This window comes from Rhodococcus sp. NBC_00297, assembly GCF_036173065.1.
In the GTDB taxonomy this organism is placed as follows: Bacteria; Actinomycetota; Actinomycetes; order Mycobacteriales; family Mycobacteriaceae; genus Rhodococcoides.
Genome location: NZ_CP108041.1, coordinates 2,749,034 through 2,804,156 on the forward strand (window position 1 = coordinate 2,749,034; position 55,123 = coordinate 2,804,156).

The following is a 55,123-nucleotide window of genomic DNA, read 5'->3' on the forward strand; positions in this document are numbered from 1 at the left end:
TCCGGGAAGTAGGTGTCGACGCGCGAACCGAAGCGGATCAGTCCGTAGGTGTCGCCGATGGTGAGCGAGTCGCCCACGGACGTGGTGTTGACGATGCGTCGCGCGAGCAGTCCGGCGATCTGTACGACCGCCAGGTCGTGACCCGACGGTGTGCGCAGATGCATGCTGGTGCGTTCGTTGACCTCGCTGGCGTCCGCGAGGTCGGCCGACAGGAACTGTCCGGCCTTGTGCACCACGGCCTCGACCGTGCCGGACACCGGGACGCGCTGGACGTGGACGTCGAGCACGGACAGGAAGATGCTGACCCGCGGCAGCGGAGCGGTGCCGAGGTTCAACTCGGCGGGCGGCACCGCGTGGTCGACGAGTGCGACCTCACCGTCGGCGGGGGCCACGACAACCCCGGCCCGATTCGGCGGGACGCGCGGAGGGTGGCGAAAGAAGCCCGCCATGGCTCCGGCGGTGAGCAGCGAGGCGGTGCGGACGACCCGGTGGCGGCGGCCGAGTCCGGCGAGCGCCAACGGCACTGCGACGAACGGGGCACCGGCGGGATGCAGCGGCGGAATGCTGCGCCGCACCAGGTCCACGATGTGTCCTGCTCCGGTCGGTTCAGGCGTACCAGGGGGGACAGGTCTGCGGGCCACGGGCTCCTCTTACGTCGATTCGGGCACACTCTCACGGCCCGAGGGATGTGCGGACACGACTCGGGGCCCCTCACAGATTACGTGAGGGGCCCCGAGAGGTGGGGTCTGCGTCAGACGCGCGAACCGCGTCCCGTGACTGCCTTGACGATGAACAGCAGGATGATCGCGCCGACGAGGCACGTGACGAAGCTGAAGATGATGCCGCCGCCCTGGACGTCGACACCGAACGCGCGGAGCAGGAATCCACCCAGCAGGCCGCCGATGATGCCGACGACGATGTTGAGGATGATGCCCTGCTGCGCATCCGTCTTCATGATCTTGCTGCCGATCCATCCGGCGAGTCCGCCGATGATGATCCAACCGATGATGCCCAGACCCAACATGATGGAACCTCTTTCAGATCAGCTTTGCTGCCCGTGGACCGGGCATGACTACTGACCTTCTGTACCCGGCCCCGATACTCAGCAAACGTTAAGTCGGACGACGGCACATCACGATCCGGCCTCGACTGCGTGACGGCGGGCCTACTGCGGCGTGACCAGCAGGATCTGGTCGGTGTCGCCGTTGTCGGTCGTCACGAGCAGCGTCCCGTCCGGTTGTGCCGACACCGTGCGGATGCGGCCGTACTCGCTGAGAGCGGGAATCGTCGACTGCGCGTCCACCGTGGTGCCGTCGTCGGAGAGATCGAGGAGCAGGACCTCCTGGCCCTTCTGCACGCCGACGGCGAGCATGCCGTTCCACGCGCCCCAGGCGTCACCGTCGAGGAACGTGGCCGACGCGGTGGCGATGGTGCTCGGGCCCGAGCTCCACACCGCGTTCCGGGCGCCGGGTACACGGTCCGGATCGGTCATCGCGACGGACTCGTCGTAGCCGCCGCCGCGGTCCGGGCGGTACCCGTAGTTGCCGCCCGCCGCGAGGAGGTTCACCTCGTCGTCCCGCGACGTGCCCTGTTCGACGGAGAAGATCTGATCGGTGCCGGGCCGGGCGGCCAGTCCCTGGACGTTGCGGTGGCCGAGTGTGAAGACCGGGCTCGCGGGGTCGGGATTGCCTGCGGCCGGTGCGCCCGTGGCGGCGTCGACCCGGAGGACCTTGCCGCCGAGCGACGTCGGGTCCTGCGGAACGGTGCCCTGAGCCGAGTCGCCGGTGCCGATGAACAGGGTGCCGTCGGCGTTCGCCAGCACCCGGCATCCGCCGTGGCGACCGGAGGTGACCGGGAACCCGGAGACGACGGTGCGCTCACGCGTGAGGCTCGCGTAGTCGTCGGCCACGGTCCATGCGACCACGCCGATGGTGGGGTCGTCGCCTCGAATGCCCTGGCAGGAGTACAGGGTCCGATCGGTCTCGAAGGTCGGTGACAGTGCGAGGCCCATCAGACCGGTCTCCGATCCGACGAACAGATCGCCGAGATCGGCGCTGATCGGTGTCGGCTCACCACCGGGCCGGATCGCGGTGAAGCGGCCGGGGCGCTCGTCGAAGATCACGGTGCCGTCCGGCGCCCGGACCACGTCCCACGGGTGATCGAGCCCGGTGGCCAGTGAGGAGACGACGACGTTCGGGACGGCGCTCGCGGCGTCCGCGGACATCGGTCCCGGTGTCGTTGCCTGCGATGTCGGCGATTCGGGGGTGCCGGCCGCGGGGGAGGCGTCGGACTCGGTCGTGGTCGAGCACGCCGTCGTCGCCAGAGCAGCGGACAGGGCGAGGCCGGCGAGGGCGCGGGTCGTGCGGGCGCGAGGGGTCATCACTTCACGGTACGAGCAGAACTCTCGGCCGCGTCCTTGATCTTCGCCAGGGTGGACGCCATGCCCCGCTCGAGTTCGGCCTCGAAGTTGCGTGTGCCGCCCAGCACCAGTCGCACCGCGGTGTCGGAGACCTTGGTGGTGCCGCCGGGTGCCTCGCGACGCTCGGTCACGCGTGTGCCCGTCTCGGTCGGTTCCAGGAAGTAGGACCACACCGTGTGGTTCTCGGTGATGCGGAACGCGAGCAGTCGCTCGGGCTCGAGGCGCACGACCCGCGACGTCGTGGGCCACACGAGGGGTCCGCGCCGATTGACGTTGAGCGTGCGGGTGCCCACGCGCAGTGGGCCGAACACCTTCATCACCGCGCACTGGGGGCTCCACTCACCCATGCGCTTCAGGTCGGACACCACGGACCAGACCGCGCTCGGCGGTGCATCGATGTCGACGCTGACGGACAGGGGTGTGGCCATGGAGTTCTCCCGGTGTGTTCAGGCAGGCTGGGTGGTGACGCCGTCAGGGTAGTAGGACGTCCACGACGTGCACCGCGACGTCCTCCGCCGTGAGAGCGGTGCCGAGCGTGGTGTTCACCGCGTCGGCCGTCCTCCCGGTCAGTGTCACCGCCAGCGCGGCCATGTCCTGGCCGTACGTCACGGCGATGTCCAGGGACACCCCGGTACACCGGCGTCCGTCGACGTCGAGATCGATGCCCTTGACCCCGCAGGGCAGTTCCGACAGGGCGCGGGCGATGGACAGGAGCACCAGGTGGTCGCCTACCCGGAGCGAGTCGCCGTCGACGAAACCCGGGTGCGAGGCGTCCAGCGCGCGTGTCCGCCGAGCCGTCGCGCGGAGTGCGGCGAGGATCGCCGTGCTGGCCTCGACCCAGGACGGCACCTCCTCGTCGCGCAGTTCCTGTGCGGCGCGGCTGAGCACGGGATCGTCCGGCTCGTCCGCCGTGTCTAACGCCATGACGCCATCCTCTCGCTCAGAGTGGTTCGTGCGCGGGTGACCTGACCGCGCACCGCGGACGGCGACATGGACAGGATCTCCCCGATCTCGACATGAGTCATTCCCTCGACCTCGCGGAGCAACCAGCACGAGCGCTGCATCTGTGGCAGTGCCCCGAGGGCCACGCGCAGCTCGGCGAGGAACCCCGATTCCGTCGCCCGCACCTCCGGATCGTCCGACACGTCGCTGACGGCGTCGTCGAACAGCCACTCCTCGTGCGGACGGGGGATGCGGCGCCGCGTGGCGTCGATGGCCTTGTGTGCGGTGATACCGAACAGCCATGTGCGCAGCGCCGAGTCGGACCGGTAGTTGCCGAGGCTCTTCCAGGCCGCGACGAACGCGTCCTGGACCACCTCCTCCGCGACGCCGTCGTCACGCGACATGTTGCGGGCGTACCGGAACATCGCGGGACCGTGCGTGCGGACGATCTCCTCGAATGCGCCGCGGTCACCGATGATCGCAGCGTCGACGAGAGCCGCATCGCTGTCCACGGAGCAGATTCGAACCAGCGGGTGTGAAACGACAGTGGTGTGGCATACATCACATCCGCATACGTTTTCCTCGGTCCGCCTCGACCTACTCCCGACACAACGAACCCGAAAGGATGACGTAGATGACGACAGCACAGGGATCCACCACGTCCACCACCGCCACCGGCTCGAACGGTGCGCTGGACAAGAAGACCGACTCCACCGGTGCACTGGTCGCGTCCGACGGCCGCACCACCATCGCGGACGTCGTCGTGTCCAAGATCGCCGGCATCGCCACCCGTGAGGTCCAGGGCGTGCACGACGTGGGCGGCGGCGCGACCCGCGCCATCGGTGCACTGCGCGAGCGCATCCCCGGCGCCCGGGTCAACCACTCGCAGGGCGTGTCCGTGGAGGTCGGCGAGAGTCAGGCAGCCGTCGACATCGACATCGTGGCCGACTACGGCGTGTCCATCGCGGATCTCGCGGCGGGCATCCGTCGCAACGTGATCGACGCGGTCGAGCGGATGACCGGCCTGCAGGTCACCGAGGTCAACATCACCGTGCACGACGTCTTCCTGTTCGAGGAAGAAGACGAGCGCGACGACGCAGCACCCGCACGCGTTCGATGAGCCCCGCGGCACCGTCGGGCAGCGATCGCGCCGATCTCGTCGCGGACGCGGTCGTCGCGGTGGACGGAGTCGCCTCGTTGCACGGCGGGATGTTCGGCGAGATCGGCACCTACCTTCCCGGTAGGCGCGTCGCCGGGGTCGCGATCCGGGACGACGGGACCGAGATCCACATCGCCGTGACCCCGGACGCCGTCGTACGCGAGACGGCCGACGCGGTTCGCCGCGCCGTCCGTGCGGTGGTCGATGCCCCGGTGCACGTCGTGGTCGAGGACGTGGCGTCGCCGTCGGACGGCGGCGCCGACACAGGGTCCTCCGGACCGGAACCGACCGAGTCCTCCGAGCCGGGGTCGACCTCGGCTCCCGGGGGTACTCTCCGCCCGTGACCCAGCCTCGTCCGCAGCACGCCGACCCCGCCTATCGCGAGGCTCGGCGTGCGGCGGCGAGAGCGCACCATCCCGACGCCGGGGGCGACGCCGAGTCGCTCATCCGTGCGTTGCGCGACATCGACGCGAAGTTCTCCCGCGGGACCGTCGCGACGCAGGTGGTCGTCGGCGTCTCCCGACGACGGCTCGCCGTTCGACGCCTGTCCCGGGTCCGTCGACTGCTGCCCACGCGGCGCACCTACGTCGACCTGCCCACGAGCTCGGCCGACCGGCCACCCAGACCCACGGACCCACGTTCTCCCTCCCGGGAGAACTGACCGCTCTCCACGATCGGAGCACCATGACTTCCTCGACCATCGGCCTTCTCGCCGGCCTCCTTCTGGCAGTCGCTGCCGCAGCCGGCGGATTCACCGGATTCCTCGTCGCTCTCGTCCTGGGTGCGATCGGGTTCGCCGTCGGCGCGTACCGCGACGGAAACTTCGACCCCGAGGCTCTCCTGCGAGGTCGCGGCCGTGGCTGACACCGCCCCGAGCGACACGGCGGACGGAGCGGACACCGTCTCGAAAGACCTGTCCGACAGGCCCGACCCCGGGACGATCGACCCCGCGCAGCGTGGGTCGCTCACAGTCCTCGATCGCGCGGTCGAGTCCATCGCCGACGCCTCCCTCGGTCGCACCGACGGTGTCGTCACCTCCGGCGGGAGCTTCGGCCGCAAACCGTCCCGTGCGAAGGTGACGAAGCAGGACGACCGCGTACGCGCCGCCGTCGACGTGACCGTGGCGTGGCCGCGCTCGGCGGTGTCCGTCGCCGACGATCTCCGCCGCGACATCGCGCGCGGCATGACCGACTCGGGCCTGCGCACGGATTCCGTCGACGTACACGTCGGCGACTTCGGTTCCGTGTCCTCGTCCGCCGCGCCGGCGTCGGGCGCGACTCCCGCGCCGACCACCCGGCCGCTCGCGGCTCCGGCCGCGACCCCGATCGCGATCGTGGTGTCGCTGCTGCTCCTCGCCGGGGCCGGTGTGCTGATCCGCGACGCGCTGGTCGGATTCTCCGTCATCAGCGGTCGAGAGTGGACGGCGAGCGCACTCGACTGGATCGACGGACTCACACCCCTGTCCTGGATGTTCCCCGCGGGCATCGCCGTGGCGGTCGTCGGAGTTCTGGTCGTCCTGGCCTCGCTCAAGTGGCGCGCCCGTCGGTACCGGTCCAGCGGGATCGCGGACGACGTGTGGGTGCACAAGGCCGACCTGGCGAAGGTGACCGAGCCGGAACCCACGGTGGCGGCCGCACCCGAGACCGCGGCCACCCCGACTGTCGCAGGAGGCGAGAAATGAAGCGGACCACGGTGTTCTTCGACCGCCTCGGTGTCCTGATCATCGGACTCGCGCTCGTGGCCGTCGGCGGTGGCGCCGCACTGTGGCAGCGCGATCGACTCCCGTTCGAACTCACCGAGGTCGACGCGTCGGTGGTGACCGACGCGCAGGACCAGCAGTGGTGGCCGTGGGCTCTCCTCGGCGCCGGAGTGCTGATCGCGCTGCTCGTGTTGTTCTCACTGGTACGAAGGCTGCCGTCCTCAGCGGGGCGCACCCTGTCGCTGCCGGTCACCGGCGATCCCGACGGCCGCGTGACCGTCGATCTGCGATCGGTCGCTCACAGGGCGGCCGACACCGCCCGCGAGGTCGACGGGGTGAAGTCCGCGCGTGCGCGTCTGCGTCACGAGCGGTCCGACGGTCGCCGTGTCCCGGTGATCACCGTGGTGGTGCGGGCCGAGGAGTCCGCATCGCTGCGCACCGTAGCGGAGAAGTTGACGGACGTGCGCAGCGCGGTCGCGTCGGTCGTCGGCGACGGTGCCGTCGGCGTTCGGGTACTGCTCTCGGCCTGACCCTCGCGGCTCAGAGCGCGAGTGCGGTGGCCACGACGGCCAGTCCTGCCGGGACGATCTGCACGAGCGCGCCCTTCATCATCCGACGGTCGGTGCCGAGCAGAACACTGCCGGCGCCGACCATCGATCCCGCGGACACGAAGACCAGGACGGCGCCGACGGTGTGATTCCCCGCCGCCAGGTTCACCGCGCCGACCGCGGCACCCACCGCGAGGAACAGGTTGTAGAAGCCCTGGTTGAAGGCCCACCGCTCGACGACGTCGACGTGGGAGTCCTCCCGCACGCCGAAGACGTGACGGCCCTTGGTGCGGAAGACCAAGGACTCCAGAACGAAGATGTACACGTGGAGCGCGGCGGCGAGAGCGGCCAGAACAGCAGCGACGGCGGTCATGCCGGTCAGTATGCGCCGCACCTGCCACACGGCACGGGACCAGCACCAGTTGTGTTTTCTCACGAAGTTGTCACAGGAGCCCCGGGACCCTCGTCCGGCGCGTACGCTTCGGCCCACGGACGAGATGGTGTATCGCTCCACGATCCCGTTTCGTTACACACAGATTCGGCGTCGTGTCGACGCCCCTCGTGTCGGGGAGAACCACATGCACGACCTTCTGGCGCACCGCTCACACGCGGTCAACACCGGCCACACCGAGATGATCCGCGCGGTCTTCTGCGACGAGTTCGAGATCGGCGTGGACCAGGACGTCCTGACCACCATCTCGTGCGGCGACATCGGGCAGTGGGTGTCCGATCTGCGGTTCACCGGCCTGTTCCTGCCGGGTGAGATCGAGGCCATCGAGCGCCAGTGGAACACCGACCCCGCAGGTCTGGTCGCCGCGCTCATGGGCGGCATCGACGAGGTCGGGCGGCGCCGCTCGGCACATCAGGCTCCGCAGGTCGACGTGGTCGCCCAGCGCTTCGTCGGCTGACCCGGCTCGCCGGGCCGCGTCCGTCAGCGGTTCTTCGGGGGCCTGTTGGTCTGCGCCCGGCGCGCCTCTTCCTTCTCCTTCACGCGGACGGCCTCGCGCTGCACCTCCGCGTAGTTCTCGCGTTCGGCCTTCAGCCAGTCCGGTTCCTCGGCGGACAGCGCGTCGATCTCGGCCTGCGTCATCGAGTCGGACACGTCGTTGCGCGCCAGTGCGGTGTTGGTGACGCCGAGTTTGCGCGCCACGACGTCGCGGGGGAACGGCCCCGCCGTCCACAGATCGCTCAACCACTGCGGCGGGTTCTGGCGCAGAGCCTCGAGGTCGCCTCGCGTGATGGGCTGGGAGCGGAACTCCTCCGGCGCCGCCGGCAGGAAGATCCCGAGCTTGGCAGCAGCCGTCAGAGGCTTCATCGTCTGGGCGTTCAGGTCCTGGCTCACCGCGCCAGCGTAGCGCCCGCACGGCCGACCACGGCCGAGCGCAGCGGGAAGTCGGCCGAGCGCAGCGGGAAGTCGGCCGAGCGCAGCGGGAAGTCGGCCGAGCGCAGCGGGGACTACGCTGGCCCGGTGAACGATGCGACCGTCCTGCGCTGGTACATCGAGGTCGCCGAGACGCTCGCGTTCGGGCGCGCGGCGAAGGCGCTGAACATCTCCCGGCTCCGACTGAGTGCCGCGGTCAAGGAACTCCAGGACGAGGTCGGCGAACCCCTGTTCGTTCCGGGCGACGGGCCCACCGAACTCACCGAGGCCGGACGGGCTCTGCTCGACCGGGCCCGCGACATCGTGGCGGAGGACGATCGCCGCCGCGCCGAGGAGGCTGCGGCAGCGCCGGCGCGGCCGACGCTGCGGGTCGGTTTCGTTCCGGGAGTGACGGTCACGAAATGGACCCGGATCTGGGCGGATCGCCACCCCGGCACCGACCTGCAGACGGTCGTCGTCGAGGAGTCGGACCAGCTCCACGCGCTGCGGACGGGTGTGGTCGACATGTGCTTCGTGCGGGAGCCCGCCGAGCGGGAGGGGCTGCACTGCGTCCCGCTGTACTCCGAGGTCGCCGTCGTGGTGGTGCCCAAGGACCATCCGGCCGCGGCCTACGACGCCGTCACGCTCGGTGATCTCGAGGGCGAGTCGCTGCAGGACGGCTCCGACCGATCCGAGGCGACGCTGCCGACGACGCTCGAGATGGTGGCCGCAGGTGTCGGCCCGGTGCTCGTGCCGCACTCGTTGGCCCGACTGCACAGTCGCAAGGACCTGCTCTACCGGCCCGTCACCGACGCGGACCCCACTCGGATCTTCCTGGCCTGGCCCACATCGGTCGCCGCACCCGAGGAGGGAACACTCGACCTGCCGCAGGAGTTCCTGGGGGTGGTGCGCGGACGGGCCGCGCACAGTTCGCGTACCGAGTCCGAACGCGGGACACCGCCGAGGAAGAAGAAGAAGGCAGCTGCTCCGGGGCCGGCCGCCGAGCGAAGTCAGGCGCCCCGCCGACGACGCTGACATACTGTCGCCGTCGTGACGAGTGGAAAGGCGGGTTCGTGAGCGACCCAGCTCCCCGAAGTTCGGCCGGCGCGAGCAAGCCGGCCATCCTCACCGTGGACGACGATCCCGGGGTGTCCCGCGCCGTCGCCCGCGATCTGCGGCGCAAGTACGGCGAGAAGTACCGCATCATCCGGGCGGAGTCCGGCGAGTCCGCCCTGGAGGCGTTGCGAGAGATCGCGTTGCGCGGTGACCAGGTCGCGGTATTGCTCGCGGACTACCGCATGCCGTCGATGAGCGGTCTCGAGTTCCTCGAGCAGGCCATGGACATCTTCCCGTTCGCGCGCCGCGTGCTCCTCACGGCGTACGCGGACACCGACGCCGCCATCGAGGCGATCAATGTCGTCGACCTCGACTACTACCTGCTCAAGCCGTGGGATCCGCCGGAGGAGAAGCTGTACCCGGTGGTGGACACGCTGCTCGACGCGTGGCACGCCGCCGACATCCGGCCCATCCTGGAGACCAAGATCATCGCGGGTCGGTGGGCGTCTCGATCGTCGGAGATGCGCGAGTTCCTCGCCCGCAACAGGCTGCCGTACCGGTGGTTCCTCGCGGACGAGCCCGAGGGAGCGCGTCTGTTGGCGGCGGCGGGTCACGACGATCGCACGCTGCCGGTGGTGGTGTGCGCGGACGGGTCGTGTCTGCTCGACCCCACCGACACCGAGTTGGCCGAGTACTTCGGTCTGGGCACCACGCCGACGGAGGACTTCTACGACCTCGTCGTCGTGGGCGGCGGGCCCGCCGGCCTGGGCGCGGCCGTCTACGGCGCGTCCGAGGGTCTCCGGACGGTCCTCGTCGAGCGCACCGCGACGGGTGGGCAGGCGGGCCAGAGCTCGCGCATCGAGAACTACCTCGGTTTCCCGGACGGGGTGTCCGGCGCACAGCTGGCCGAGCGTGCACGTCGGCAGGCCGAGAAGTTCGGCGCCGAACTCGTCACCACCCGCGAGGTCGCGGGTGTCGAGGTCGACGGGCCGGCGCGCGTGGTGCGTCTGACCGACGGCAGTGCGATCGCCGCGCACTCGATCATCCTCGCCACGGGTGTCTCCTACCGACGGCATCCGGCGCCGGGGGTCGACGAGTTCGCCGGTCGCGGCGTCTTCTACGGCTCCGCGGTCACCGAGGCGGTCGGCTGTACCGATCAGGACGTGTACATCGTGGGCGGCGCGAACTCCGCCGGTCAGGCAGCGATGTACCTGTCGAAGTGGGCGCGGTCGGTGACCATCGTGGTGCGCGCCGAGTCGCTGGAAGCCTCCATGTCGTACTACCTCGTGCAGCAGATCGAGAAGAACCCCGTCATCTCCGTCCGCCCCTGCACCGAGGTGACCGCCGCGCACGGCGACGGCCACCTCGAACAGATCACCCTGCGCGACAGGGTCTCCGGCGACGAGGAGACCGTCGACACGGGCTACCTGTTCCTCTTCATCGGGGCGGCGCCGCGGACCGAGTGGCTGGACGGCGTGGTGGTGCGCGACCGCCACGGCTTCGTCGTCTCGGGTCAGGACCTCACGGTCGACGGGGCCCGCCCTCCGGGCTGGTCGGTCGACCGCGCACCGCACCATCTCGAGACCAGCGTGCCCGGCATCTTCGCGGCGGGCGACGTGCGCGCGGACTCCGCCAAGCGCGTCGCGTCGGCCGTCGGTGAGGGTGCGATGGCCGTCATGCTCGTCCACCGCTATCTCGCCCAACCCTGACCACCGCACGCGTCCCGGAAGCTGGATCATCATGACCGAACTCGACTGCAGCACCGAGGAACTGAAGACGCTGTTCCTCTTCGAGTCGCTCGACGACGAGCAGCTCGAGCAACTGTGTGCCAACGGGCACGTGGAGATGATCGAGGCCGGTCCCGTGTTCGCGGAGGGCGACGACGCCACGTGCTTCTACGTGCTCCTCGACGGGGAACTGGTGCTGACCAAGATGTCCGGCGGCGAGAAGATCGAGGTGAACCGCACGTCGTCGCGGGGCGTCTACGCGGGTGCGTGGCAGGCGTACCTCGGGGACCGCGCCCCGCAGAAGTACATGTCGGGTATGGACGTGACGCGTCCGTCCCGGTTCTTCGTGCTCGACGCCGAGCGGTTCGGGGACTTGGTTCGAGAGTGGTTCCCCATGGCGGTCCACATGCTCGAAGGACTGTTCTTCGGTCAGCAGAGCAGCAAGCAGGTCATCGACCAGCGGGAGCGGTTGCTGGCGCTGGGGTCGCTGTCGGCCGGTCTGACACACGAGCTGAACAACCCGGCCGCCGCGGCGGTCCGTGCGACGGCGGCGCTGCGGGACCGGGTGTCGCATATGCGCCGCAAACTCGGCGTCATCGCGTCGGGCGTCTACGACACCGACTCCCTGACGGGTCTGATCCGCCTGCAGGACGAGGCCGCCGAACTGGTGGGCAAGGCGCCGGAGCTCACTCCCATGGAGGCCTCCGACCGGGAGGACGCGCTGGGGGAGTGGTTCGAGGACCACGGCATCTCCGACGGGTGGAATCTCGCCCCGACCTTCGTGCAGGCCGGCATCGAGGCCGACTGGCTCGAGCGCGTCGCCGCGGACACGGGGGCGGAGCTTCTCGAGAGCACGATCCGCTGGCTGAACTACACCATCGAGACCGAACTGCTCATGAACGAGATCTCCGATTCCACCACACGGGTGTCGACGCTGGTCAACGCCGCGAAGCAGTACTCGCAGATGGACCGTGCGCCGTTCCAGAAGGTGGATCTGCGGGTCCTCCTCAAGAGCACCCTGGTGATGCTCGGTCGCAAGATCGGCGACGACATCACGGTGGTCAAGGACTTCGACCCGGCGCTGCCTCCCGTCGCGGCGTACGCCGCGGAGCTCAACCAGGTGTGGACCAACCTCATCGACAACGCCGTACAGGCCATGGACGGCCACGGAACGCTCACTCTGCGCACGGCGCGGGAGAACGACACGGCCCTCATCGAGATCGGGGACACCGGCCCGGGGGTTCCGGAGGCGATCCGGTCCCGCATCTTCGAACCGTTCTTCACCACCAAGCCTGTGGGCGAGGGCACCGGTCTGGGCCTCGACATCTCGTGGCGGATCGTGGTGAAGAAGCACGGCGGCGACCTACGGTTGCTGTCGGAGCCGGGAGACACCCGGTTCCAGGTACGAATACCGATCGACGGCCCGGCCGGGGCGCCGATGCCGACCGCAGAGGAGGAAGTCGGATGAGCACGAACGGAATCGACACCGCGGTACCGCCCAGCGGCACGGGCTGCGTGGAGTGCGACGCCACCGACGGGTGGTGGGTGCACCTGCGTCGGTGCGCTCAGTGCGGCCACGTCGGATGCTGTGACTCCTCACCGTCGCAGCACGCGAGTGCCCATGCCGCGACCAGCGGTCATCCCGTCGTGCAGTCGTTCGAACCCGGGGAGACGTGGTTCTGGAACTACGTCACCGAGGAGGGCTTCGACGGTCCCGAACTCGCTGCGCCGCAGCATCATCCGATGGACCAGACGGTGCCCGGACCGTCGTCTCGGGTCCCCTGGGACTGGCAGCGCCACGTCCGCTGAACCCAACATCGAATCGTTATGGAGTTACCCGCCGGTAGGGACGAGCGGGCGGTAAGGTCTGCGGTGCATTGCACGATGCATTCTCTCGCACAGCCTCAGGAGCCGTCCGTGTCGTTCATCCCCACCTCGTCCTTCTTCTCCAACGCCACGTGCTCGGATCGAAGTTCCTCTTGTGCAACGCGATTCGGCGCAGCCGTCGCGGTCGGCGCCACCATCGCCGCAGGGGCGATCCTCGGTACCGGGGTGGCGTCCGCGGCTCCGGTCACCTGCGTGTCCCCGCCCGCGGCCAACGACATCCAGGTGAGCGACACGGCCAGCTGCGGAGCCAAGGCCACCGGCGCCGGCGTCGCCACGTCGTCGGCGTCCGAGAGCGGTACCGCGGTCAGCGTCGCCGACGGCGGGCGCTCGACGTCGAACGCCACCGGCTTCGGCACCGCGCTGAGTGCCGTTCTGGGAGCGGGTACCTCGTACTCGTACTCCCTCGGTGGCGGCATCTCGCAGTCCTTCGCCACGAACGGAGCCACCTCCGTCGCCATCGCCGGGTACGGCGGCGGCGCGACGGCCAGCACGGTCACGGGCGTGAACTGCGCCGGTCTCAACTCCTTCGCTCTCGACCTCTCCACCGGGCGGTCCTGCATCGCCGGTCTGTAACCGTCGTGAACGCCACCGTCCTGGCGGTGCTCTGCGCCGTCGGGGCGGCGGTGTGCATCGCTGTCGGTACCGTCGTCCGCCAGCGGTCGGCGGCGTCGATTCCCGACGAGTCCGTCGGTCGGCTGGGACCCATCACCACGCTGATCCGCGAGCCGCTGTGGTGGATCGGCACGGTCGTCGGCATCGGCGGCTACGGCCTGCAGGCGGCGGCGTTGGGGCTCGGATCCCTTCTCCTGGTGCAGCCGCTCCTCGTGTTGTCCCTGCTGTTCGCGCTGCCGCTGGGTGCTCGGTTCTCCGGCCGCACCGTGTCGGCGAAGGACTGGCTGTGGGCTGCCGCGCTGACGGCGGCCATCGCGGTCCTCGTCGTCGTGGGCGATCCGCGGCCCGGCGTGGAACGCGCCGAGACGCGGCACTGGGTCGTCGTTCTCTGCGTCGGAATCCCGTTCGTTCTCGCCTGTGTTCTCGGCGCGCGCAGCGGCTCCCGGTCCCGGCGCGCCCTGCTGCTGGGACTGGCCGGCGGTGCGCTGTTCGGCGTCGCGGCCGTGCTGACGAAGAGTGTCGTCCACCTCGCCGGACGCGGACCGCAGCCGCTGCTAACCTCGTTCGAGCCGTACGCGCTCGTGGCCGTGGCCGTGGTCGCGATCTCGCTGCAGCAGTCGGCCTTCCAGGTGGGTGCGTTGCAGGCCTCGCTGCCCGCGACGACCGTGATGGAACCGATGGTCGCGTCGCTGCTGGGATTCGTCGTGCTGGGCGAGTACCTCGACGCCGATCGTGAGGTCACGGTGGTGCTGGTCGTCGCCCTGATTCTCGTGGTGGTCTCGGCGGTGGCCCTGGCCCGGTCCGCGGGCGCGGCCGAGAAAGTCGAACCCGCCCATCCTGCCCCGAACCCGTAGCGGCACTAGGCTCGTCGCATGAGTCCGATCGGTGGGGTGCTGTTCGACATCGACGGTGTGCTCATGACCAGTTGGCGTCCCGTGCCCGGGGCCGCGGAGACGGTGAGCACGCTGCGCAGCAACGACGTGGCGTGCGCGTTCCTGACCAACACCACGTCGAAGACGCGGGAGCAGATCTCCGACGCGCTCACCGATGCGGGCATCGAGGTGCACGCCGACGAGATCGTCACCGCGGCCACTCTCACCGCCGACCACCTGCGGACGCGGTACCCCGGTGCGCGGTGCGTCCTCCTCAACAGCGGCCGGATCGCCGACGATCTGCCCGGCGTGGAGTGGGTCGACAGCGATCCGGACGTGGTGGTGCTCGGCGGCGCCGGCGAGCAGTTCACTCACGAGGCGCTCAGCCGGGTCTACGACTGGATGTGTCAGGGCGTGCCCGTCGTCGCGATGCACCGCAGCCTCATGTGGACCACGGCCGAGGGGCTGCGCATCGACACGGGCATGTATCTGACGGGCATGGAATCGGCGTCCGGCCGCACGGCGACGGCCGTCGGCAAGCCGGCGCCGCTCGGTTTTCAGACGTCGGCGGAACGCATGGGCGTCGATCCGGACCTGGTGGTGATGGTCGGGGACGATCTCGACAACGACGTGCTCGCCGCCCAGGTCGTCGGCATGCGCGGCATGTTGGTCCGCACGGGCAAGTTCCGTCAGGAACGCCTCGACCGGCACGCACGCGACCAGTACGCGATGCAACCGGCGTTCGTCGTCGACTCCGTCGCGGACCTGCCGGCGGTGCTGGAGATCGGTCGGTAGTGGTCCTGCGGCCGGGATCCGAGTTCGCGGGGTTCCGCGTCGAGAGACTGCTCGGTCACGGCGGCACCGCCGAGGTGTATCTCGCCCGACGTGGATCGGCACCGCCGGAGACCCTGAAGATCCTGCGTGCGGACGCCCCGCGGGACGCGTTCGCGGCCGAGGTGCGGATCGGGGCCCTGCTGCAGCACCCGAACATCGTCGCGGCGCACGATCACGGCGAGTTCCGCGGGCGGCCGTGGATGTCGATGTCGCACGTCGACGGGTACAGCGCCGCCCGCCTCGTCGCGCGCGGACAGATCCCACTCGACGCCCACCGAGCCGCCCGCATCGTCGACGGCGTGGCGAGAGCCCTCGATCACGCGCACGGGCTCGGGATCGTCCACCGGGACGTCAAGCCGGCCAACATCTTGCTCGCGAGTGTCGCCGATGCGGACACCAGGGAGCAGGTTCTGCTGTCCGACTGGGGAATCGCGCGGTCGACGTCCTCGCCGACACCGCTGGTGTCGGACGACGGGACGGTGCTGACGTCGATCGGCTACGCGGCACCCGAACTGCTGCGGGGCGGCACGCTCACCGCCCGCACCGACATCTACGCGCTCGGTGCCACCCTCGTCGAACTGCTCACGGGACGGCCGCCGTTCCCGCTGGCCACTCCGTTCGCCGTCATGGACGCCCAGCTGAGGCGGACCCCGCCGTCCGTCAGCTCGCGTCGGGCCGACCTGCCGACCCGCCTCGACGCCGTCGTGCAGCGCGCGCTGGCCAAGGAGCCGGCGGACCGGTTCGCGTCGTGCCACGACCTGAGCGTGGCGGTGGCGCGGGCCCTGAGGGACCACACGCCACCTGAGCCCGGCCGGCCTCCGGCCTCCCCGCCACCTGTGCCCGGTCGGCCCTGGTACCGACGTCGCTAGTCGCTCGGCGTCTCGGGATCCGTCGGCCGGTTCGCGACGACGGGGTACTTGCCCGTGTAGCCCATCCGCTCCTCGGCGACGCTGAGGACGCGGGCCCGGACGAGGAACCAGCCGCCGATGAGCATCGGCACGATGACGACGAGTGTGGCGACGGTCCACGTCCCGATCGGCGCGTCGAGCGCCATGAGCACCAGCACCGCAGCGAGGAACGCGAGCGTCGCGTAGCTCGTGTACGGCGCCCCGAAGAGCCGGAACGACGGCCGTTCGAGGATGCCCTTGCGGCTCCACCGGTAGAGCTGCAGCTGGCAGAGCACGATGGTCGCCCACGAGGCGATGATGCCGAGGGCCGACATGTTGAGCACGATCTCGAACGCCTCGCCGGGTTTGAACGCGTTGAGCGCCACGCCGAGCAGTGTCAGGGCGCCGGTGAGCAGGATGCCGCCGTAGGGGACACCGTTCCGGCTCATCCGCGCCGTGAACGACGGCGCGCTGCCGTTCATCGCCATCGACCGCAGGATGCGGCCCGTGGAGTACAGCCCGGCGTTGAGGCTGGACAGCGCCGCGGTGACCACGACGATGTTCATGATCGTGCCGGCGCCGTCGACGCCGATGCGGGAGAAGAACGTGACGAAGGGGCTCTCCCCGGCCCGGTAGGTGGTGTACGGCAACAGCAGCGCCAGCAGGATCAGCGATCCCACGTAGAACACCGCGATGCGGAAGATGACGGAGTTGATGGCCCGCGGCATCACCTTCGCCGGGTTCTCGGTCTCTCCGGCCGCGGTCCCGACCAGCTCGACGGCCGCGTAGGCGAAGACGACACCTGACGTGACGATGACCAGCGGCCACGCCCCGGTGGGGAAGAGGCCGCCGTTGCCCGAGATGACGCCGAAGCCGGTCGACTGGCCGTCGACGTCGAAACGACCGGCGAGGAAGACGGTGCCCACGACCAGGAAGGTCACCAGCGCCGCGACCTTGATCATGGCCGCCCAGAACTCCATCTCGCCGAACCACTTCACCGACACCAGGTTCACGGCGAGCACGATGGCCAGTGCGATCAGGGCGATGGTCCATTGCGGGATGCCCTTGAAGGCGCCCCAGTAGTGCATGTACGTCGCGACGGCCGTGACGTCGACGATCGCCGTCATCGCCCAGTTGAGGAAGTACATCCACCCGGCCGCGTAGGCGGCCTTCTCGCCGTAGAACTCGCGGGCGTAGGAGACGAACGATCCGGAGGACGGGCGGTGGAGCACCAGCTCGCCGAGCGCTCGGAGGATGAAGAAGACGAAGACGCCGCAGACGGCGTAGATGATGAACAGGCCCGGGCCCGCGGACTCGAGGCGGCCGCCCGCGCCGAGGAACAGGCCGGTGCCGATCGCGCCGGCCGATGGCGATCATCTGCAGTTGCCGAGGCTTCAGGCCCTTGTCGTAGCCCTCCTCCTCGTGTGCCATCGCCGAGTTGTCGTAACCGGTGTCGACTGCATCGGACACGATGTGGTCCTTTCGTCCGCAGGGGTGGGCGGGTGTATATGTCCGATTCGCGTGGATTCTGTTGTGGCGCGCGACAACTGGTCGCGTCACACATTCTTCTCACGCGTGAGTCGGTCGTCGTTCCGGCACGTGAACACCGTGTGAATCGCGACCACTCGACGACGACCTTGCACTCGACCACCTCGACTGCTAGAAATCTGGTTGGCACTCGCGTACTGTGAGTGCCAGGTCGAAGAGGTGAGATCGGGAATCATCGACACCCCTGGTCGTCCGTCGCGGGCACCGACTCGGCCGGATGTGGAAAGGGAGCGACCCACCCGTGGTCGCTTCGTGTGTCACCCCCAATCCGGAGGATCACTTCGCAATGGCCAAGATCATCGCGTTCGACGAAGAGGCACGCCGTGGCCTCGAACGGGGCTTGAACAGCCTCGCCGACGCAGTCAAGGTGACGTTGGGCCCCAAGGGTCGCAACGTCGTACTCGAGAAGAAGTGGGGCGCCCCCACGATCACCAACGATGGTGTGTCCATCGCCAAGGAGATCGAGCTGGAGGACCCGTACGAGAAGATCGGCGCAGAGCTGGTCAAAGAGGTCGCCAAGAAGACCGACGACGTCGCAGGTGACGGCACCACCACCGCGACCGTTCTCGCTCAGGCACTCGTCCGCGAAGGCCTGCGCAACGTCGCAGCCGGCGCGAACCCGCTCGGCCTCAAGCGCGGCATCGAGGCAGCCGTCGCCGCTGTCACCGAGTCCCTGCTGAAGTCCGCCAAGGAGATCGACACCAAGGAGCAGATCGCTGCGACCGCTGGTATCTCCGCAGGCGACGCGTCCATCGGCGAGCTCATCGCCGAGGCCATGGACAAGGTCGGCAAGGAAGGCGTCATCACGGTCGAGGAGTCCAACACCTTCGGCCTGCAGCTCGAGCTCACCGAGGGCATGCGCTTCGACAAGGGCTACATCTCGGGATACTTCGTCACCGACGCCGAGCGTCAGGAAGCCGTCCTCGAGGACGCGTACATCCTGCTCGTCAGCTCGAAGGTCTCCACCGTCAAGGACCTGCTGCCCCTGCTGGAGAAGGTCATCCAGTCCGGCAAGCCGCTCCTGATCATCGCCGAGGACGTCGAGGGCGAAGCGCTCTCCACCCTCGTCGTGAACAAGATCCGCGGCACCTTCAAGTCCGTCGCCGTCAAGGCACCGGGCTTCGGTGACCGTCGCAAGGCGCAGCTCGCCGACATCGCCATCCTCACCGGTGGCGAGGTCATCAGCGAAGAGGTCGGCCTCTCCCTCGAGGGTGCCGGACTCGAGCTGCTCGGCCAGGCTCGCAAGGTCGTCGTGACCAAGGACGAGACCACCATCATCGAGGGCTCCGGCGACGCCGACGCCATCGCGGGTCGTGTCTCGCAGATCCGCTCCGAGATCGAGAACTCCGACTCGGACTACGACCGTGAGAAGCTGCAGGAGCGCCTGGCCAAGCTGGCCGGTGGCGTTGCAGTCATCAAGGCCGGTGCCGCCACCGAGGTCGAGCTCAAGGAGCGCAAGCACCGCATCGAAGATGCCGTGCGCAACGCCAAGGCAGCAGTCGAGGAGGGCATCGTCGCCGGTGGTGGCGTCGCGCTGCTGCAGTCGGCTCCCGCACTCGAGAACCTCAACCTCACGGGCGACGAGGCCACCGGCGCGAACATCGTTCGCGTCGCCCTCGAGGCACCGCTGAAGCAGATCGCGTTCAACGCCGGCCTCGAGCCCGGCGTCGTCGCGGAGAAGGTGCGCAACCTCCCCCTCGGCCACGGCCTCAACGCCGCGACCAACGAGTACGAGGACCTGCTCGCCGCCGGCATCAACGACCCGGTCAAGGTCACCCGCTCGGCACTGCAGAACGCAGCGTCGATCGCGGCTCTGTTCCTCACCACCGAGGCCGTCGTCGCCGACAAGCCGGAGAAGGCCGGAGCGCCCGCGGGCGATCCGACCGGCGGCATGGGCGGCATGGACTTCTGAGTCCCGCTCCCTGATCGCACGAGAGCCGGTCACCCTCACGGGTGGCCGGCTCTCGGCGTTCCGCGGTGAGTTCCGGCGCCCCGTCGAGTCGGTATCGGTATGACGAGACTCCTGTTCGTCCACGGCGCCGGCGGCGAGGACGACGACGAGCCGATGGCGGAGGAGTTCGGCGCGCTGCTCGGCGCGACGGTCGACATGCCCCGCATCCCGAGCGACGACATGAGCGTCGAGGCGTGGGCAGGACCGATACGCCGCAGCCTCGAGGCGAGGCCCGACGTCGTGATCGCCCACTCCTTCGGCGCCACCGTCCTGCTGCACGTGCTCGCCTCGCTCCGGGTTCCCGCCGCCACGTTGCTCGCGATGCCCGACTGGAGTGCCGCGGGCTGGGACGTCCACCAGTACGAGTGGCCGACCGTCCCGCCGGAGGTCTCCCTGACGCTGCACCACTGCCGCGACGACGACGTGGTGCCGTTCGCGCACCTGGCACTGGCCTCCGCGCGGCTCCCGGGCGCTCGGGTGGTCGAGCACCAGCGGGGTGGGCACCAGTTCGAGGGGGCGCTCGGGGAGGTGGCGGCCTCGCTGCACGTGTAGGCACCCGATCGTCGGTAATTCTGCGAAACGGCAGATTCGGGTGCGATCGGGTGCAGTCACGTGCGTCGTCGAGCCAAGGATCGTCGACGGCGCACGGTGGCGACTATCTCGTCCGCGACAGCGTCGACGTGTGCGGACACGGTCGCTGCGGAATATCGCAGCACCATCCATTCGTCCAGTACCAGTGCGTTCTGTCGGCGACGATCGCTGGTGAAGACGTCTACAGCCGTGTGGAACTCACGCCCATCGATCTCCACCACCACGCGCCCGCGCCGGTCCACCAGATCTCCGTAGTACGGGCCGACCTTGCCATTGATCTCCATGTCGAGGTTCCGGGCGGTGAGCGCCCTGGCAACTCTGCGCTCGGGTTCGGACAACGTGTTCGGGCATGCTCGCCGCAACTGGTCACGCAGCAGACGCATGCCGGTCATCCCCTTCGCCTCGTCGCACAGCTGAGCCAGGGAACGCCAGCTCACCGCCCGTGACAGCGCCCTGTCGATCACCTTCTCGAACTGCGGCCGGGTCAACGTGCCGGCGACGTCGAGGATCGCGTGTTCGAGGGACACGACAGGTATGTCCCCCAACCATCTGACGTTCGTCAGGGTTCGACGATGCAACCTCACCCAGGCGGGACCCCTCGTGGTGCCGGTCCTCGGAACAGTCGCGTGCACCAGGGCCGGCTCCTCGGGGAGAAGGTCCCACATCCACGCCGCGGTGTCGTGGCTGAACACTGCGTCGGGCTTCCAGAGCCTCACTGCCTCGCAACGTGTGGTGTACGTAGGCACTTCCGACGAGTAGACACCGGGAAGCACCCGGTGGAGAGCGCCGCGTGCGGCCCGCCGGCTCACCGTCGAGCCGTCGATTCCGCCGGCGATGAGCTGGTGCCAGGTGAATACGTCCATCGCAACAGTGTCGCGACGCCCGTAGTGGCGGTAGTCCAACTAGGAGGTGCCCCTGTGGACTACCGATCGCTCATCAAGAGCCCTCCAGCGGCTGTTGCATCTGGAGCCACATTATGGTGCCGGAATCTGCCATTCCGCCGATTCGTCCGCGATCGGGTGCACTTACGTGCAATCAGCGGCCGGGTACGTAATGCCGGGGGTTGTCCCGACGCCCGAGAGGCGGCAGGTTGCGGTCGGGGGTCTCCGCGAGCGGCGAGTTCGCGGGCTGCCGACCGGCAGCAATGTCGACGCCGGCTCGGGCCCGGGGATGCATACGCCGGCGCGCCGGGACCATGCGGAAGGCGAGGTTCACCAGCGTGCCGACACGGCGAAGCCACCGCTCGTCCCTGTCGGTCCAGGTGTAGCCCAGGAGATCTCGGACCGCCGGGTCGTAGAGGCCGACAGTTATCCGCACCGCGGACTTCTCGATGCCGGGGAGCAGAAGGGCCCACATTCGCTGGGGCAACAATGGGAGGAAGGGCGGGCGGGGGAGGGCCGACATGTCGAGCACCGAGCGTGCGGCGGCGGTGTCCTCGAGGACCTCGCGGCACATGTGGTCCCAGTAGTGCTGGAAGTCGGCCCAGGTCTCGGGAACCGGGCGCATGCTCATGCCGTACAGGGAGTACCACTGCCGGTGTTCGACGAACAGTTGCTCACGCTCGGCCTCGCTGATCCCGCCCATGAAGTAATCGGCGGTGAGCATCGTGCCGACGAAGAACGTGGCGTGCGCCCAGTAGAAGACATCGGGATCGAGGGCGTGGTACGGCTTCCCGTGGGCATCGAGACCGCTGATGTCTCTGTGGTAGTTACGGATTCGAGCGCCGGTGTTCGCGGCACGGTCGCCGTCGAAGACCACGCCCCCGATGGGGTACAGCGACCGCATCACGCGCTGCCATCGCTCGGACTCGAACGTCGAGTGCTCGGTCACGGCAGCGCCGAGGGCGGGATGCATGTTCTGCATGGAGCCGGCCCAGGGCCCCTGCAGCATGCCGCGCCAGTCCCCGAAGTATCGCCAGGTGAGTGACTCCGGCCCCAACGGCTGACTACGCATGTTGTCACCGTAGGGTCCTGGGTGGACGGTCGTCAACAGTGAGGTGTCGCAACGTGACCACGCTCGAGGCGCGGCGGGAGCAGCGGCGCGCAACCTTGCTGGCGGTCGGGGTGGAACTTCTCGGCTCGGTCGGTCGGCCCGCCGTCACCGTGCGCTCGGTGTGTTCGCGCGCGTCGCTCACCGAACGCTACTTCTACGAGAACTTCACCGATCGGGACACGTTCGTGCGCACCGTCTATCGCGAGGTCGCCGAGGGTGCGCGCGAGGCACTGGTCACGGCCGTGGGTCAGGCCCGTCGCCCGGACGAGCGCGCCCGCCGCGCCGTCACGGCATTCGTGGAGTTGATGATCGACGAACCGGCTCGTGGCCGAGTGCTTCTGACAGCGACGTTCGTGGATCCTGCCTTGAGCACGCTGGGCATGACGACGATGCCCGTCTTCGTGTCGGTGGTGGGCGAGCAGCTCGAGTCCGACGAGGTGGACAGGCAGTTGACGGCGACCGGCGTCGTGGGGGCGCTCACGGCTCTGTTCACGATGTACCTCGACGGCGGAATCGAGGTCGATCGGCAGCGGTTCGTCGACCACTGCATCGGTGTGGTTACCTCCGCCGGCCGCAGTGGTCGACGGGCATGATGGATCCATGGCACCAGTGATCAGCACCGTCAGGGCCGGGGTTCTCGACGTCGCCTACGAGCGCTACGGCGATCCGGCGGGGCGGGCTGTGGTGCTGCTGCACGGCTTCCCGTACGACACCCGGTCCTACGACGACGTCGCCCGACTGCTGGCCGACACGGGTTCAGACGTGGTGGTGCCGTACCTGCGCGGCTTCGGGCCCACGCGGTTCGTCGAGGACTCCACGATGCGGTCGGGAGAGCAGGCCGCGTTGGCGCACGATCTGCACGACCTCATCGGGGCGATGGCACTCGACCGTCCGATCGTCGCCGGCTACGACTGGGGTGGCCGCGCGGCGTGCGCGGTGGCGGCGCTGTGGCCCGAGTCGGTGTCGGGTCTGGTCAGCGTGTCCGGCTACCTGGTGCAGGACATCGAGGCTGCCGTGACGACGCCGGCACCGCCGCACCTCGAGAAGCGGTACTGGTACCAGTACTACCTGCACTCGGAGCGCGGCCGCGCCGGCCTCGCTGCCTACCGCGCCGAGATCGCGCAGACGTTGTGGACCGACTGGTCGCCGACGTGGCGGTTCGGAGACTCCGAATTCGCCGCCACCGCAGCATCGTTCGACAACCCGGACTTCGTCGACGTCGCGGTGCACTCGTATCGACACCGGTACGGACTCGCGGCGGGGGACCCGCGGTACGCGGCCACGCAGGACGCGCTCGCCGGGCAGCCGTCGATCACGGTGCCGACCGTCGTCCTCGATCCGACGGAGGACACGGTCGCCGCCCTGTACGGATCGCCCGACCACGGCGCGCACTTCACGGATCTCGTCGACGTGCGTGCGGTCGACGCCGGCCACAACCCGCCGCAGGAACTGCCGGGGGTGTTCGCCGACGCCGTCCGCACGCTCGCCGAGATCGTGGACGCGCGGAACTAGACCGCGAGTTCGCCGAGCTCCGACCAGTCGGTGCCCTCCACCTCGGTGCTGACGATCTTCGGAGTCTCCTGCAGGTACGGCGGGAGATCCTTCTGCGCCTGCTTGAAGTGGTCCGACTGCACGTGTGTCGCACCGGCATCCGGGTCGCGGAAGGCCTCGACGAGGACGTACTCGGTGGGATCGTCGAGTGTGCGCGACCAGAAGTACCAGAGGCATCCCTCCTCCGCCTGGCAGGCCTCGGTGAAGGCTCGCGAGATCTCGGGCCAGTCGTCCGCGTGCTCTGCCTTCACTCGGAACTTGGCGGTGATGAAGATCAAGGGGTGCTCCTTCGCTCGTACGAACTCCGACGTGTTCCTGTGTACCCCCTCGGGCCGCACTAGTATCGCGTCATGGCAGCCACGTCACCGGCGATCGAACTCGAGGTCAGCGGACGCACGGTGCGGGTGTCCAACCCCGACCGCGTGTACTTCCCGGCGAGCGGAGCCACCAAGCGTGGTCTCGTCGAGTACTACCTGTCTGTCGGCGACGGCATCGTGCGCGCGCTGCGGGAGCGGCCCTGCATGATGCACCGGTTCCCCGACGGTCTCGCCGGGGAGAAGGTGCACCAGAAGCGGTTGCCGAAAGGCGCTCCGGACTGGATGGAGACGGTGCGGGTCACCTTTCCGCGCTACGACCGCACCGCGGACGAACTCTGCGTCACCGAACTGGCGCATGTGATCTGGGCCGTGCAGATGTCGACGGTGGAGTTCCATCCGTGGAACAGCCGGCGCGCCGACGTGGAGAGTCCGGACGAGTGGCGCATCGATCTGGATCCGATGCCGGACTGCTCCTTCGACCGGGTGCGCCGGGTGGCGGCGGTGACGCGCGAGGTGCTCGACGAACTCGGTGCCGTCGGGTGGCCGAAGACGTCGGGCGGCAACGGGTTGCACGTGTACGTGCGTATCGCGCCGGAGCAAGGCTTCGCCGATGTCCGCAGGGCCGCACTGGCGTTCGCTCGGGAAGTGGAGCGGCGCGCGCCGGACGACGTGACCACGACGTGGTGGCGCAAGGACCGCGACCCGACGAAGTTGTTCGTCGACTACAACCAGAACGCCCGCGACCACACCATCGCGAGCGCGTACTCCGTGCGCGGCAATCAGGACGCGACGGTGTCGACGCCGATCACGTGGGACGAGATCGCCGACGTGGAGCCGCGGGACCTCACCATGTACACGGTGCCGTCCCGATTCGCGGATCTCGGTGATCTGCACGCAGGAATCGACGATGCCGTGTACTCGATCGCCCCGCTGATCGAGTGGGCCGAGCGCGACGAGCGGGCGGGGCTCACCGAACCCGAGGAGTGACCGGATCGTTCCCTGTGGCCCGTGTGTTCTCACAACACGCAGCGGAGGTGAGATGTAGTTCGAGCGAATGATTTGGAGCCGGAAACCGGCACAGGGTATTTTTCTATGGCAGAATACGTGCAAATCGTACAAAGCAGCGCGTTCGGTCCACCCCGTCGGCGGGGCCCGACACGGACGCGCGGCCTGCCAGTGAGGAATGCTCATGCACTGCCGTCTCTGCGGATCCGCCGACCTCGAGAGTGTCCTCGACCTGGGCGCGACACCGCCGTGCGAATCGTTCCTCACCGCAGCGCAGCTCGACGATCCGGAGCCCACCTTCCCCCTGCACCTGCGTCTCTGCCGAGAGTGCCTGCTGTTGCAGATTCCGGCTCTCGTGTCGCCGGCCGAGACGTTCACCGAGTACGCGTACTTCTCGTCGTTCTCGAGCAGCTGGGTCGACCATGCCCGGACGTTCGTGCAGGAGTCCGTGCGCCGCCTGGATCTGTCCGACGAGTCGTTCGTGGTCGAGGTGGCGAGCAACGACGGCTATCTCCTGCAGCACGTCGTGGACGCCGGAATCCGCTGCCTCGGTATCGAGCCGAGCGTGAACGTCGGTGCGGCAGCGCGTGAGTCCGGTGTTCCGACGGAGACAGCGTTCCTCGATCCGACGACCGCGGCGCAGGTGCGTGCCGCGCACGGGCCGGCGGACCTCGTCGTCGCGAACAACGTGTACGCCCACATCCCGGACGTCGCGGGATTCACCGAGGGGCTGCGCACGCTGGTGTCGGACCACGGCATGGTCAGCATCGAGGTGCACCACGCCCTCCACCTGGTGGCCGACGCACAGTTCGACACGGTCTACCACGAGCACTTCCAGTACTGGACGGTCCTGACGGCGACGAGGGCGCTCGCCCGAGGCGACCTGACCGTCGTGGACGTCGAGGAACTGTCCACCCACGGTGGTTCCATCCGGATCTGGGCGACACCGTCCGCGAACGCCGGCCCGCCCAGCGAGCGCACCCTCGACCTGCTCGCGGCCGAGCAGCGCGCGGGACTGCATCACGTGGTCGGCTATCGCGGGCTCGAGAAGGCGGCGCGCGGGGTCCGAGCGACGTTGCTCGAGTTCCTCCTCGACTGTCGCCGGCGGGGTGAACGCGTGGTCGGATACGGCGCGCCGGGCAAGGGCAACACCCTGCTCAACTACTGCGGCATCCGAACGGACCTGGTGGAGTACACCGTCGATCGCAATCCCTACAAGCACGGCCGGTTCACACCGGGGACGCGAATCCCGGTGCACCATCCCGATCGCATCGCGGCGGATCGTCCGGACGTGGTCCTGGTCCTGCCGTGGAATCTCGAGAGCGAGCTCACCGAGCAGCTGAGCTACGTCGCCGAGTGGGGTGGGCGCGTCGTGTTCCCACTCCCCGTTCTCCACACCGCCGACATCGGGCGGCTCGACACATCGGAGGCTCTGGCATGAAGGTCGTACTGTTCTGTGGCGGTTACGGAATGCGCATGCGCAACGACCGCAACGACGACATCCCGAAGCCCTTGCAGATGGTCGGGCCCCGTCCGCTCCTCTGGCACATCATGAAGTACTACGCACACTACGGCCACAAGGACTTCGTGCTGTGCCTCGGCTACGGCGCGGCAGCGATCAAGCAGTTCTTCCTGGACTATCACGAGGAGCAGTCCAACGACTTCGTCATGCGCGACGGCAAGGTCGAGTTGCTGAGCACGGACATGAGCGACTGGTCGATCACGTTCGTGGACACCGGCGTCGAGTCGCCCATCGGCGAGAGGTTGCGGCGCGTCCGTGACCACCTTGACGGCGATCCCTACTTCCTCGCCAACTACTCGGACGTGTTGACCGACGCCCCGCTGGACACGATGATCGAGCGTTATCACGAGTCGGGCGCCGTGGCGTCCATGCTGGTGGTGCCGCCGCAGTCGAGCTTCCACTGCGTGGACGTGTCGGAGGCCGGCGAGATCAAGGACATCGTTCCGGTGAGCCGCTTTCCCATCTGGGAGAACGGCGGGTACTTCGTGCTCAGTCAGGAGGTCTTCGACCACATTCCGGAGGGGGGCGATCTGGTCGGCGATGCGTGTATGACACTGGCGGGCCGCGGGGAACTGTTCGGATACCGGCACGAGGGATTCTGGAAGCCGGCCGACACCTTCAAGGAGCGTGCGGAACTCGACAACGACTACGGGCGCGGCATTCGCCCGTGGGCGGTGTGGGAGGGCGATCGGAATCGACCGCCACTGTCGAGCGTCGTCGCGTGATTGGCCTGTCCCCCAGCCGTATCCGCTCGGTGGCGGTGCTCGGGGCGCATCCGGACGACATCGCCATCGGCGCCGGAGGAACGCTCCTCGACCTCACCCGTGGGGGAGATGTCGAGGTGCACGCTCTGGTGTCGTCGGGCGGCGGTACCGAGCGGGAAGCCGAGGAGCGAAAGGCACTGTCGGACTTCTGTTCGGACGGACCGGTGTCGCTCACCGTGCTCGACGTGCCGGACGGCCGCTCCCCTGATCACTGGAGCGCGGTGAAGAACGGACTCGAACAGTTCCGGCGTACGTGCGAGCCCGACGTCGTACTCGCACCGCAGCGGCGCGACGCGCACCAGGATCACCGCCTGCTGGCGGAGCTGGTTCCCACCGTCTTTCGCGACCATCTGGTGCTGGGCTACGAGATCGTCAAGTGGGAGTCCGATCTTCCGACACCCGGTCTCTATTATCCGCTCGCCGACGACGTGGCGGTGCGCAAGGCGGAGCTGCTGTCGCGGCACTACCCCTCGCAGCATCACCACGACTGGTACGACTCCGAGACCTTTCTCGGGCTGGCGCGCGTGCGAGGAGTGCAGTGCCGCAGCAGATATGCCGAGGCGTTCGTCGTGGAGAAGATACTCCTGCACACGGAGAACCTGCGGTCGGACCGTCCGGCACCGCAGACGAAAGGGTCGTGAACAGCATGCGTGTACTCGTCACCGGACACCAGGGATACCTCGGTACCGTCATGGTTCCACTCCTGCAGGAGCGTGGTCACACCGTGGTGGGGCTCGACAGCGGCCTGTTCGCGGACTGCGTTCTCGGTGACGCACCCGCGGATCCGGTCACCCTGGCCACGGATCTGCGCGACGTCGTAGCCGCCGATCTCACGGGTGTCGACGCGGTGGTGCACCTCGCCGCACTGTCGAACGATCCGCTCGGCACGCTGGCGCCGGAGATCACGCACGACATCAATCACCATGCCTCCGTGCGTCTCGCACGTGCCGCGAAGGATGCGGGGGTGGGCCGGTTCCTGTACGCGTCCACCTGTTCGGTCTACGGCGCCGCCGGTCAGGACGCGGTCACGGAGGACGCGGTGCTGAGGCCCCTCACCCCCTACGCCGTGAGCAAGGTGCGCGTCGAGGACGACGTCGCGGCCATGGCGGACGACAGCTTCGCGCCGGTGTTCCTCCGCAACGCGACGGCCTTCGGCTACTCACCGCGGCTGCGGGCGGACATCGTGGTCAACGATCTCACGGCGTCGGCGTTCCTCACCGGACGCATCGTCGTCAAGTCCGACGGCACGCCGTGGCGACCCCTCGTGCACGCGCGAGACATCGCGTACGCCTTCGCGGCCGCGCTCGAGGCGCCGGTCGACCGAATTCGGAACCGGGCGTTGAACATCGGCACCGAGGCGAACAACGTGACGGTGCGCGACATCGCCGAGACGGTCGCCGACGTGACGGGTGCCGAGGTGGTGGTCACCGGAGAATACGGCGCCGACCCGCGGTCTTACCGCGTCGACTTCTCCGCGGCGCGAGAGGTGTTGCCCGCCTTCGTCCCCGAGTGGAGTGTCCGAGCCGGCGCTGAAGAGCTGGTCGCCGCATACGCCCGCCACGGTCTCACCGCGGACGCACTGGCGCAGCGCTTCACGCGTCTGGCCCGCGTCACCGAGCTCCAGCGGACCGGCGCGATCGACGAGAACCTCCGCAGGACGCGGGTGGGTGTCGGCAGTGCGTGAGAGATCACCCGCCGGCGACGAGGTCGCGCCAGGACCGCGCTGCCGCGTCCCGGTCGCTCACGATGCTCGGCGTCCCGCGCCAGCGGATCGCCAGATCCGCGTCGTCCCAGCGGACGCCCACGTCCTCGGAGGGTTCGTGCGGACGGTCGATCCGGTAGCACACGTCTGCGGTCTCGCCCAGGGTGAGGAAGCCGTGCAGGAAGCCTGGGGGCACGAACAGGTGCGCGCACTCCACGTCGTCGAGCACGACGTCGAACCACTGACCGAAGGTGGGCGACTCCGTTCTGGTGTCCACCAGGACGTCCTGGACGGCGCCGCGGGCGCACCGCACCAACTTGGCCTCGCCTCGGCCTCCTCGCCCGTGCAGGCCACGCAGAACGCCGCCGGCGGAACGGGACTGGGAGTCCTGACGGAAATCAGCGGCTCTCGTGGACAGGGTCGTGTGCTCGGCGATCGCCGCGTCGAAGATCTCGGTGTCGAAGGTCCTCGTGAAGAAACCCCGATCGTCGCGATGCGGGGTGGGCAGGAAGAGCAGGACGTCTCGCAGAGGTGTGGTCTCGACGCGCATGAGTCCAGTGTCGCCGACGGGTGCTCCCCGCGTACGACGAGCCGGAGAATCTCATGAGTTCGTGCAGAGCCTGCGCCTCGGCGACGGTGTCCACGGTGCTCGATCTCGGTCTCGTGCCGGCCGCGGACAGTTTCCCGACGGCCGAGTCCTCTCCCGAGGGCGACGAGATGCATGCTCTCGCGATGGGCCTGTGCACGACGTGCGGCCTGGCACAGCTCCTGGACGACGACACCCGCGCGAATGAGCCGCGTGGAGTGGAGCCGGAGGCGTTGACGCGAGCCGCTTCTCGGGCGATGGACGAGATCGTGCGACGCGGGTGGCTCCCCGACGGCGCCGTGGTCCGCGAGTACGGAAGCCCCCACGGTGGGTCCTGGATCCCCGACGTGAGATCCCGTGGCGTCGCGGATGCCGGTCCGGCCGTGGCGGGTTCGCGCTCCGCCGACCTCGTCGTCGACGGTTTCGGGCTGATGCACGAGCCGGACCAGGCGGCCGCTCTGCGTGAACGTCGGGCGCTGCTCGGCGACGGCGGCGTACTGGTGCTGCAGGTCCACTCCTTCATGACCATCGTGCGGGATCGCCAGTGGACGGCGCTCCGCCACGGACACTTCGCCTACTGGTCGTCGACCGCGCTCGAGACCGCTCTGTGGGCAGCGGGTCTGATGCCCACCGGGTGTTGGGAGTCGGACCTCTACGGCGGGACTCTCCTGGTCTCGGCGATGCGCGACGACTCGGTGCGCCTCCCGGTGTGGGAGGACGACCTCGTGACGGCACGGCGCGTGCGGGAAGCCGAGGCTGCCGCCGCCGTCACCGATCCCACCGTCGTGTCGTCCCTCGGAGCAGCCGCCGTCGCCGAGGTCGAGGCGGTGCGGGCGAGACTCGGCGCGTCGTCTCGCGCGGGTGTGACGCTCGCCGCGTACGGAGCGGCGTCGCGCGCGGTCGCTCTGTTCGCGATGGCGGGGGTGACCACGGAGACGGTCGGCGCGGTCGTCGATGCGTCCCCGGCGAAATGGGGCCGCCGCATGCCGGGTACGGACGTTCCCATCGTCGGCCCGGAATGGCTGTACACCCATCGTCCCGACCGTGTGGTGGTGACCGTCCCGGATCTCCTCCCGGAAGTCGCTGCGGCACATCCGGAGATGTCGTTCGTCGATCTCGACTCGGCCACGGAAGGACTTCGCTCATGACCGCTCCGCTCTCGGTGTGCATCCCGGCCTACGAGGCCGCGCGCACCCTGGAGACCACACTGGCCTCCGTCCTGGACCAGGACGAGGACATGGAGGTCCTGGTGCTCGACAACGCGAGCACCGACGCGACCGGTGACATCGCCCGCTCCTTCCGCGACGAGCGCGTCCGGATCGTGCGGAACGACCGGGTGCTCGCCATCGGGGACAACTGGAACGCGGCCGTGCGGGCCTCGACGGGCCGGCTCGTCAAGGTGGTGTGCGCCGACGACGTGCTCCGTCCCGGTGCGCTGGCGGGACAGCAGGCCGTACTGGACGATCCCGGGATCGCGGTGGTCTCGTCCAAGTTCGAGGTGATCGACGAGCAGGGGTCGGTGAAGGAGACCGGGCTCGGCCTCCCCGGCCTGCTCGGTCGACGCCCGGGCAAGGATCTCGCGGGCATCATCGTGCGCCGCGGTCCCGCCGAGTTCGGGCCGACCGCGGCCACCACCTTCCGCAGGGATCTGTTTGACCGGGTCGGCGGTTTCCGCGGCGACCTGGTGTTCCCGATGGACGTCGATCTGTTCGCTCGCATGGGCGCTCACGGGGACTTCCACGGCGTCTCCACCATCGACGCAGCGTGGCGCGACTCGACCTTCAACCTGTGCAGCCGGACGTCGAGCTACAGCAAACTCAGCGAGTCGGTCCGGCTGCATCACCGTCTCGCACGCGAACTCCCGGCTCTGGTCTCCACCGGCGACGTCCTCGCCGGAGACGGACGCATTCTCGGCGCCGTGCTCACCCGGTTACGTGCGCGAGCCGGCGACGTGGCCGACCGCCTCCTGCGGCGCTGATGCTGCGGCTCGCCCGAGACGTCCTGCTCGTGGGCTTCGGCACCTACGGTCAGTTCCTCGTCACGCTCGTCACCCTGCCGCTGACAGCCCGGCTGCTCGGAACCGAAGGAGTCGGGCTCGTCGCGGTGGGGATGTCGGCGTACTTCCTCGGCTCGGTTCTCGTCGATCTCGGTGCCACGCAGTACTTCGCTGCGCGCGTCGACGACCCCGACATCACGCAGGTGCGTGGCGCGTACGCGGTGGTGCGGTGCGGACTCTTCGCCGTGCTCGTCGTCGCGGCGCTGGTCGGGTGGGCCGCCGGTGTGGACGGTGCCGCCCGGATGATCCTGCTCGGGGCGGTCGCCGGGGGTGTCTGGTCACTGTCGGAGGACTGGCTGCTGATCGGTCGTGGCCGCTTCGGTGCCTCCACCGCCTACCAGGCCGCCGGACGTGTGGCATACCTGCTGGCGCTGGTCGTTCTGCTGCCGCAGTTCCCGTCGCCCGAGGTCGCGCTGGCCTGTCTGGGCGGCTCGTCCATCGTCACCGTGATCGCCACCGGCGTGGACGCCGACCGGCACTTCGGACGCCTCGTTCCCTCGTGGCGGGTCGGTGACACTCTGAGAACGGCGGCACCGGTGCTCGCGTCGCGGCTCCTGCTGACCGGCTACGGACAGGGCGGCGCGGCGGCGTACTCCACGGTGCTCGACGCGGTCTCCCTGGGCCTGTTCTCGGCCGCGGACCGGCTGGTCCGAGCGGGACAGTCGGTTCTCGATCCGATCGGGTTCGCGCTGCTCCCGCGGATGACCCGAATTCGGGACGGCCAGGCCTTCCGGGCGCGGACGATGCAGGGTGCGGCGGGGTGTCTCGCACTCGCGGTCGTCGCCGCGGCAGGGCTGACGCTCGTGGCCCCCCTGGTGATCCGCATCGTCTACGGCACCGAGTTCGCCGAGGCGACGGACCTGCTGCGCATCCTCGCCTGGATCCTCCCTGCCACCACGCTCACGTCCTACGTCACCACCGCCGTGCTGCCGGCGCAGGGTCGGACGTCGACGGTGCTCAGCGGCGCCGTCCTCGGCGTCACCTTCGCGGCGTCGGCTCTGCTGATCACCTCGGTCACCGGATCGGTCGTGACCATGGTCGTCGGGGTGCTCGTCTCCGAGTGGGCGGTGGCGCTGTGGTTCGTCGCCACGACCGCGCGGACCGTCCTGCGACGCGAGTCGGACCATCCCGACGACACCATACCCTCCCACGACGATCGCCGAGAGGCCACGCGATGACACACGAGAGATCCTCGGAACTCCAGGAACGTCTGCACCGCCTCGTCCCCGGTGGAAGCCACACGTACGCACGGGGTTCCGATCAGTACCCGGAGCACCTCACCCCGATCCTCACGCACGGCGTCGGCGCCCGTGTGTGGGACGTCGACGACAACGAGTACGTCGAGTACGGGAGTGGTCTGCGCTCGGTCACACTGGGACACGGGTACCGTCCCGTGGTCGACGCCGTGGCGGACGCGGTCGCCAGGGGAACCAACTTCTCGAGGCCGACCGAGCTCGAAGTGCTCGCGGCGGAGGACTTCCTGAGGACCGTTCCCACCGCGGAGATGGTGAAGTTCGCGAAGAACGGCTCCGATGCGACCACCGCGGCCGTCCGCCTGTCGCGTGCGGTCACCGGCCGTACCGAGATCGCGGTCTGTGCGCAGCCGTTCTTCTCGGTCGACGACTGGTTCATCGGGACGACGGAGATGAACGCGGGAATCCCGCACGGCGCGGTGCATCGGTTCCCGTTCGACGACACCCCTGCGCTGGAACGGATCCTGGCCGATCACGACATCGCGTGCGTCGTCATGGAGGCAGCCGGTGCGCTGGCCGAACCGTCACCGGGGTATCTCGAGGCCGTCCGCGCAGCCTGTGATCGACACGGGACCGTTCTCGTGTTCGACGAGATGATCACCGGGTTCCGATGGTCGTCCGCGGGTGCGCAGGGTGTGTACGGCGTGACTCCCGATCTGTCGTGTTGGGGCAAGGCCATGGGCAACGGACTCCCGCTGTCCGCGCTCGCCGGCCGCCGCGATCTGATGGAACTCGGCGGTCTGCGCACGGACTCCGACCGAGTCTTCCTGCTGTCGACGACGCACGGACCGGAGACAACGGGGCTCGCCGCGTTTCGTGCCGTCGTCCGGGCGTACGAGACGGAGGACCCCGTGGGCGCCATGGAGCGCGCCGGCGCCCGGTTGCGTGACGCCGTGACCGCGGTGGCGTTCGATGCCGGTGTCGGGGAACACCTTCGGGTCCTCGGACGCCCCAGCTGCCTGGTGTTCGCCACCGCGGATGCCGACGGGGTTCCCTCGCAGTCCTACCGGACTCTCTTCCTGCAGGAGATGCTGTCCCGCGGTGTCCTCGGTCAGTCGTTCGTCGTGTCCGCGGCGCACACGGACTCGGACATCGACCACACGGTCGATGCTGTGCGGGAGGCGGTCCTCGTCTACCGGAAGGCCCTCGAGGCGGGCACCACCGAGGGGCTTCTCCGAGGCCGACCGGTGGCACCGGCTCTGCGTCGGCTCGCGGCACCGCGGAGGCTGCCCGATCTCAGACGGTCCCACCTCGAGACGTAGTCAGGATCTCACGCGCCGCTCGCCGACCGGAACGCACGGCCCCGTCGAGGTAGCCGGGCCAGCGATCGGCCAGATCCGTTCCTGCCCAGTGCACGCGGTCCGTAGTCAGGTCCTGATGGTGGAAGACGCCTCCGTACGGCGGGATCGCGGTGGGCGCCCCACCCAGCCAGGGTTGCGCCGACCAGGTGATGTCGTCGACACGACGAGGTGACCGCGCCCGAGGGCCGAACAGCCGCACCAGCTCGGCGACGACGATGTCACGGCGATCTGTGCGGGAGAACAGGTCTGCCGCGGCTCGACCGCCACTGAAGGCGACCAGGATGCCGGGCGAGTCCCGTCCGGCGTTGCCGTCGACGATCATCTGGACCAGGCCGTCGACGTCGAGTGCCGTTCCGGTGAGTCCGTTCTCGCGCCACCACGGACTGTCGTACACGACGATGGTCTTCGCGTACTCGCCCATGCGGGAGGTGCGCATCCGGTCCCCGAGTCCGGCGGGGAGCGCACCGTCGATGTCGGCGGCGCGGGGGAGGGGGACCGCGAGAACCACCGACGATGCGCGGACTGTGCCGTCCGCGGTGACCACGTCGACTCCGGAGGTGTCCGGCCGGATCGCGATGACGGGTCGAGACGTCTCCGGCGGGGCGGAGAGGTGCTGTGCCACAGCTGAGATCAGCGATGCGGTGCCGTCCACGAAGTAGCGTTCCTGCGCTCCGTCACGCACCTCGGCGATAGCGCGCAGGCTGCCGGCCGCGCGTAGGTACTCGAGTGCGGCTCGGGCGGGGACCTCGTCCGGGTCGGCGCCGAAGATCAACCGGAAGAAGCACGTGAGGATGTCGCGGCCGTAGGCGGAGGGAAACATCCGACGCGCGAGAACGTCGGACATCTCGTGATCTCCGGGCCGCCAGGTCGACAGCAGCGGCATCGCGCGGTCGACGGTGCGGACCGCCAGGTCGAGTCGCGCGATACCCGAACCGACGGGGAGCCACTCGCGAACGGGGATGCGCGGCACCTGACCGTGATAGCGGTGGACGCGGCCGGCGGCCGCGAACACTTCGTCCGCACCGCGTCGACGACGCGGTTCGGGAGCGGTGGCGACACCAAGCTCGTCGGCGAGGTCCAGGACAGCCGTCTGATCGCCGCCGACCCAGTGCGCGCCGTAGTCGACGTGGTGCCCGTCGACATCTCGGGTGAGCACCTTCCCGCCGATGCGATCGGCAGCTTCGAGCACCGTGACGGACCGACCCGCTCGCTCGAGCTCCCGTGCTGCCACCAACCCGCTGAGCCCCGCCCCGATCACGACCACGTCCCCCGACATATGCCCACCCTACGGGTGGGCATATGTCCTCAGGTCACATCGTGCGTGTCAGCCTCTCCGCCAACAACTTCGCGAACGACGCCGGGTCGTCCAGCTCGCCACCCTCGGCGAGCAGGGCTGTGCCGTAGAGCAGCTTGGCGGTCTCGGCCAGCGCCATCTCGTCCTTCTTCTCCGCATGGGCCTTCTCCAGCGCGGTGACCAGCGCGTGGTCCGGGTTGAGCTCGAGGATGCGCTTGGTCTTGGGGACCGGCTGGCCGGAGGCGCGGTACATCTTCTCGAGCTGCGGGCTCAGGGAGAAGTCGTCGCCCACGATGCACGCGGGTGAGGTGGTCAGGCGTGAGGACAGGCGGACCTCCTTCACGTCGTCGGACAGCGTCTCGGCCATCCACGAGGTGAGGTCGGCGAACTGCGCCTTTCGTGCGTCCTTCTCCTCGGTCTCCGCCTCGTCGTCACCCAGATCGACGGCACCCTTCGCGATGGAACGGAACGGCTTCCCGTCGAACTCGGGTACGGACCCGGTCCACATCTCGTCGACGGCGTCGGTGAGTATCAGCACCTCGAGTCCCTTGGCGGTGAACGCCTCCATGTGCGGGGAGTTCTCCACCTGCTGGCGCGACTCGCCGGTCATGTAGTAGATCGCGTCCTGGCCGTCCTTCATCCGAGAGACGTACTCGGCCAACGTGGTCGGCTTCTCGTCGCTGTGGGTGCTGGCGAAGGACGACAGCTCGAGGAGAGTGGACTGGTTGTCGTGGTCGGAGAGCAGGCCCTCCTTGAGGGCGCGGCCGAACTCGGTCCAGAACGTGCTGTACTTCTCCGGCTGGTTCGCCTGGAGATCCTTGACTGTGCTCAGCACCTTCTTCGTCAGGCGGCGCCGGATGGCGCGGATCTGGCGATCCTGCTGCAGGATCTCGCGAGAGACGTTGAGGGACAGGTCCGCCGCGTCGACGACACCCTTGACGAAGCGCAGGTACTCGGGCACCAGCTCCTCGCAGTCGTCCATGATGAACACGCGCTTCACGTACAGCTGGATGCCGATCTTCGACTCCCGCATGAAGAGGTCGAACGGTGCGCGCGACGGAATGAACAGCAGCGCTTGGTATTCGAAGGTGCCCTCGGCCTTCATGGGGATGACCTCGAGCGGCTCGTCCCATGCATGGCTGACGTGGCGGTAGAACTCGGTGTACTCCTCGTCCGAGACCTCGTCCTTCGAGCGCGTCCACAGCGCCTTCATCGAGTTGACCGTCTCGTCCTCGAGCACCGTTGTGGCGTCGTCGCCCTCGCCGGTGGTCTTCTCGACCTGCATGCGGATGGGCCACGCGATGAAGTCCGAGTACCGCTTCACCAGTTCGCGGATCTTGTGCTCGGACGTGTAGTCGTAGAGGTGGTCTTCGTCGTCGGCCGGCTTCAGGTGCAGGGTCACGGCGCTGCCCTGAGGCGCGTCGGACACCTCCTCGATGGTGTACGTGCCCTCACCGCTGGACTCCCAGCGCGTCGCGGAGTCCTCACCCGCGCGCCGGGTCACGAGGGTGACCTTGTCGGCCACCATGAACGTGGAGTAGAAGCCGATGCCGAACTGGCCGATGAGCTCCTCGGACGCGGCCGCGTCCTTCGCTTCCTTCAGCTTCGCGCGGACCTCGGCGGTGCCCGACTTCGCGAGCGTGCCGATGAGATCGACGACCTCGTCGCGCGACATGCCGATGCCGTTGTCCCGCACGGTGAGGGTGCGGTTCTCCTTGTCGATCTCCAGGTCGATGTGGAGATCGGAGGTGTCGGCGCCGAGATCCTTGTTCTGGAACGACTCGAGTCGCAGCTTGTCCAGCGCGTCCGACGAGTTGGACACCAACTCGCGGAGGAACGAGTCCTTGTTGGAGTAGACCGAGTGGATCATCAGATCCAACAGCTGCCGGGTCTCGGCCTGGAACTGCATTTCTTCGACGTGCGCGGTCACGTGACTCCCCTGATCGAAACAAGTGCCTGGTGGACCCTCGTATTTTACGGCAACCGTGCCTGCGTTCCCGCATGCCTCTTCCCCCGTAACAGTCCGCACGGTACGGTTTTCGAAGGCCGGGGCTCTCCCATCGGAAGGTGTGTGTCATGGTGCGAATCGGACTACGGCGAGTGGTCGGTGGAGTGCTCGCCGCCGGAGCCGTCACGGCGGGATCGGTGCTGGCAGGGGCGGGAACCGCCTCCGCGGAGCCGACCTACGTCGGGCCGCTGTACTACGAGGTGGTGCCGGGGATCTTCCCCACGTGTCCGGACGTCGCTGCTGCGGAGCGCGCCAAGGGCACCACGATCCTGGTCGACTGCATTCGCTGGTTCGGACCTCAGCGTGGTTTCTCGCTGACTCCGTACCAACTCATCGCCGGCATCGCACCCCTCGACGGCAGTTAGCCGGCTCGTGTCCTGATCGTGACGTGAGTACAGGTAACGACGCCACGAAAGAGACCGATGGGTATGTCAGAGGGGGCGGCGATCGGCCGGCTCCGGACAGGAGTCGACATGTCGTTCTCGATGAGCACACGGGCTGCCGTCGCGGCCACCCTGGTCGCCGGCGCCGCGGTGCTGGGGGCATGTTCGGCTCCGGACCAGGTGACGTCGGCGACGGCGGTTCCGGCGCCCGCTGACACCTCGGTCGTGACGCCGACGGGGACATCGGTCGTGGCGCCGATCGAGCCGCCCACCGGTGCAGCGTCGGATCAGCCGGGCGCAGAGGAACAGCCGGTCGAGCAGTCGCCGTCGGCAGAGTCGGCAGACCCGGCGGACGCACTCCCGCGTCCGGGGTCGCAGGAGGTGTCGGTGGATCCCGAGCTCTTCCGCGACAGTGGCGGGGCGGGTGAGGGGTACTACTTCCGGACGCCGTCGGGGAATGTGTCGTGTGGGCTCTTCCCGAACGGAACCTCGGTCGGATTCCTGGGATGCCAGGCCGTGTCCAGTGTCGCTCCCGACGAGGGCGAGGTCTGCTCGAACGGTGCCACCAGCAAGTACGCCGTCCGTGTGGAGAGCGCCGGGCCGATCCACTACTGCACGAATCAGGGCTATTTCACCGGCTCTGAGAACATCCGCACACTGCAGTACGGCGAGGTGATCAACACGGGGCAGAGCTTCTGCGTCTCTCGGGAGGACGGAGTCGCGTGCGCCCGCGTCGGCTCGAACGCGTTCTTCCTCTCCCGTGACGAGAACACCACCCTGCGGTGACCTCGGTCAGCGGTGGTCGATCGTCGTGCGTATCCGCGTCGTCGACGGGGCCGCGGGTGTGGACCCGAATCCGAATCGCACCGGCGGCTCCACCGGCGACAGGTGTCCCAGATCGTCGCCCTTCCACGATGCCGTCGCGCCGACGATGCTGCGCTGCCCTCGCGCTCCGTAGTATTCGCGCCGCCCACCGCCGGCGGTGCCCCTGGTCCGCACGCCGCGCATCACGACCCGCGCGATCGGGTCGCTCACCGTACAGAACCAGGGTGTGGTGACCACAGACGTCGGTGCGAGGGTGAGCAGTCGACCCAGCAGTGTCGGGCCGCCGATCTGGAAGGACACCTCGAGATCACCCGCGGAGACGCCGACTCGGTCACCTCGGCGGTGATACGAGACGTCGGTGATGGTCGTCGTGTCGAAGTGGTAGGTCGCGGTGACGAACTCGCGGACCGCGTCGGACGGTGCCAGCAGAAGGCGCTCGCCGTCCGCGAACTCGACCATGACATCGGTGAAGTCGCCCAGCGGCGACGACGTCCAGTGGCCGACGACGATCCTGGTTCCGCTGGAGGTCCCGAGACCGGCGATGTCGCCGTCGAAGATCGATCGTGTCACCGGCTCGACAGTAGCGTCGACGCGGCACTGTGAGGCGATCGAGGTTCGGGGGAGCCCCCGACTGGGCATCATGGAGGCATGGCTGACACTGCGACATCCGAATCCGGCGGGGCTCCGACCATCTTCGTGCTCTTCGGGGCGACGGGAGACCTTGCCAAGCGCATGGTGCTGCCGGCGTTCTACGAACTTGCGCAGGAAGGACTGCTGCCCGAGCAGTGGGCGTTGGTGGGCAACGGTCGAGGTGAGAAGACCGACGACGAGTTCCGCGAGCACATCCGCGCGGCGCTCGAGGAGTTCGGTCCCGGGGAGGGTGTCGACAGCATCGACGAGAAGGTGTGGTCGTCGTTCGCGGACCGTGTTCGCTTCGCGGGCAACGGATTCACCGCCGACGATCCGGGTGACCTGCCGTCGGTCATCGGAGACGTGAAGGACGAGCTGGGCGGCGACGTGCAGCTCGTGCACTACATCGCGCTGCCGCCCTCGACCTTCATCGACTACACCGAGGCGCTCGGCGCACACGATCTCGCCGAGGGCGCGCGGGTGGTCTACGAGAAGCCGTTCGGCACGTCGCAGGAGAACTTCGAGAAGCTCGACGAGGCGGTCCATGCCATCGTCGACGAGAAGCAGGTCTATCGGATCGACCACTTCCTCGGCAAGGAGAACACCCAGAACCTGCACATCCTGCGCTTCGCGAACGGGATGATCGAGGGGATCTGGAACCGGGAACACGTGGAGCAGGTGCAGATCGACGTGCCGGAGACGCTGGACATCGACGACCGTGCCGAGTTCTACGACGCCACGGGTGCCGTGCTCGACATGTTGGTGACGCACCTGTTCCAGGTCGCGGCGGAGGTGGCCATGGAGCCCCCACTCAGCCTCGGTGCGGACGACCTGCAGACTGCCCGCGAGTCGGTCATCGCGGCGTTCCGCCCGCTCGACACGTCCGAGGTGGTCCTCGGTCAGTACCGCGGCTACCAGGACGTCGAGGGGATCGCGGACGATTCGTCGACCGACACGTTCGTCGCCGCACGCATGTGGGTCGACACCGACCGGTGGCGCGACGTTCCCTTCGTCCTGCGCACCGGCAAGATGCTGGGAACCAGCACGCAGCGGGTGTCGCTGGTGTTCCGTCGCCCCGAGGGACCGGTGAAGCACCTGCCGGCCGACGGCGCCGTGCTGACGTTCGACCTGTCGGGCGACGGCCGAGTGGACATCGCCATGACGGTCAAGGAGCCCGGCCCCGGCGAGGACCTCGGGATCGGTCGGATGTCGCTCGACCTGTCGACGGTGTCGGACGCCGAGCCGCTGTCGCCCTATTCACGACTCATTCTCGACGTACTCGACGGTGACCGGTCGTTGTTCACCCGTCCCGACGGACTGGCTCACGTGTGGGAGGTCGCCGCACCGTTGTTGACCTCTCCGCCGGCCGTGCTCCCGTACGAGCCCGGCTCGATGGGACCCGAGGCAGCGAACGACTTGGCCTCTCCCTGTGGTTGGTTGGTGACCGGAGGCAAGTGACCGAACTCGCGATGGTCATGCTCGGGGAACGAGCATGACCATCGCGAGGTAGAGCAGGGCGACGGTGCCGAACGAGACGAGGGCGCCGACCACGGTGAGGGCGCGCACCAGGCTGGGATCCCATCCGGTGTACGCGGCGACACCGCCGCAGACCCCGGCGATCCAGGCGTCGTCTCGGCTTCGCGTCAGCTGCGTGGTGTGGTTCGGGTTCGGGTGGACGGTGGAGTTGCTCTCGTGGAATGTCATGTCTCCATCCTGAGTTCCGCCCGCGCGCTGCACCATCGGTGACCACCCCGAGACGTACCCTGAAACTCCGCCTGTCACGGCATCTGCTGTTCACCCCGTGATCACCGTCCCGTCTCCGGCGGCTCGTAGGTTCCTGGCGTGACCGCTCTCGATGACTTCGCCCTGTCCCGGATCGTGGACCTCTCGGACACCTCGTCGTTCAGCGTGCGGGACGACGACGACGACGACCCCGTGTTGCTGACCGGTGACGGAGTCCCGGTGGACACCTGGCGCCAGGCGTACCCGTACGACGAACGGATGCCGCGCGCGGAATACGAAGGTACGAAACGTCTTCTGCAGATCGAGTTGCTGAAGCTGCAGATGTGGATCAAGGAGACCGGTGGCCGCCACGTCATCGTCTTCGAAGGTCGCGACGCCGCAGGCAAGGGCGGCACGATCAAGCGCTTCATGGAGCATCTCAACCCTCGCGGCGCGCGGGTGGTGGCACTCGAGAAGCCGTCGCCACGCGAGTCGACGGAGTGGTACTTCCAGCGGTACGTCACCCACCTACCGGCTGCCGGAGAGCTGGTCCTGTTCGACCGCTCCTGGTACAACCGGGCCGGCGTGGAACGTGTGATGGGATTCTGCAGCGACGAGCAGTATCACCGATTCCTCCACCAGGCACCGTTGTTCGAGCAGATGCTCGTCGACGACGGAGTGCAGCTGACCAAGTTCTGGTTCTCGGTGTCCCAGCTCGAACAGCGGACGCGCTTCGCCATCCGCCAGGTCGATCCGGTACGGCAGTGGAAGCTCTCGCCCATGGACCTCGCCTCCCTGGACAAGTGGGACGCGTACACGAGGGCCAAGGAGGACATGATCCGGTTCACCCACACCGATCACGCCCCCTGGACGACGGTGAAGAGCAACGACAAGAAACGCGCCCGCCTCGAGGCGATGCGCTTCGTGCTGAACAGCTTCGACTACTCGAACAAGGACTACGAGGTGGTGGGGCGACCGGATCCGTCCATCGTCGGACTCGCGGAACCGGACACCGACTGACCTAGCGGGTGCCGCCCCCGAGCGTCCGCCACAGGAACGTGTATGCCAGCGCGGATTTGAATGCGGCCTGCGCGTTGTCGGCCGCACCGCCGTGGCCGCCCTCGATGTTCTCGTAGTAGGAGACGTCGTACCCGTACTCCTCGAGGAGGGCGTCCATCTTGCGCGCGTGCCCGGGGTGCACACGGTCGTCCCTCGTCGACGTCGTGATGAGGATCGGCGGATACACACCGATCGAGTTCCCCGGCGGTGAGACGTTCTGGTACGGGCTGTACTCGGAGATGAAGGCCCACTCGTCGGGATCGTCGGGATCTCCGTACTCGGCCATCCACGACGCCCCGGCCAGGAGGCGGTGATACCGCTTCATGTCCAGGAGCGGCACCTGACACACGATGGCGCCGAACGACTCCGGGTATTTGGTGAGCATGATGCCCATGAGCAGGCCGCCGTTGCTGCCGCCCTGCGCGCCCAACTGGTCCGGGGTGGTGATGCCGCGCTCCACCAGATCGCTCGCGACCGCCGCGAAGTCCTCGTGCACCTTGTGTCGACCGGACTTCAGCACCTCGGTGTGCCACGACGGCCCGTACTCGCCGCCGCCGCGGATGTTCGCCACCACGTAGGTACCGCCCCGAGCCAGCCAGGCCGCGCCGACCACGCCGCTGTACGAGGGGGTGAGTGAGACCTCGAAACCGCCGTATCCGTAGAGGAGGGTGGGGCCTGCGGCCGTCGGACGGTCCTGCGTTCCGGGGTTCCGTACGACGAAGTAGGGCACGCGTGTGCCGTCGAGTGAGGTGGCGAAGTACTGCTCGACCGCGAGGCCCGTGGTGTCGAAGAACGCGGGAGCGGACTTCAGGACCTCGGGTTCGGTCCCGACGGTGCCCACCAGAAGAGTGGACGGAGTGAGGTGGCCGCTCGCGTCGAGGAAGTATTCGTCACCGCCGAACTCGGGGTCGGTGCCGATGACGGTGACGTCGACGGCGTCCGGGAGTCCCTGCAGGCGTTCGGAGGTGACCGTGTCGCCCAGCGTCACCACGTGCACGCTGGAGCGGACGTCCTCGAGCAGCACCATCAGCAGATGGTTCTCGGTCCACGCGTACTGGTGCAGCGACGTGCGGGCGTCGGGAGCGAAGACGACGACCAGATCCCTTGCACCGGAGAGGAACTCGTCGATCTTCGCGGCCACCAGCGACCCTGCGGCGTACTCGGTGCCGTCGACGGTCCATGCGGTCGTCAGGCGAACGGTCAACCAGTTCTCGTGCAGGGACACCGAGGCATCGGTGGGCACGTCGAGGATCGTGGTCGATCCGTCTTCGTGAAGAATCGAGGTGACGGCGTTGAAGAAGTCGGTGGCGCGCTGGACCAGGCTGCGCTCGAAGCCGGGCGTCGCATCGTGCGAGGCGGACACCGCGACGTCGGTCTGCTCACCCTCGTACACGACGGGAGCCTCTGCGAGAGGAGTTCCACGGAGCCACCGGTGTGCGCGCCGGGGGTACCCGGAATCGGTGAGCGACCCGGGTCCGAGATCCGTGCCGACGAAGACCGTGTCCGCGTCGATCCAGTCGATGTCCGTCTTGGCCTCGGGGACGACGAAGCCACCCTCGTCGGGTGCGACGAAGGAGCGGGACGTGAGCGAGTACTCGCGGATCACCGATGCGTCCGCGCCGCCGCGCGACAGGGAGATCAGCGCGCGGTCGAACGACGGACGGAGCACCTGCGCGCTCTTCCACACCCAGTTCTCGCCCTCGGCCTCGGCGAGAGCATCGAGATCGATGATGACGTCCCAGGCGGGACTGTCCTTCCGGTACTCCTCCATGGTGGTGCGCCGCCACAGCCCGCGGGGGTGCGACGCGTCGTTCCAGAAGTTGTAGAGGTGGTCGCCGCGCTTGCGCGCGTACGGAATGCGAGCGTCGGTGTCGAGAATGCTCCGGATGTCGGTCTCGAGCGTCCGGAACTCGTCGTTCGCGGTGAACTCGTCGATCGTGCGCTCGTTACGGGCGCGCACCCACTCGAGGGCGGCGTCGCCGGTCACGTCTTCGAGCCACTCGTACTTGTCGGTCACACGCACCATTCTGCCCGTGGGGCGACACCGCCGCCGCGTGCGGAAACAGCGCGTGGAGGAATCGTAGTGGCATCAAAACAAGATCGCGGTATGTTTATAGGGTAGTATCACGCCACAAAGGACGGAAAGAGTCCGTATTCGGTCGGGGAGACCATCACAGGGAGTGGATGATGACCGTGTCGATCCAGAGCGACGGCGTCGGAGCCGTGACGAACCACGATGTGGCGGGCCACGGTGTGACGGGTTCCAGGAGCCGTGTCCACGGCACCTCGGCTCGGGGAACCGACTACGCCGGCGTGCACGTCGTGTACCTCGGTCACCGATCGGCGGTGGTCACGGCAGCGATGCGCCTGATCCTGCCCGGCGCCGAGGTGACCTTCGTCGAGGCGGATCGTCTGCACGAGCTGTCCGTCGACGGTGAGGCGATCGTCCTGATGGACGGGTCGCACGACCCGGCCGACGTCCCCACTCTCCTCGAGGCCGCGGCGCGCCGCAGTGTCGGCATGGTGGTGGGATCGCGCAGCACGACGGGTGGTCGAGACGGATCGTCCGCGCTGCGTCGCGTGGGCACGAGAGTGGCGAACGCGCTGATCCGGCACACCGCAGACCTGCCGCTGCGCGACGTCACCTCCAGCTTCCGCGTGTACACGGGCGACGCCTGGCGATCCATCGACGGCGCCGCGGCGCTTCGCGGAGGTCTCCTCCCGTCCCTCGTCACCTCCGCCCACGCCGTGCACCATCAGCGCTGGATCATTGCCGAGGTGCCGGTGAGCACGCGGCCGCTGTCGGGCACTGCGCGACCGAACGTCGGATCACTCCTGCGCACGGTCGTCGTTCTCGCGAGGCGCCGCCGGGCCTAGAGTCGTCCGGGTGACCGAACCCGACACCGAGGTGCGCTCTCAGCAAGGGCTGGACCGCATCGTGTTCTTCTCCGACGCGGTGGTGGCGATCGCCATCACGCTCGTCGTGCTCCCCCTCGTGGACAGTGCCCGCGACACCCCGGAGGGTGCGGGAGCGTTCCTGCGGGAGAACGGCTTCGCACTCGTCGCCGCGGGCATCAGTTTCGCGGTCATCGCGGGGTTCTGGCGCGATCATCACGCGCTCTTCACTCGTGTCACGGGGTACGACGAGGTCGTCGTGCGGCTCAACCTCCTGTGGCTCGCCGGCATCGTGCTGATGCCCGTGGCGACCGTGCTGGAGGTCGCGGCTCCCCACGGGGACCCGTTGTCGGTGGGGCTGTACCTCGGGGTCATCGCCGTGACCATGATCGTGTCCCGTCTCCTCGCAGCACGCGTGCGCGCTGCGGGCTTCCTGCGTGGAGATCTGCGTCCCGGTGTGCGCGGCGCGGCGGTGCCCTGGGTTCCGGTCGCTCTGTTCCTGGTGGTCTCCGCGGTGGCGCTGCTCGTCCCGTCGGTGGGCCTCTACGCACTGCTCGCGATGCTGTTCGCCCCGTTGCTCTCTCGCGCGCTGGCCGGGGGTGCGCGGTGACAGCGCTGTGGGAACAGCACACCTGCCTGCCGCTGTACGCGGACACCGACATCACCGAACTGGCGCGGTACGAGGCGGGGAGCTACCTCTCCGTCAACGTCGGCTACTCGCCCCACACGAAGGCGTCGGCGACGGAGTTGGCCACGACGTGGAGTGCGCGGGCACTCGCGGACGGTCGCTTCCTTCCGGCGCGGAGCGTGGCCGACATCGACGAGGCCCGACGACGGGGACTGCGTGCCCTCGCCTTCGACCTCGAAGACTCCGCTCCTCTCGACGGCGACCTCGACAACGTGCGCTACTTCGTCGAACTGGGCGTGCGCTCGATGCTGCCCACCTACAACCATGCGAACGCCGCGGGATGCGGATGCCTCGACGCCGTCGACACGGGTCTCACCGCCCACGGACGCGACCTGATCCGGGCGATGAACGAGGCGGGCATGGCAGCGGACGGGTCGCACTGTTCCCGGCGGACGGGGCTCGACATCGCCGCGACGACGTCCCGGCCGATGATCTACAGTCATTCCAATTTCGCTGCGCTGTGGGAACATCCGCGGAACATCACCGACGAGCAGGCGCGTGCGTGCGCCGACACCGGCGGCGTGGTCGGCATCAACGGGGTGGGCATCTTCCTCGGCGTCAACGAGCCCGAACGTCGTGCGGATCGGGTGCGCGCCATGGCCGACCACGTCGAGTACGGAGTCGACCTTGTCGGGATCGATCACATCGGTGTCGGCAGCGACTACTCCTTCGACCACGAGGACTTCAACACCGAGTTGGCACTCCACCCCGAGGCGTTCTCCGAGGAGTACACGAGATACGGGGCACTGCAGTGGGTTCCGCCCGAGGACACCCACACGCTCCCGGCCGTGCTCGCCGAGCGCGGCTGGGACGAGAGTGCGGTGGCGGCTGTGTTCGGCGGCAACTTCCGCCGCGTGGCCGACGCCGTGTGGACCTGACGCCGGCTGGACCCGACCCTGTCAGGCGGGCGTCAGGCGGAAGATCGGGAACTGTCGCCCCTCCGCCGTCGTCGTGTACTCGAGGAAGCCGGGGGACGCCGAGGTGAACTTCGCCCAGTGAGTCTCCCATTCGTCGTCGGGCACCTCGGTGACGTCGACGGCGATGGTGCGTACGGTCGCGTCGTCGCCGGGGACCTCCATGTCGATGCGTGGGTGAGCCCGGAGGTTGTGCACCCATGCGGGATCCTTCACCGCCCCGGCCGCGGAGCCCACCACCAACCAGGTGCCGTTCTCGGAGATCGCGAAGAGCGGGTTGAGCCGCACCTCGCCGCTGCGTGCACCGATCGAGTGCAGCACCACGAGGTTGTCGCCGAACCCGGCTGTCGCCACGTGTCCACCGTTGTCGCGGAACTCCGCGATGACCATCGAGTTGAAGTCGCTCATGGTGGTCATTCTGGTGTCCTCGTCGTCGCGACGACCATCGATCCGGAATAACGATTCGACACACCCGTTGCACCAGAGGAGCGGGGCGCCCGCGGGTGGCTTCACCGCCCCCGTCGCGGGGTACTCCGCGCACACGAGCACGAACTCGGATCACGAACAACGAACAGGAGTTCACGCACATGAGCCACGTTCCTTCCCTCTCCCTCAACGACGGCCGGTCCATCCCCCAGCTGGGTTTCGGCGTCTTCCAGATCGAGCCGGAGAAGACCGCCGATGCCGTCCGCACCGCGATCGAGGTGGGCTACCGCCACTTGGACACCGCGCAGATGTACGGCAACGAGAAGGAGACCGGCCAGGGAGTGAAGGACTCGGGCGTCTCCCGTGACGACGTCTGGATCACCAGCAAGCTGAACAACGGCTTCCACCGCCCCGACGACGCCCGTCGCTCGTTCGACGAGACACTCGAGAAGTTGGGCACCGACTACATCGACCTGTTCCTCATCCACTGGCCGCTGCCGACGCAGTACGACGGTGACTACGTCTCCACCTGGAAGGTGCTCGAGGAGTTCACGAAGGACGGACGGGCGCGCAGCATCGGTGTCTCGAACTTCCAGGTGCCGCACCTCGAGAAGCTGGCGCAGGAGACCGAGACCGTCCCGTCGGTCAACCAGATCGAGGTCCACCCGTACTTCTCGAACTACCAGGTGCGCGCGTACGGCGCGGAGCACGGCATCGCCACCGAGGCGTGGTCACCCATCGCGCAAGGCAAGGTTCTCGGTGACCCGGAGCTCGAGCGCATCGCGAAGGACGTCGGCAAGACCACCGCGCAGGTCACCCTTCGCTGGCACATCCAGCGCGGCGACATCATCTTCCCGAAGTCGGTCACGCGGGAGCGCGTCGAGGCGAACTTCGACATCTTCGACTTCGAACTCGACGACCGTCAGATCGCCGACATCTCGGCGCTGGACAAGGGCGAGGACGGCCGCACCGGCCCCAACCCCGACACGTTCGACATGATCCCCGACTGAATAGAGCCGCTGAAATAAAGACACGAAAGGTCCGGTTACCAGCCAGTAGCCGGACCTTTCGATGTGTGTCCGGATCGACGGGACTAAGGTGGACAACCGTGACCTCACACTATGACGTCGTCGTTCTCGGAGCCGGACCCGGTGGGTACGTCGCAGCCATCCGCGCGGCGCAGCTGGGCCTGAAAACCGCCATCATCGAGCAGAAGTACTGGGGCGGTGTCTGCCTCAACGTGGGCTGCATCCCGTCCAAGGCTCTGCTGCGCAACGCCGAACTGGCGCACCTGTTCACCAAGGAAGCCAAGCAGTTCGGCATCTCCGGTGACGTGTCGTTCGACTTCGGCGCTGCCTACGATCGCAGCCGCAAGGTCGCGGAAGGTCGCGTCAAGGGCATCCACTTCCTGATGAAGAAGAACAAGATCGACCAGCTCGACGGCAAGGGGTCGTTCACCGACGCCAACACCATCGAGGTGGAGTTGACGAAGGGTGGCAGCGAGACCGTCACCTTCGACAACGCGATCATCTCCACCGGCAGCACCACGAAGCTGCTGCCCGGAACGTCGCTGAGCGAGAACGTCGTGACGTACGAGGAGCAGATCATGACGAAGGAGCTCCCGGGCTCCATCCTCATCGTCGGCGCGGGCGCCATCGGCATGGAGTTCGGGTACGTCCTGAAGAATTACGGCGTCGACGTCACCATCGTCGAGTTCCTCGATCGCGCGCTCCCGAACGAGGACGAGGACGTCTCCAAGGAGATCGCCAAGCAGTACAAGAAGCTCGGCGTGAAGATCATGACCGGCGCCGCGGTGCAGAGCATCGACGACGACGGCAGCAAGGTCACCGTCGTGATCAAGAACAACAAGAGCGGCGAGACCGAGACGGTCACCGTCGACAAGGTCATGCAGTCCGTCGGATTCGCTCCTCGTGTCGAGGGATTCGGGCTCGACAAGACGGGCGTCGAGGTCACCGATCGCGGGGCCATCGCCATCGACTCGGTCATGCGCACCAACGTGCCGCACATCTACGCGATCGGTGACGTGACGGCGAAGCTGCAGCTCGCCCACGTCGCCGAGGCACAGGGTGTCGTGGCGGCCGAGACCATCGGCGGCGCCGAGACGCTTCCCATCGACGACTACCGCTTCATGCCGCGCGCGACCTTCTGCCAGCCCCAGGTGGCCAGCTTCGGTCTCACCGAGCAGCAGGCCAAGGACGCCGGCCACGACATCAAGGTCGCGACGTTCCCCATGACGGCGAACGGCAAGGCACACGGACTCGGCGATCCCACCGGCTTCGTCAAGCTCATCGCCGACACGAAGCACGGCGAGCTGCTCGGCGGGCACCTCATCGGACCCGACGTCTCGGAGCTCCTCCCGGAGCTGACGCTCGCGCAGAAGTGGGACCTGACGGCCACCGAACTCGCGCGCAACGTGCACACGCACCCGACGCTGTCCGAGGCACTGCAGGAGGCCATCCACGGCCTCGCAGGGCACATGATCAACTTCTGATCTTCCGACGAGAACACCCCGGCCGCTCACGAGCGACCGGGGTGTTCTCGTCTGTGCAGCTACTGGTAGTCGCGGGGGATGCGCAGTGTCGTGATCGTGGTGGCGAGTCCGTCGTACTGGGTCACCAGCAGCACGAACTCGATGAGCGATCGGGACGACCAGACGGTCGTCAGCTCGGTCCACGTGGCGTCGGACAGATCGCGGGTCGACACCAGCTCATCCACCGCCCGCAGGATCAGGGCGGTCCGACTGTCGAGACCCGGAGCGTCGGGACCGGCGGCGATGGCGTCGGCGAGGGCGTCGTCGATGCCGGCGCGCGCGCCCAGACGGAGGTGATGGTCCTGTTCGTACCGGCAGTCGCGGAGTGCGGCGACCCGCAGGATCACCGTCTCGGTGTCCTTGCGGGGCAACCCACCGAACGGCATCAGGCGGCCGCTGTAGAACAGCCAGGCGCGGAACAGGCCGCCCGTCTGTCCCAGAGTGGAGAACAGGTGCATGTCGCCGGTGCGGGTGACCGCGCCGGCCAGTCGGGCGATGCCCCAGTTGACGGGACGCAGCGAGCGGAGGGTGGCCGGAGGGGTGCGGTGTCCTGTCACGTCGCTGAGGCTAACACCCGAGTCGTCCCCCGCTCGGTGATCTGATGTCAAGAACTCTTGACACGTAATGACAAGTGGAGTTGACTCGGATCATGGTCGTGACGAACCGGGTGCGGGAGTTCCGTAAGTCGTCGCGCCTGACCCAGGCGGAACTGGGGCGGGCGTGCGGAGTGAGCCGGCAGTCGATCGTCTCGGTCGAGGGTGGCGACTATTCGCCCAGCGTGTACCTGGCCCTGAAGCTGGCGGGAGCGCTCGACTCGACGGTCGAGGATCTCTTCCCGCTCACCCCCGATGATCGGCTCGACTACGAGGAGGAATCCTGATGAGTACCTTCACCGCGACGATGCGTTTCGTCGGCGATCTGGACAGCGAGTTCTATGACGACGAGCGTCAGAGGGACGTGTGGAACGAGTCTGCCGCCGTGGGTCTGCAATTGCACATCTTCGGCGGGCTGATCGCCGCCGCCGTCCTCCCGTGGGCTGCCGGGCCGACAGGTGCGTGGATCTCGTTGGGCATCATCGTCTTCGGTGCGGTCGTGAACTACGCGACCATCGGGTACGCCAAGTCGAAGAACGTCGACCTGTTCGCGGAGTCGAGGTGGTTCACGGCGCGCGCCAACGTGACTGCCGCGTTGATGCTCGTCGCATTGGTCGGCATCGGCGTGACGCTCGCTCCCGACAGGTACCTGCCGAGCCGCGCGGGAGCCGACACGTGGGCGGGCCTGGTGGTCGGGGGGATCGTCGGCGGCGGAGCGGTGGCGCTGATGATCCGGCGCAGCCGCCGTCGCAAGCAGCAGTTCGAGACCGAAGAGGACTGAGTCAACGAATGGTGTACGGCGACACCGAGCTTCGATGTTCGTCGATGTCGAGTTCCTTGCCCAGCGGCGGGAACGCACGCTGCGGGCAGTGGGCACGCTCGCACACGCGGCATCCGGCGCCGATCGGCGTCGCCACGGAGGATCCGTCCAACTCCAGGCCGTCGGCGTAGACCAACCGATTTCCGTGACGCACTTCGCATCCCAGACCGATGGCGAAGGTCTTGCCGGGTTCGCCGTAGCGCGCCGCTCGCCGCTCCACCGTGCGCGCGATCCACAGGTAGCGCCGACCGTCGGGCATCTCGGCGATCTGGGTCATGATCTTGCCCGGGTAGGCGAACGTCTCGTACACGTTCCACAGCGGGCACGTGCCGCCGCTCGACGAGAAGTGGAACCCGGTGGCCGACTGGCGTTTGGACATGTTGCCGGCACGGTCGACCCGGACGAACGAGAACGGGACCCCGCGAAGCGACGGCCGCTGCAGCGTCGAGAGCCGGTGACAGATGGTCTCGTAACTCACCGCGTAGTAGGCGGAGAGTCGTTCGATGTCGTACCGGAAATCCTCCGCCACCTCGTGGAAGCGCGCGTACGGAAGCACGGTCGCCGCGGCGAAGTAGTTGGCGAAGCCGAGTCGTGCGAGTGCCCGCGACTCCGCGCCGGTGAAGCCCCCGTCCTCGACCATGCTGCGGATCAGGTCGCCGTTCTCCAGGTACGCGAGTTCGGCCGCGAAGCGGAACACCTTCTGGCCGGCCGACAGTCGCGGGGAGATCTCGAGAACACGGGTCCGCGCGTCGAAGCGGTGCAGGACGTTCTCGCCCAGGTCGATGCGCTCGACGACCTGGACGTCGTACAGATTGCGGAGCCGTTTGGCTATCTCGGCCGCGACGTCCGCCCGGTGGAAGCGCAATCGGTTCGCCAGGTCCTCGGCCGCACGATCGAGTGCGTCGAGGTAGTTCTGGCGTTGGTAGAAGTAGTCGCGGACCTCCTCGTGCGGTTTCGAGATGGATCCGCTGCCGCTGCCGTCGGCGAAGCGGTCCTCGGTCGCCGCCGCGAGTTGGGCGGTGGTGTTGCGGTACCGGCGATGCATGTTCACCATCGCGCGTGCCATCGCAGGGTGCGCCGCCACGAAATCGGCGAGTTCGTCGATGTCCGCGTCGACCTGGACGTCCTGATCGAGGGTGACCTCGCGCAGTTCGGCGACGAGACGCGTGTCGTCCTGCGACGCGAAGAACGTGGTGTCGACGCCGAAGACCGTGGTGATGCGCGTCAACACCGCTGACGACAGCGGCCGGACGTCGTGCTCGATCTGGTTCAGGTAGCTGGCCGAGATGTCGAGTCGATCGGCCAGAGCCACCTGGCTGAGTCCGCGCTCGGTCCGCAACTGGCGGAGACGACTGCCCACGAAGGTCTTGGCCATGACTGCAAGCTACCGCCGCACCCGTGCGACAAGCCCTCCGAGTGAGAACGACTCGAGTCGGCGCAGCACGGGAACGAGGAGCGCCGCCCCGGGCACCGAGGTGGGCAGGGCGGTGACCGTGACGGCGCGGTACTCGCCCGTGGTCCAGGCCTCCTTGAAGCCGTTGGTGCCGACACCGAGGTCGATCCGGTCCACTCCGATCTCGCGGGCATGGTCGACGAGGGACTCCATCATCTGATGGCCGGGTTGGGCGTCGGCGAACTCCGGGTCGTAGTGCGTGAGCCACCCCTCGAAGGTGTTCTTCGACCGGACCAGGAAGAGCTGAGCCGCCGCGGTACGACCGACGGCGAGGGTGGCGACGGCGAGTCGCCCTGCCTTCGCCTCGCGGCGCAGAACCGATCGCACCAGGTCACCGAGTGGCGGAGCGAGATAGTCGGTGCGGTCCTGTCCCGACACACCGGCCGCGGACAGCCTCGCCATCTCGTCCCAGTTCGCGTCGAGTTGGTCGGCCGTGGACAGGATGTCGATGCTCAGCGGGGTGCCGGCCTCGTCGAAGTCGCGGCGGGTCGATCGCAGTCGTCGACGGGATCCACGGCTGCGCAGACCGACGGCACCTGGTCCCGTCTGCGGCACGTCGATCACCATGACCGGTCGGCCGGGGTTCACGGATGCCCGCCAGCGAGGGCTGTCGACGACGTGCCGCAGGGCCGGGTCTCGCTCGTCCATCTCGTCGAGATGGACACCGATGCGTCGACCGGCCACTGCGGACCACAGTGCCGAGACGGCCGCGTCGTCTTCGGCCAGGATCTCGCTGACCATGCCCAAGTCGTCGCCCATGACGCGCGCGATGCGCAGGAGGCCGTAGCGGCGCACGACGAACGGTGCCAGAGCGACCAGGCGTCCGCCACGGTGCACCGTGACGATCAGCGGTCGTCGCGTCCGTCGCAGTCGCAGGGACCCGATGGAGTACTCGGGCCGCGCGGCGACGTGCCGACCGACGCGGTCGGCGAGATCCAGCCACTGTTCCCACAGTCGGTCGGTGCAGACGGCGCCCGATCGAGGGGCGCCGTGGAATCGAACGCTGAGTTTCTGGGAGTCCGATCCGGTGGCGGTCACGTCATCGACGGTACGCAGATCGCGGACGGATCACCGGGGCGCTGTCGAACGCGCAGTGCGTAAGGGTGATCGTGGTCACAGCTGCGACCCACGGGTGTGCAGGCGACGGACGGAAAGTGTCGAGCTGCATTCCAGCGGCCGTGCGCGAAAAAGTACGCCTGTACTGCTATTTTGTCCTACTGGTGAGTAGGTTCTGCCATCGCCACGCTCGTGGATCTTCGCAAAATTTGCAGATGCTGCGAAAAAGGTAGCCGCGGTTTACAGTCGCAGCACGTAGACAGCGGTTTTCGGCTGTGCCATTCTCGACGAGTACGTCAGAAATGCCTGGCAAGTTTGCGAAGACTGTCACCAGGCGAAGATGCCCCGGGCCGGTCACGTGCACCGCCCCGGGCACACGAACAGAGACGGAGCTTGTCGATGTCGACCACCGGCACACCGAAGACCACGGAAGAGATCCAGAAGGACTGGGACACCAATCCCCGCTGGAAGGGCGTCACCCGCAACTTCACCGCACAGCAGGTGTCCGACCTGCAGGGCAGCGTCGTGGAGGAAGCCACGCTCGCGCGTCGCGGCTCGGAGATCCTCTGGGATCTCGTGAACAACGAGGACTACATCAACTCGCTGGGCGCCCTCACCGGCAACCAGGCCGTGCAGCAGGTGCGCGCCGGCCTCCAGGCCATCTACCTCTCCGGCTGGCAGGTCGCCGGTGATGCCAACCTCTCCGGCCACACCTACCCGGACCAGAGCCTCTACCCGGCCAACTCGGTTCCGAGCGTCGTGCGTCGCATCAACAACGCTCTTCTGCGCGCCGACGAGATCGCCAAGGTCGAGGGTGACTCGTCCGTGAAGAACTGGCTCGCGCCCGTCGTCGCGGACGCCGAGGCCGGCTTCGGTGGCGCGCTCAACGCCTACGAGCTGCAGAAGGCCATGATCGCGGCCGGCGCCGCAGGCGTGCACTGGGAGGACCAGCTCGCCTCGGAGAAGAAGTGCGGCCACCTCGGTGGCAAGGTGCTCATCCCCACCCAGCAGCACATCCGCACCCTGACCTCCGCGCGTCTCGCGTCGGACGTGGCCGACGTGCCGTCCGTCATCATCGCCCGCACCGACGCCGAGGCAGCCACGCTGATCACCTCGGACGTCGACGAGCGCGACCAGGAGTTCCTGGACGGAACCCGCACCGCCGAGGGCTTCTTCGGCGTGAAGAACGGCATCGAGCCCTGCATCGCCCGTGCGAAGGCCTACGCCCCGTACGCCGACCTCATCTGGATGGAGACCGGCGTGCCGGATCTCGAGGTCGCCAAGAAGTTCTCCGAGTCGGTCCGCAGCGAGTTCCCCGACCAGCTGCTCGCCTACAACTGCTCGCCCTCCTTCAACTGGAAGGCGCACCTGGACGACGCGACCATCGCGAAGTTCCAGAAGGAGCTCGGCGCGATGGGCTTCAAGTTCCAGTTCATCACCCTCGCCGGCTTCCACTCGCTCAACTACGGCATGTTCGATCTGGCGCACGGCTACGCCCGCGAGGGCATGACGGCGTTCGTCGACCTGCAGGAGCGCGAGTTCAAGGCAGCCGAGGAGCGGGGCTTCACCGCCATCAAGCACCAGCGTGAGGTCGGCGCCGGCTACTTCGACCGCATCGCCACCACCGTCGACCCCAACACGTCGACCGCAGCCCTGAAGGGCTCC

Annotated in this window: 62 protein-coding genes and 1 pseudogene (2 of these 63 cut by a window edge); 40 read left to right on the forward strand and 23 right to left on the reverse strand. The window is 68.1% G+C overall.

The genetic code is table 11. The features are described 5' to 3' along the window. From OG947_RS13090 to OG947_RS13115, 6 genes are all read right to left on the reverse strand, one after another. A protein-coding gene (locus OG947_RS13090; protein WP_056441430.1) for a phosphatidylserine decarboxylase crosses the window boundary here: on the reverse strand, positions 1-641 show its 5' portion. It extends 73 nt beyond the left edge of the window; 641 of the gene's 714 nt are visible here — the first part of the coding sequence; it begins with the start codon at positions 639-641; its stop codon lies off the left edge, out of view. A 110-nt stretch (positions 642-751) separates the two neighbouring features. Continuing rightward, positions 752-1,024: a GlsB/YeaQ/YmgE family stress response membrane protein gene (locus OG947_RS13095; RefSeq protein WP_056073977.1), complete on the reverse strand. Its 273-nt coding sequence runs from the start codon at positions 1,022-1,024 to the stop codon at positions 752-754. Positions 1,025-1,165: 141 nt separating this feature from the next. After that, positions 1,166-2,380: a PQQ-dependent sugar dehydrogenase gene (locus tag OG947_RS13100; protein WP_285184276.1), complete on the reverse strand. Its 1,215-nt coding sequence runs from the start codon at positions 2,378-2,380 to the stop codon at positions 1,166-1,168. Beyond that, positions 2,380-2,847: an SRPBCC family protein gene (locus tag OG947_RS13105; RefSeq protein ID WP_027506258.1), complete on the reverse strand. Its 468-nt coding sequence runs from the start codon at positions 2,845-2,847 to the stop codon at positions 2,380-2,382. The genes OG947_RS13100 and OG947_RS13105 overlap by 1 nt, the downstream gene beginning before the upstream one ends. Before the next feature lie 43 nt (positions 2,848-2,890). Further along, the gene (locus OG947_RS13110; RefSeq protein ID WP_222638023.1) at positions 2,891-3,343 is read right to left on the reverse strand and encodes a hypothetical protein; all 453 of its coding nucleotides are present in this window, start codon (positions 3,341-3,343) and stop codon (positions 2,891-2,893) included. Further along, positions 3,334-3,873 (reverse strand): RNA polymerase sigma factor, encoded by a 540-nt coding sequence (locus tag OG947_RS13115; protein WP_328812031.1) that lies wholly within the window; start codon positions 3,871-3,873, stop codon positions 3,334-3,336. Before OG947_RS13115 ends, OG947_RS13110 begins: the two co-directional genes overlap by 10 nt. 122 nt (positions 3,874-3,995) lie before the next feature. Here OG947_RS13115 and OG947_RS13120 point away from each other — a divergent pair, with 122 nt between their 5' ends. From OG947_RS13120 to OG947_RS13145, 6 genes are read left to right on the forward strand one after another with little or no spacing between them, the layout of a single operon-like run. Next, on the forward strand, positions 3,996-4,481 hold the full coding sequence (locus tag OG947_RS13120) for an Asp23/Gls24 family envelope stress response protein (protein WP_056441439.1): 486 nt from the start codon (positions 3,996-3,998) through the stop codon (positions 4,479-4,481). Next, positions 4,478-4,864: a hypothetical protein gene (locus tag OG947_RS13125; RefSeq protein WP_231476392.1), complete on the forward strand. Its 387-nt coding sequence runs from the start codon at positions 4,478-4,480 to the stop codon at positions 4,862-4,864. Before OG947_RS13120 ends, OG947_RS13125 begins: the two co-directional genes overlap by 4 nt. Then, complete coding sequence (locus OG947_RS13130; RefSeq protein ID WP_328812032.1) at positions 4,861-5,181, forward strand: hypothetical protein; 321 nt, start codon at positions 4,861-4,863, stop codon at positions 5,179-5,181. Before OG947_RS13125 ends, OG947_RS13130 begins: the two co-directional genes overlap by 4 nt. Before the next feature lie 23 nt (positions 5,182-5,204). After that, on the forward strand, positions 5,205-5,384 hold the full coding sequence (locus OG947_RS13135; RefSeq protein ID WP_027506261.1) for a DUF2273 domain-containing protein: 180 nt from the start codon (positions 5,205-5,207) through the stop codon (positions 5,382-5,384). After that, positions 5,377-6,201, forward strand: coding sequence for a hypothetical protein (locus tag OG947_RS13140; RefSeq protein WP_328812034.1), 825 nt, complete (start codon positions 5,377-5,379; stop codon positions 6,199-6,201). Before OG947_RS13135 ends, OG947_RS13140 begins: the two co-directional genes overlap by 8 nt. Then, positions 6,198-6,749, forward strand: coding sequence for a hypothetical protein (locus OG947_RS13145; RefSeq protein WP_222638025.1), 552 nt, complete (start codon positions 6,198-6,200; stop codon positions 6,747-6,749). The genes OG947_RS13140 and OG947_RS13145 overlap by 4 nt, the downstream gene beginning before the upstream one ends. A 10-nt stretch (positions 6,750-6,759) precedes the next feature. On the opposite strand, the gene OG947_RS13150 is transcribed toward OG947_RS13145, so the two are convergent. Beyond that, positions 6,760-7,140: a DUF1304 domain-containing protein gene (locus OG947_RS13150; RefSeq protein WP_027506264.1), complete on the reverse strand. Its 381-nt coding sequence runs from the start codon at positions 7,138-7,140 to the stop codon at positions 6,760-6,762. 205 nt (positions 7,141-7,345) lie between these two features. On the opposite strand from OG947_RS13150, the gene OG947_RS13155 reads away from it, so the two are divergent. Then, positions 7,346-7,675: a hypothetical protein gene (locus OG947_RS13155; RefSeq protein WP_155957051.1), complete on the forward strand. Its 330-nt coding sequence runs from the start codon at positions 7,346-7,348 to the stop codon at positions 7,673-7,675. 23 nt (positions 7,676-7,698) lie between these two features. On the opposite strand, the gene OG947_RS13160 is transcribed toward OG947_RS13155, so the two are convergent. After that, positions 7,699-8,109, reverse strand: a complete 411-nt coding sequence (locus OG947_RS13160; protein ID WP_056441446.1) for a DUF5997 family protein — start codon at positions 8,107-8,109, stop codon at positions 7,699-7,701. Between the two features lie 126 nt (positions 8,110-8,235). On the opposite strand from OG947_RS13160, the gene OG947_RS13165 reads away from it, so the two are divergent. The 4 genes from OG947_RS13165 to OG947_RS13180 are packed head-to-tail and all read left to right on the forward strand — an operon-like array spanning position 8,236 to position 12,719. Then, positions 8,236-9,162, forward strand: coding sequence for a LysR family transcriptional regulator (locus OG947_RS13165; protein WP_328812036.1), 927 nt, complete (start codon positions 8,236-8,238; stop codon positions 9,160-9,162). Positions 9,163-9,200: 38 nt separating this feature from the next. Next, positions 9,201-10,892 (forward strand): FAD-dependent oxidoreductase, encoded by a 1,692-nt coding sequence (locus tag OG947_RS13170; protein WP_222638027.1) that lies wholly within the window; start codon positions 9,201-9,203, stop codon positions 10,890-10,892. Positions 10,893-10,923: 31 nt separating this feature from the next. Continuing rightward, complete coding sequence (locus tag OG947_RS13175; protein ID WP_328812037.1) at positions 10,924-12,378, forward strand: ATP-binding protein; 1,455 nt, start codon at positions 10,924-10,926, stop codon at positions 12,376-12,378. Next, on the forward strand, positions 12,375-12,719 hold the full coding sequence (locus tag OG947_RS13180; RefSeq protein WP_056441460.1) for a UBP-type zinc finger domain-containing protein: 345 nt from the start codon (positions 12,375-12,377) through the stop codon (positions 12,717-12,719). Before OG947_RS13175 ends, OG947_RS13180 begins: the two co-directional genes overlap by 4 nt. 95 nt (positions 12,720-12,814) lie before the next feature. On the opposite strand, the gene OG947_RS13185 is transcribed toward OG947_RS13180, so the two are convergent. Beyond that, complete coding sequence (locus OG947_RS13185) at positions 12,815-12,985, reverse strand: hypothetical protein (RefSeq protein ID WP_328814090.1); 171 nt, start codon at positions 12,983-12,985, stop codon at positions 12,815-12,817. Between OG947_RS13185 and OG947_RS13190 the strand changes: the two genes are divergently transcribed. Genes OG947_RS13190 through OG947_RS13205 form a run of 4 tightly spaced genes read left to right on the forward strand, consistent with a single transcriptional unit; the run spans position 12,948 to position 15,984 of the window. After that, positions 12,948-13,370: a DUF6764 family protein gene (locus tag OG947_RS13190; RefSeq protein ID WP_328814020.1), complete on the forward strand. Its 423-nt coding sequence runs from the start codon at positions 12,948-12,950 to the stop codon at positions 13,368-13,370. The genes OG947_RS13185 and OG947_RS13190 overlap by 38 nt on opposite strands. Before the next feature lie 5 nt (positions 13,371-13,375). Continuing rightward, complete coding sequence (locus OG947_RS13195) at positions 13,376-14,263, forward strand: DMT family transporter (protein ID WP_328812038.1); 888 nt, start codon at positions 13,376-13,378, stop codon at positions 14,261-14,263. 18 nt (positions 14,264-14,281) lie between these two features. Continuing rightward, positions 14,282-15,076, forward strand: a complete 795-nt coding sequence (locus OG947_RS13200) for an HAD-IIA family hydrolase (protein WP_027506272.1) — start codon at positions 14,282-14,284, stop codon at positions 15,074-15,076. Beyond that, the gene (locus tag OG947_RS13205) at positions 15,076-15,984 is read left to right on the forward strand and encodes a serine/threonine-protein kinase (RefSeq protein ID WP_328812039.1); all 909 of its coding nucleotides are present in this window, start codon (positions 15,076-15,078) and stop codon (positions 15,982-15,984) included. The genes OG947_RS13200 and OG947_RS13205 overlap by 1 nt, the downstream gene beginning before the upstream one ends. On the opposite strand, the pseudogene OG947_RS13210 reads toward OG947_RS13205, so the two are convergent. After that, positions 15,981-17,433: pseudogene (locus OG947_RS13210) on the reverse strand (amino acid permease). The gene OG947_RS13205 and the pseudogene OG947_RS13210 overlap by 4 nt on opposite strands. Before the next feature lie 403 nt (positions 17,434-17,836). Between OG947_RS13210 and groL the strand changes: the two are divergent. Beyond that, the gene (gene groL, locus OG947_RS13215) at positions 17,837-19,462 is read left to right on the forward strand and encodes a chaperonin GroEL (RefSeq protein WP_027506274.1); all 1,626 of its coding nucleotides are present in this window, start codon (positions 17,837-17,839) and stop codon (positions 19,460-19,462) included. Between the two features lie 99 nt (positions 19,463-19,561). Beyond that, the gene (locus tag OG947_RS13220; RefSeq protein ID WP_328812040.1) at positions 19,562-20,053 is read left to right on the forward strand and encodes an alpha/beta hydrolase; all 492 of its coding nucleotides are present in this window, start codon (positions 19,562-19,564) and stop codon (positions 20,051-20,053) included. A gap of 56 nt (positions 20,054-20,109) precedes the next feature. Here OG947_RS13220 and OG947_RS13225 read toward each other — a convergent pair whose 3' ends face one another. Together OG947_RS13225 and OG947_RS13230 are read right to left on the reverse strand one after the other, a co-directional pair. Further along, positions 20,110-20,955 (reverse strand): DUF559 domain-containing protein, encoded by an 846-nt coding sequence (locus OG947_RS13225; RefSeq protein WP_328812041.1) that lies wholly within the window; start codon positions 20,953-20,955, stop codon positions 20,110-20,112. A gap of 172 nt (positions 20,956-21,127) precedes the next feature. Next, positions 21,128-22,045: an oxygenase MpaB family protein gene (locus OG947_RS13230; protein ID WP_328812042.1), complete on the reverse strand. Its 918-nt coding sequence runs from the start codon at positions 22,043-22,045 to the stop codon at positions 21,128-21,130. Positions 22,046-22,098: 53 nt separating this feature from the next. Between OG947_RS13230 and OG947_RS13235 the strand changes: the two genes are divergently transcribed. Continuing rightward, the gene (locus tag OG947_RS13235) at positions 22,099-22,677 is read left to right on the forward strand and encodes a TetR/AcrR family transcriptional regulator (protein WP_328812043.1); all 579 of its coding nucleotides are present in this window, start codon (positions 22,099-22,101) and stop codon (positions 22,675-22,677) included. Positions 22,678-22,684: 7 nt separating this feature from the next. After that, positions 22,685-23,596, forward strand: a complete 912-nt coding sequence (locus OG947_RS13240) for an alpha/beta fold hydrolase (RefSeq protein WP_328812044.1) — start codon at positions 22,685-22,687, stop codon at positions 23,594-23,596. Here the strand turns inward: OG947_RS13240 and OG947_RS13245 are convergent. Then, positions 23,593-23,913 (reverse strand): putative quinol monooxygenase, encoded by a 321-nt coding sequence (locus OG947_RS13245; RefSeq protein WP_027506279.1) that lies wholly within the window; start codon positions 23,911-23,913, stop codon positions 23,593-23,595. The two genes, OG947_RS13240 and OG947_RS13245, sit on opposite strands and share 4 nt — an antisense overlap. A 72-nt stretch (positions 23,914-23,985) precedes the next feature. Here OG947_RS13245 and ligD point away from each other — a divergent pair, with 72 nt between their 5' ends. The 5 genes from ligD to OG947_RS13270 all read left to right on the forward strand — a co-directional run bounded on the left by ligD (position 23,986) and on the right by OG947_RS13270 (position 28,927). Further along, complete coding sequence (gene ligD / locus OG947_RS13250; RefSeq protein WP_328812045.1) at positions 23,986-24,939, forward strand: non-homologous end-joining DNA ligase; 954 nt, start codon at positions 23,986-23,988, stop codon at positions 24,937-24,939. Positions 24,940-25,141: 202 nt separating this feature from the next. Next, positions 25,142-26,398 (forward strand): class I SAM-dependent methyltransferase, encoded by a 1,257-nt coding sequence (locus tag OG947_RS13255; RefSeq protein ID WP_056442274.1) that lies wholly within the window; start codon positions 25,142-25,144, stop codon positions 26,396-26,398. Beyond that, positions 26,395-27,204, forward strand: coding sequence for a glucose-1-phosphate cytidylyltransferase (locus tag OG947_RS13260; protein WP_027506282.1), 810 nt, complete (start codon positions 26,395-26,397; stop codon positions 27,202-27,204). The genes OG947_RS13255 and OG947_RS13260 overlap by 4 nt, the downstream gene beginning before the upstream one ends. Then, complete coding sequence (locus tag OG947_RS13265; protein WP_328811154.1) at positions 27,201-27,884, forward strand: PIG-L deacetylase family protein; 684 nt, start codon at positions 27,201-27,203, stop codon at positions 27,882-27,884. Before OG947_RS13260 ends, OG947_RS13265 begins: the two co-directional genes overlap by 4 nt. 5 nt (positions 27,885-27,889) lie before the next feature. Then, the gene (locus tag OG947_RS13270) at positions 27,890-28,927 is read left to right on the forward strand and encodes an NAD-dependent epimerase/dehydratase family protein (RefSeq protein WP_027506283.1); all 1,038 of its coding nucleotides are present in this window, start codon (positions 27,890-27,892) and stop codon (positions 28,925-28,927) included. A gap of 4 nt (positions 28,928-28,931) precedes the next feature. Here OG947_RS13270 and OG947_RS13275 read toward each other — a convergent pair whose 3' ends face one another. Next, a complete protein-coding gene (locus tag OG947_RS13275; RefSeq protein WP_027506284.1) occupies positions 28,932-29,495 on the reverse strand; it encodes a dTDP-4-dehydrorhamnose 3,5-epimerase family protein in 564 nt (187 codons plus the stop codon). A gap of 53 nt (positions 29,496-29,548) precedes the next feature. Here OG947_RS13275 and OG947_RS13280 point away from each other — a divergent pair, with 53 nt between their 5' ends. From OG947_RS13280 to OG947_RS13295, 4 genes are read left to right on the forward strand one after another with little or no spacing between them, the layout of a single operon-like run. After that, complete coding sequence (locus tag OG947_RS13280) at positions 29,549-30,679, forward strand: class I SAM-dependent methyltransferase (protein ID WP_285184294.1); 1,131 nt, start codon at positions 29,549-29,551, stop codon at positions 30,677-30,679. Beyond that, a complete protein-coding gene (locus OG947_RS13285) occupies positions 30,676-31,509 on the forward strand; it encodes a glycosyltransferase family 2 protein (protein ID WP_056441485.1) in 834 nt (277 codons plus the stop codon). The genes OG947_RS13280 and OG947_RS13285 overlap by 4 nt, the downstream gene beginning before the upstream one ends. Beyond that, positions 31,509-32,765, forward strand: a complete 1,257-nt coding sequence (locus tag OG947_RS13290) for a lipopolysaccharide biosynthesis protein (protein ID WP_328812046.1) — start codon at positions 31,509-31,511, stop codon at positions 32,763-32,765. Before OG947_RS13285 ends, OG947_RS13290 begins: the two co-directional genes overlap by 1 nt. Continuing rightward, positions 32,762-34,102: a glutamate-1-semialdehyde 2,1-aminomutase gene (locus OG947_RS13295; RefSeq protein WP_328812047.1), complete on the forward strand. Its 1,341-nt coding sequence runs from the start codon at positions 32,762-32,764 to the stop codon at positions 34,100-34,102. Before OG947_RS13290 ends, OG947_RS13295 begins: the two co-directional genes overlap by 4 nt. Here the strand turns inward: OG947_RS13295 and OG947_RS13300 are convergent. Together OG947_RS13300 and htpG are read right to left on the reverse strand one after the other, a co-directional pair. Next, positions 34,077-35,417 (reverse strand): flavin monoamine oxidase family protein, encoded by a 1,341-nt coding sequence (locus OG947_RS13300; RefSeq protein WP_328812048.1) that lies wholly within the window; start codon positions 35,415-35,417, stop codon positions 34,077-34,079. The two genes, OG947_RS13295 and OG947_RS13300, sit on opposite strands and share 26 nt — an antisense overlap. 34 nt (positions 35,418-35,451) lie before the next feature. Continuing rightward, complete coding sequence (gene htpG / locus OG947_RS13305; protein ID WP_222646279.1) at positions 35,452-37,365, reverse strand: molecular chaperone HtpG; 1,914 nt, start codon at positions 37,363-37,365, stop codon at positions 35,452-35,454. Positions 37,366-37,511: 146 nt separating this feature from the next. On the opposite strand from htpG, the gene OG947_RS13310 reads away from it, so the two are divergent. Then, positions 37,512-37,808, forward strand: coding sequence for a hypothetical protein (locus tag OG947_RS13310; RefSeq protein ID WP_056441499.1), 297 nt, complete (start codon positions 37,512-37,514; stop codon positions 37,806-37,808). A 57-nt stretch (positions 37,809-37,865) separates the two neighbouring features. Next, positions 37,866-38,612 carry a hypothetical protein gene (locus OG947_RS13315; RefSeq protein WP_328812049.1) on the forward strand — a complete coding sequence of 249 codons (747 nt, stop codon included), beginning with the start codon at positions 37,866-37,868 and terminating at the stop codon, positions 38,610-38,612. 6 nt (positions 38,613-38,618) lie between these two features. Here the strand turns inward: OG947_RS13315 and OG947_RS13320 are convergent, their stop codons facing one another. After that, positions 38,619-39,221 (reverse strand): hypothetical protein, encoded by a 603-nt coding sequence (locus OG947_RS13320; RefSeq protein WP_328812050.1) that lies wholly within the window; start codon positions 39,219-39,221, stop codon positions 38,619-38,621. 78 nt (positions 39,222-39,299) lie between these two features. Between OG947_RS13320 and OG947_RS13325 the strand changes: the two genes are divergently transcribed. Then, complete coding sequence (locus OG947_RS13325) at positions 39,300-40,739, forward strand: glucose-6-phosphate dehydrogenase (RefSeq protein WP_056441505.1); 1,440 nt, start codon at positions 39,300-39,302, stop codon at positions 40,737-40,739. A gap of 15 nt (positions 40,740-40,754) precedes the next feature. Here the strand turns inward: OG947_RS13325 and OG947_RS13330 are convergent, their stop codons facing one another. After that, a complete protein-coding gene (locus OG947_RS13330; protein WP_037186123.1) occupies positions 40,755-40,985 on the reverse strand; it encodes a PspC domain-containing protein in 231 nt (76 codons plus the stop codon). Between the two features lie 171 nt (positions 40,986-41,156). Here OG947_RS13330 and ppk2 point away from each other — a divergent pair, with 171 nt between their 5' ends. After that, on the forward strand, positions 41,157-42,023 hold the full coding sequence (ppk2, locus tag OG947_RS13335) for a polyphosphate kinase 2 (RefSeq protein ID WP_328814022.1): 867 nt from the start codon (positions 41,157-41,159) through the stop codon (positions 42,021-42,023). A gap of 1 nt (position 42,024) precedes the next feature. Here ppk2 and OG947_RS13340 read toward each other — a convergent pair whose 3' ends face one another. Further along, a complete protein-coding gene (locus OG947_RS13340; protein ID WP_328812051.1) occupies positions 42,025-44,088 on the reverse strand; it encodes a prolyl oligopeptidase family serine peptidase in 2,064 nt (687 codons plus the stop codon). A gap of 158 nt (positions 44,089-44,246) precedes the next feature. Between OG947_RS13340 and OG947_RS13345 the strand changes: the two genes are divergently transcribed. Genes OG947_RS13345 through OG947_RS13355 form a run of 3 tightly spaced genes read left to right on the forward strand, consistent with a single transcriptional unit; the run spans position 44,247 to position 46,523 of the window. Beyond that, complete coding sequence (locus tag OG947_RS13345) at positions 44,247-44,939, forward strand: hypothetical protein (protein WP_328812053.1); 693 nt, start codon at positions 44,247-44,249, stop codon at positions 44,937-44,939. A 10-nt stretch (positions 44,940-44,949) separates the two neighbouring features. Then, entirely contained in the window at positions 44,950-45,567 is a 618-nt protein-coding gene (locus OG947_RS13350) for a TMEM175 family protein (RefSeq protein ID WP_328812054.1), read from the forward strand. Then, positions 45,564-46,523 (forward strand): dipeptidase, encoded by a 960-nt coding sequence (locus OG947_RS13355; RefSeq protein WP_027506297.1) that lies wholly within the window; start codon positions 45,564-45,566, stop codon positions 46,521-46,523. The genes OG947_RS13350 and OG947_RS13355 overlap by 4 nt, the downstream gene beginning before the upstream one ends. 21 nt (positions 46,524-46,544) lie before the next feature. Here OG947_RS13355 and OG947_RS13360 read toward each other — a convergent pair whose 3' ends face one another. Beyond that, the gene (locus tag OG947_RS13360; RefSeq protein WP_027506298.1) at positions 46,545-46,967 is read right to left on the reverse strand and encodes a nitroreductase/quinone reductase family protein; all 423 of its coding nucleotides are present in this window, start codon (positions 46,965-46,967) and stop codon (positions 46,545-46,547) included. Positions 46,968-47,146: 179 nt separating this feature from the next. Between OG947_RS13360 and OG947_RS13365 the strand changes: the two genes are divergently transcribed. Continuing rightward, complete coding sequence (locus tag OG947_RS13365) at positions 47,147-47,995, forward strand: aldo/keto reductase (RefSeq protein WP_027506299.1); 849 nt, start codon at positions 47,147-47,149, stop codon at positions 47,993-47,995. Between the two features lie 98 nt (positions 47,996-48,093). Beyond that, positions 48,094-49,497, forward strand: coding sequence for a dihydrolipoyl dehydrogenase (gene lpdA / locus OG947_RS13370; protein WP_328812055.1), 1,404 nt, complete (start codon positions 48,094-48,096; stop codon positions 49,495-49,497). A 59-nt stretch (positions 49,498-49,556) separates the two neighbouring features. On the opposite strand, the gene OG947_RS13375 is transcribed toward lpdA, so the two are convergent. Beyond that, positions 49,557-50,093, reverse strand: coding sequence for a carboxymuconolactone decarboxylase family protein (locus tag OG947_RS13375; protein ID WP_027506301.1), 537 nt, complete (start codon positions 50,091-50,093; stop codon positions 49,557-49,559). A 92-nt stretch (positions 50,094-50,185) separates the two neighbouring features. Between OG947_RS13375 and OG947_RS13380 the strand changes: the two genes are divergently transcribed. After that, the gene (locus OG947_RS13380) at positions 50,186-50,416 is read left to right on the forward strand and encodes a helix-turn-helix transcriptional regulator (RefSeq protein ID WP_222638049.1); all 231 of its coding nucleotides are present in this window, start codon (positions 50,186-50,188) and stop codon (positions 50,414-50,416) included. Further along, positions 50,416-50,910: a DUF2029 domain-containing protein gene (locus OG947_RS13385; protein ID WP_328812058.1), complete on the forward strand. Its 495-nt coding sequence runs from the start codon at positions 50,416-50,418 to the stop codon at positions 50,908-50,910. Before OG947_RS13380 ends, OG947_RS13385 begins: the two co-directional genes overlap by 1 nt. Before the next feature lies 1 nt (position 50,911). On the opposite strand, the gene ramB is transcribed toward OG947_RS13385, so the two are convergent. Both ramB and OG947_RS13395 read right to left on the reverse strand, forming a co-directional pair. Beyond that, positions 50,912-52,324: an acetate metabolism transcriptional regulator RamB gene (ramB, locus tag OG947_RS13390; protein ID WP_328812059.1), complete on the reverse strand. Its 1,413-nt coding sequence runs from the start codon at positions 52,322-52,324 to the stop codon at positions 50,912-50,914. A gap of 9 nt (positions 52,325-52,333) precedes the next feature. Further along, positions 52,334-53,440 carry a GNAT family N-acetyltransferase gene (locus OG947_RS13395; protein ID WP_328812060.1) on the reverse strand — a complete coding sequence of 369 codons (1,107 nt, stop codon included), beginning with the start codon at positions 53,438-53,440 and terminating at the stop codon, positions 52,334-52,336. Between the two features lie 417 nt (positions 53,441-53,857). On the opposite strand from OG947_RS13395, the gene aceA reads away from it, so the two are divergent. Then, on the forward strand, positions 53,858-55,123 hold the 5' portion of the coding sequence (gene aceA / locus OG947_RS13400; protein ID WP_027506305.1) for an isocitrate lyase. The gene runs 24 nt beyond the window's last position; 1,266 of the gene's 1,290 nt are visible here — the first part of the coding sequence; the start codon lies at positions 53,858-53,860; the stop codon falls past the right edge of the window.

Excerpts from the sequence above, each read along its gene's own strand:
- OG947_RS13270 (WP_027506283.1), top strand. The coding sequence starts at position 27,890 with ATGCGTGTACTCGTCACCGGACACCAGGGATACCTCGGTACCGTCATG.
- groL (WP_027506274.1), top strand. The coding sequence starts at position 17,837 with ATGGCCAAGATCATCGCGTTCGACGAAGAGGCACGCCGTGGCCTCGAA.
- OG947_RS13100 (WP_285184276.1), bottom strand. The coding sequence starts at position 2,380 with ATGACCCCTCGCGCCCGCACGACCCGCGCCCTCGCCGGCCTCGCCCTG.
- OG947_RS13310 (WP_056441499.1), top strand. The coding sequence starts at position 37,512 with ATGGTGCGAATCGGACTACGGCGAGTGGTCGGTGGAGTGCTCGCCGCC.
- OG947_RS13330 (WP_037186123.1), bottom strand. The coding sequence starts at position 40,985 with ATGACATTCCACGAGAGCAACTCCACCGTCCACCCGAACCCGAACCAC.
- ramB (WP_328812059.1), bottom strand. The coding sequence starts at position 52,324 with ATGGCCAAGACCTTCGTGGGCAGTCGTCTCCGCCAGTTGCGGACCGAG.
- OG947_RS13285 (WP_056441485.1), top strand. The coding sequence starts at position 30,676 with ATGACCGCTCCGCTCTCGGTGTGCATCCCGGCCTACGAGGCCGCGCGC.
- OG947_RS13200 (WP_027506272.1), top strand. The coding sequence starts at position 14,282 with ATGAGTCCGATCGGTGGGGTGCTGTTCGACATCGACGGTGTGCTCATG.
- OG947_RS13110 (WP_222638023.1), bottom strand. The coding sequence starts at position 3,343 with ATGGCGTTAGACACGGCGGACGAGCCGGACGATCCCGTGCTCAGCCGC.
- OG947_RS13315 (WP_328812049.1), top strand. The coding sequence starts at position 37,866 with ATGGGTATGTCAGAGGGGGCGGCGATCGGCCGGCTCCGGACAGGAGTC.
- OG947_RS13230 (WP_328812042.1), bottom strand. The coding sequence starts at position 22,045 with ATGCGTAGTCAGCCGTTGGGGCCGGAGTCACTCACCTGGCGATACTTC.
- ligD (WP_328812045.1), top strand. The coding sequence starts at position 23,986 with ATGGCAGCCACGTCACCGGCGATCGAACTCGAGGTCAGCGGACGCACG.
- OG947_RS13105 (WP_027506258.1), bottom strand. The coding sequence starts at position 2,847 with ATGGCCACACCCCTGTCCGTCAGCGTCGACATCGATGCACCGCCGAGC.
- OG947_RS13225 (WP_328812041.1), bottom strand. The coding sequence starts at position 20,955 with ATGGACGTATTCACCTGGCACCAGCTCATCGCCGGCGGAATCGACGGC.
- OG947_RS13275 (WP_027506284.1), bottom strand. The coding sequence starts at position 29,495 with ATGCGCGTCGAGACCACACCTCTGCGAGACGTCCTGCTCTTCCTGCCC.
- OG947_RS13180 (WP_056441460.1), top strand. The coding sequence starts at position 12,375 with ATGAGCACGAACGGAATCGACACCGCGGTACCGCCCAGCGGCACGGGC.
- OG947_RS13145 (WP_222638025.1), top strand. The coding sequence starts at position 6,198 with ATGAAGCGGACCACGGTGTTCTTCGACCGCCTCGGTGTCCTGATCATC.
- OG947_RS13295 (WP_328812047.1), top strand. The coding sequence starts at position 32,762 with ATGACACACGAGAGATCCTCGGAACTCCAGGAACGTCTGCACCGCCTC.
- OG947_RS13125 (WP_231476392.1), top strand. The coding sequence starts at position 4,478 with ATGAGCCCCGCGGCACCGTCGGGCAGCGATCGCGCCGATCTCGTCGCG.
- OG947_RS13155 (WP_155957051.1), top strand. The coding sequence starts at position 7,346 with ATGCACGACCTTCTGGCGCACCGCTCACACGCGGTCAACACCGGCCAC.
- OG947_RS13240 (WP_328812044.1), top strand. The coding sequence starts at position 22,685 with ATGGCACCAGTGATCAGCACCGTCAGGGCCGGGGTTCTCGACGTCGCC.
- OG947_RS13290 (WP_328812046.1), top strand. The coding sequence starts at position 31,509 with ATGCTGCGGCTCGCCCGAGACGTCCTGCTCGTGGGCTTCGGCACCTAC.
- OG947_RS13340 (WP_328812051.1), bottom strand. The coding sequence starts at position 44,088 with ATGGTGCGTGTGACCGACAAGTACGAGTGGCTCGAAGACGTGACCGGC.
- OG947_RS13385 (WP_328812058.1), top strand. The coding sequence starts at position 50,416 with ATGAGTACCTTCACCGCGACGATGCGTTTCGTCGGCGATCTGGACAGC.
- OG947_RS13380 (WP_222638049.1), top strand. The coding sequence starts at position 50,186 with ATGGTCGTGACGAACCGGGTGCGGGAGTTCCGTAAGTCGTCGCGCCTG.
- OG947_RS13260 (WP_027506282.1), top strand. The coding sequence starts at position 26,395 with ATGAAGGTCGTACTGTTCTGTGGCGGTTACGGAATGCGCATGCGCAAC.
- OG947_RS13360 (WP_027506298.1), bottom strand. The coding sequence starts at position 46,967 with ATGAGCGACTTCAACTCGATGGTCATCGCGGAGTTCCGCGACAACGGT.
- OG947_RS13220 (WP_328812040.1), top strand. The coding sequence starts at position 19,562 with ATGACGAGACTCCTGTTCGTCCACGGCGCCGGCGGCGAGGACGACGAC.
- OG947_RS13175 (WP_328812037.1), top strand. The coding sequence starts at position 10,924 with ATGACCGAACTCGACTGCAGCACCGAGGAACTGAAGACGCTGTTCCTC.
- OG947_RS13280 (WP_285184294.1), top strand. The coding sequence starts at position 29,549 with ATGAGTTCGTGCAGAGCCTGCGCCTCGGCGACGGTGTCCACGGTGCTC.
- OG947_RS13300 (WP_328812048.1), bottom strand. The coding sequence starts at position 35,417 with ATGTCGGGGGACGTGGTCGTGATCGGGGCGGGGCTCAGCGGGTTGGTG.
- OG947_RS13255 (WP_056442274.1), top strand. The coding sequence starts at position 25,142 with ATGCACTGCCGTCTCTGCGGATCCGCCGACCTCGAGAGTGTCCTCGAC.
- OG947_RS13345 (WP_328812053.1), top strand. The coding sequence starts at position 44,247 with ATGATGACCGTGTCGATCCAGAGCGACGGCGTCGGAGCCGTGACGAAC.
- OG947_RS13095 (WP_056073977.1), bottom strand. The coding sequence starts at position 1,024 with ATGTTGGGTCTGGGCATCATCGGTTGGATCATCATCGGCGGACTCGCC.
- OG947_RS13150 (WP_027506264.1), bottom strand. The coding sequence starts at position 7,140 with ATGACCGCCGTCGCTGCTGTTCTGGCCGCTCTCGCCGCCGCGCTCCAC.
- OG947_RS13325 (WP_056441505.1), top strand. The coding sequence starts at position 39,300 with ATGGCTGACACTGCGACATCCGAATCCGGCGGGGCTCCGACCATCTTC.
- OG947_RS13365 (WP_027506299.1), top strand. The coding sequence starts at position 47,147 with ATGAGCCACGTTCCTTCCCTCTCCCTCAACGACGGCCGGTCCATCCCC.
- OG947_RS13120 (WP_056441439.1), top strand. The coding sequence starts at position 3,996 with ATGACGACAGCACAGGGATCCACCACGTCCACCACCGCCACCGGCTCG.
- OG947_RS13135 (WP_027506261.1), top strand. The coding sequence starts at position 5,205 with ATGACTTCCTCGACCATCGGCCTTCTCGCCGGCCTCCTTCTGGCAGTC.